This window comes from Halovenus amylolytica (assembly GCA_004015825.1).
Lineage (GTDB): Archaea > Halobacteriota > Halobacteria > Halobacteriales > Haloarculaceae > Halovenus > Halovenus amylolytica.
In genome coordinates this window covers 222,023-277,343 of sequence record SAYS01000001.1, presented here as the reverse complement: position 1 = coordinate 277,343, position 55,321 = coordinate 222,023, and the positions used below count along the sequence as shown (strand labels likewise).

At 61.3% G+C, this 55,321-nt stretch carries 57 protein-coding genes and 1 tRNA gene; 30 read left to right on the top strand and 28 right to left on the bottom strand.

Annotation, left to right across the window (positions count from 1 at the left end):
• Positions 1-28: 28 nt before the first annotated feature.
• Entirely contained in the window at positions 29-364 is a 336-nt protein-coding gene (locus EOW68_RS03405; RefSeq protein ID WP_128223767.1) for a hypothetical protein, read from the bottom strand.
• Positions 365-549: 185 nt separating this feature from the next.
• Here EOW68_RS03405 and EOW68_RS03400 point away from each other — a divergent pair, with 185 nt between their 5' ends.
• The 3 genes from EOW68_RS03400 to EOW68_RS03390 all read left to right on the top strand — a co-directional run bounded on the left by EOW68_RS03400 (position 550) and on the right by EOW68_RS03390 (position 2,660).
• A complete protein-coding gene (locus EOW68_RS03400) occupies positions 550-1,269 on the top strand; it encodes an RAD55 family ATPase (protein WP_128223766.1) in 720 nt (239 codons plus the stop codon).
• Positions 1,270-1,316: 47 nt separating this feature from the next.
• Positions 1,317-1,745, top strand: a complete 429-nt coding sequence (locus EOW68_RS03395; protein ID WP_128223765.1) for a DUF2237 family protein — start codon at positions 1,317-1,319, stop codon at positions 1,743-1,745.
• 90 nt (positions 1,746-1,835) lie between these two features.
• Positions 1,836-2,660, top strand: coding sequence for a M14 family metallopeptidase (locus EOW68_RS03390; RefSeq protein ID WP_128223764.1), 825 nt, complete (start codon positions 1,836-1,838; stop codon positions 2,658-2,660).
• 13 nt (positions 2,661-2,673) lie between these two features.
• Here the strand turns inward: EOW68_RS03390 and EOW68_RS03385 are convergent, their stop codons facing one another.
• Positions 2,674-3,126, bottom strand: a complete 453-nt coding sequence (locus EOW68_RS03385; RefSeq protein WP_128223763.1) for a UPF0179 family protein — start codon at positions 3,124-3,126, stop codon at positions 2,674-2,676.
• 129 nt (positions 3,127-3,255) lie between these two features.
• Between EOW68_RS03385 and EOW68_RS03380 the strand changes: the two genes are divergently transcribed.
• Together EOW68_RS03380 and purB are read left to right on the top strand one after the other, a co-directional pair.
• On the top strand, positions 3,256-3,723 hold the full coding sequence (locus EOW68_RS03380) for a pyridoxamine 5'-phosphate oxidase family protein (RefSeq protein ID WP_128223762.1): 468 nt from the start codon (positions 3,256-3,258) through the stop codon (positions 3,721-3,723).
• A gap of 128 nt (positions 3,724-3,851) precedes the next feature.
• Positions 3,852-5,231: an adenylosuccinate lyase gene (purB, locus tag EOW68_RS03375; protein WP_128223761.1), complete on the top strand. Its 1,380-nt coding sequence runs from the start codon at positions 3,852-3,854 to the stop codon at positions 5,229-5,231.
• A 519-nt stretch (positions 5,232-5,750) separates the two neighbouring features.
• Here the strand turns inward: purB and EOW68_RS03370 are convergent.
• Together EOW68_RS03370 and EOW68_RS03365 are read right to left on the bottom strand one after the other, a co-directional pair.
• Complete coding sequence (locus EOW68_RS03370; protein WP_128223760.1) at positions 5,751-6,338, bottom strand: DUF998 domain-containing protein; 588 nt, start codon at positions 6,336-6,338, stop codon at positions 5,751-5,753.
• 14 nt (positions 6,339-6,352) lie between these two features.
• Complete coding sequence (locus EOW68_RS03365; RefSeq protein WP_128223759.1) at positions 6,353-6,907, bottom strand: class I SAM-dependent methyltransferase; 555 nt, start codon at positions 6,905-6,907, stop codon at positions 6,353-6,355.
• Between the two features lie 203 nt (positions 6,908-7,110).
• Here EOW68_RS03365 and EOW68_RS03360 point away from each other — a divergent pair, with 203 nt between their 5' ends.
• The 3 genes from EOW68_RS03360 to EOW68_RS18410 are packed head-to-tail and all read left to right on the top strand — an operon-like array spanning position 7,111 to position 8,133.
• On the top strand, positions 7,111-7,395 hold the full coding sequence (locus EOW68_RS03360; RefSeq protein WP_128223758.1) for a DUF5789 family protein: 285 nt from the start codon (positions 7,111-7,113) through the stop codon (positions 7,393-7,395).
• Entirely contained in the window at positions 7,395-7,979 is a 585-nt protein-coding gene (locus EOW68_RS03355) for an AAA family ATPase (protein WP_128223757.1), read from the top strand. The genes EOW68_RS03360 and EOW68_RS03355 overlap by 1 nt, the downstream gene beginning before the upstream one ends.
• Positions 7,980-7,995: 16 nt before the next feature.
• Positions 7,996-8,133, top strand: a complete 138-nt coding sequence (locus tag EOW68_RS18410) for a hypothetical protein (RefSeq protein ID WP_431358718.1) — start codon at positions 7,996-7,998, stop codon at positions 8,131-8,133.
• A 133-nt stretch (positions 8,134-8,266) separates the two neighbouring features.
• On the opposite strand, the gene EOW68_RS03350 is transcribed toward EOW68_RS18410, so the two are convergent.
• The 6 genes from EOW68_RS03350 to EOW68_RS03325 all read right to left on the bottom strand — a co-directional run bounded on the left by EOW68_RS03350 (position 8,267) and on the right by EOW68_RS03325 (position 17,378).
• Positions 8,267-8,692, bottom strand: a complete 426-nt coding sequence (locus tag EOW68_RS03350; RefSeq protein WP_128223756.1) for a universal stress protein — start codon at positions 8,690-8,692, stop codon at positions 8,267-8,269.
• An 84-nt stretch (positions 8,693-8,776) separates the two neighbouring features.
• The gene (locus EOW68_RS03345) at positions 8,777-11,824 is read right to left on the bottom strand and encodes an FAD-binding and (Fe-S)-binding domain-containing protein (RefSeq protein WP_128223755.1); all 3,048 of its coding nucleotides are present in this window, start codon (positions 11,822-11,824) and stop codon (positions 8,777-8,779) included.
• A 272-nt stretch (positions 11,825-12,096) separates the two neighbouring features.
• Positions 12,097-14,292: an LUD domain-containing protein gene (locus tag EOW68_RS03340; RefSeq protein ID WP_128223754.1), complete on the bottom strand. Its 2,196-nt coding sequence runs from the start codon at positions 14,290-14,292 to the stop codon at positions 12,097-12,099.
• Positions 14,289-14,798 (bottom strand): LUD domain-containing protein, encoded by a 510-nt coding sequence (locus EOW68_RS03335; protein ID WP_128223753.1) that lies wholly within the window; start codon positions 14,796-14,798, stop codon positions 14,289-14,291. Before EOW68_RS03335 ends, EOW68_RS03340 begins: the two co-directional genes overlap by 4 nt.
• A gap of 84 nt (positions 14,799-14,882) precedes the next feature.
• A complete protein-coding gene (gene rdfA, locus EOW68_RS03330; RefSeq protein WP_128223752.1) occupies positions 14,883-15,503 on the bottom strand; it encodes a rod-determining factor RdfA in 621 nt (206 codons plus the stop codon).
• A gap of 57 nt (positions 15,504-15,560) precedes the next feature.
• A complete protein-coding gene (locus tag EOW68_RS03325) occupies positions 15,561-17,378 on the bottom strand; it encodes an L-lactate permease (RefSeq protein ID WP_128223751.1) in 1,818 nt (605 codons plus the stop codon).
• A 652-nt stretch (positions 17,379-18,030) separates the two neighbouring features.
• On the opposite strand from EOW68_RS03325, the gene EOW68_RS03320 reads away from it, so the two are divergent.
• Both EOW68_RS03320 and EOW68_RS03315 read left to right on the top strand, forming a co-directional pair.
• Entirely contained in the window at positions 18,031-18,234 is a 204-nt protein-coding gene (locus EOW68_RS03320; protein WP_128223750.1) for a hypothetical protein, read from the top strand.
• A 66-nt stretch (positions 18,235-18,300) separates the two neighbouring features.
• On the top strand, positions 18,301-19,248 hold the full coding sequence (locus EOW68_RS03315) for a D-2-hydroxyacid dehydrogenase (protein WP_128223749.1): 948 nt from the start codon (positions 18,301-18,303) through the stop codon (positions 19,246-19,248).
• 22 nt (positions 19,249-19,270) lie between these two features.
• Here the strand turns inward: EOW68_RS03315 and EOW68_RS03310 are convergent, their stop codons facing one another.
• The gene (locus EOW68_RS03310; protein ID WP_128223748.1) at positions 19,271-22,318 is read right to left on the bottom strand and encodes an FAD-binding and (Fe-S)-binding domain-containing protein; all 3,048 of its coding nucleotides are present in this window, start codon (positions 22,316-22,318) and stop codon (positions 19,271-19,273) included.
• Positions 22,319-22,495: 177 nt separating this feature from the next.
• On the opposite strand from EOW68_RS03310, the gene EOW68_RS03305 reads away from it, so the two are divergent.
• Positions 22,496-23,134 carry a dienelactone hydrolase family protein gene (locus EOW68_RS03305; protein ID WP_128223747.1) on the top strand — a complete coding sequence of 213 codons (639 nt, stop codon included), beginning with the start codon at positions 22,496-22,498 and terminating at the stop codon, positions 23,132-23,134.
• 114 nt (positions 23,135-23,248) lie between these two features.
• Here EOW68_RS03305 and EOW68_RS03300 read toward each other — a convergent pair whose 3' ends face one another.
• The gene (locus tag EOW68_RS03300; protein WP_128223746.1) at positions 23,249-25,186 is read right to left on the bottom strand and encodes an archaea-specific SMC-related protein; all 1,938 of its coding nucleotides are present in this window, start codon (positions 25,184-25,186) and stop codon (positions 23,249-23,251) included.
• Positions 25,187-25,313: 127 nt separating this feature from the next.
• Here EOW68_RS03300 and EOW68_RS03295 point away from each other — a divergent pair, with 127 nt between their 5' ends.
• Positions 25,314-25,814, top strand: coding sequence for a helix-turn-helix domain-containing protein (locus tag EOW68_RS03295; RefSeq protein ID WP_128223745.1), 501 nt, complete (start codon positions 25,314-25,316; stop codon positions 25,812-25,814).
• A 198-nt stretch (positions 25,815-26,012) separates the two neighbouring features.
• Here the strand turns inward: EOW68_RS03295 and dph2 are convergent, their stop codons facing one another.
• The 3 genes from dph2 to EOW68_RS03280 form a co-directional block, all read right to left on the bottom strand.
• Positions 26,013-27,068 (bottom strand): diphthamide biosynthesis enzyme Dph2, encoded by a 1,056-nt coding sequence (gene dph2 / locus EOW68_RS03290; protein ID WP_128223744.1) that lies wholly within the window; start codon positions 27,066-27,068, stop codon positions 26,013-26,015.
• Between the two features lie 445 nt (positions 27,069-27,513).
• Entirely contained in the window at positions 27,514-28,617 is a 1,104-nt protein-coding gene (locus EOW68_RS03285; protein WP_128223743.1) for an aminotransferase class V-fold PLP-dependent enzyme, read from the bottom strand.
• Positions 28,618-28,671: 54 nt separating this feature from the next.
• A complete protein-coding gene (locus EOW68_RS03280; protein WP_128223742.1) occupies positions 28,672-29,178 on the bottom strand; it encodes a TspO/MBR family protein in 507 nt (168 codons plus the stop codon).
• A gap of 179 nt (positions 29,179-29,357) precedes the next feature.
• On the opposite strand from EOW68_RS03280, the gene EOW68_RS03275 reads away from it, so the two are divergent.
• The 8 genes from EOW68_RS03275 to EOW68_RS03240 all read left to right on the top strand — a co-directional run bounded on the left by EOW68_RS03275 (position 29,358) and on the right by EOW68_RS03240 (position 37,798).
• A complete protein-coding gene (locus tag EOW68_RS03275; RefSeq protein ID WP_128223741.1) occupies positions 29,358-30,434 on the top strand; it encodes a tubulin/FtsZ family protein in 1,077 nt (358 codons plus the stop codon).
• Between the two features lie 49 nt (positions 30,435-30,483).
• Positions 30,484-31,752 (top strand): LeuA family protein, encoded by a 1,269-nt coding sequence (locus EOW68_RS03270; protein WP_128223740.1) that lies wholly within the window; start codon positions 30,484-30,486, stop codon positions 31,750-31,752.
• A gap of 327 nt (positions 31,753-32,079) precedes the next feature.
• A complete protein-coding gene (ilvB, locus tag EOW68_RS03265; protein WP_128223739.1) occupies positions 32,080-33,849 on the top strand; it encodes a biosynthetic-type acetolactate synthase large subunit in 1,770 nt (589 codons plus the stop codon).
• Positions 33,846-34,505 (top strand): acetolactate synthase small subunit, encoded by a 660-nt coding sequence (gene ilvN / locus EOW68_RS03260; protein ID WP_128223738.1) that lies wholly within the window; start codon positions 33,846-33,848, stop codon positions 34,503-34,505. Before ilvB ends, ilvN begins: the two co-directional genes overlap by 4 nt.
• 3 nt (positions 34,506-34,508) lie before the next feature.
• Positions 34,509-35,504, top strand: coding sequence for a ketol-acid reductoisomerase (gene ilvC / locus EOW68_RS03255; protein ID WP_128223737.1), 996 nt, complete (start codon positions 34,509-34,511; stop codon positions 35,502-35,504).
• On the top strand, positions 35,504-35,743 hold the full coding sequence (locus EOW68_RS03250) for a DUF7989 family protein (RefSeq protein ID WP_128223736.1): 240 nt from the start codon (positions 35,504-35,506) through the stop codon (positions 35,741-35,743). The genes ilvC and EOW68_RS03250 overlap by 1 nt, the downstream gene beginning before the upstream one ends.
• The gene (leuC, locus tag EOW68_RS03245; protein ID WP_128223735.1) at positions 35,736-37,199 is read left to right on the top strand and encodes a 3-isopropylmalate dehydratase large subunit; all 1,464 of its coding nucleotides are present in this window, start codon (positions 35,736-35,738) and stop codon (positions 37,197-37,199) included. Before EOW68_RS03250 ends, leuC begins: the two co-directional genes overlap by 8 nt.
• Entirely contained in the window at positions 37,199-37,798 is a 600-nt protein-coding gene (locus EOW68_RS03240) for a 3-isopropylmalate dehydratase small subunit (RefSeq protein WP_128223734.1), read from the top strand. The genes leuC and EOW68_RS03240 overlap by 1 nt, the downstream gene beginning before the upstream one ends.
• A gap of 42 nt (positions 37,799-37,840) precedes the next feature.
• On the opposite strand, the gene EOW68_RS03235 is transcribed toward EOW68_RS03240, so the two are convergent.
• A complete protein-coding gene (locus tag EOW68_RS03235) occupies positions 37,841-38,245 on the bottom strand; it encodes a CBS domain-containing protein (RefSeq protein ID WP_128223733.1) in 405 nt (134 codons plus the stop codon).
• A gap of 110 nt (positions 38,246-38,355) precedes the next feature.
• Here EOW68_RS03235 and EOW68_RS03230 point away from each other — a divergent pair, with 110 nt between their 5' ends.
• The gene (locus tag EOW68_RS03230) at positions 38,356-39,336 is read left to right on the top strand and encodes an isocitrate/isopropylmalate family dehydrogenase (RefSeq protein ID WP_128223732.1); all 981 of its coding nucleotides are present in this window, start codon (positions 38,356-38,358) and stop codon (positions 39,334-39,336) included.
• Here the strand turns inward: EOW68_RS03230 and EOW68_RS03225 are convergent.
• The 6 genes from EOW68_RS03225 to EOW68_RS03200 form a co-directional block, all read right to left on the bottom strand.
• Positions 39,333-40,904 (bottom strand): midas domain-containing protein, encoded by a 1,572-nt coding sequence (locus tag EOW68_RS03225; RefSeq protein ID WP_128223731.1) that lies wholly within the window; start codon positions 40,902-40,904, stop codon positions 39,333-39,335. The genes EOW68_RS03230 and EOW68_RS03225 overlap by 4 nt on opposite strands.
• Before the next feature lie 44 nt (positions 40,905-40,948).
• Positions 40,949-41,746 carry an agmatinase gene (speB, locus tag EOW68_RS03220; RefSeq protein ID WP_128223730.1) on the bottom strand — a complete coding sequence of 266 codons (798 nt, stop codon included), beginning with the start codon at positions 41,744-41,746 and terminating at the stop codon, positions 40,949-40,951.
• Positions 41,746-42,114, bottom strand: coding sequence for a translation initiation factor IF-5A (locus tag EOW68_RS03215; protein ID WP_128223729.1), 369 nt, complete (start codon positions 42,112-42,114; stop codon positions 41,746-41,748). Before EOW68_RS03215 ends, speB begins: the two co-directional genes overlap by 1 nt.
• Before the next feature lie 44 nt (positions 42,115-42,158).
• Complete coding sequence (locus tag EOW68_RS03210; RefSeq protein WP_128223728.1) at positions 42,159-43,925, bottom strand: ABC1 kinase family protein; 1,767 nt, start codon at positions 43,923-43,925, stop codon at positions 42,159-42,161.
• Positions 43,926-43,943: 18 nt separating this feature from the next.
• The gene (locus tag EOW68_RS03205) at positions 43,944-44,300 is read right to left on the bottom strand and encodes an Hsp20/alpha crystallin family protein (protein ID WP_128223727.1); all 357 of its coding nucleotides are present in this window, start codon (positions 44,298-44,300) and stop codon (positions 43,944-43,946) included.
• 74 nt (positions 44,301-44,374) lie between these two features.
• A complete protein-coding gene (locus EOW68_RS03200) occupies positions 44,375-45,022 on the bottom strand; it encodes an HAD family hydrolase (protein WP_128223726.1) in 648 nt (215 codons plus the stop codon).
• A gap of 177 nt (positions 45,023-45,199) precedes the next feature.
• Here EOW68_RS03200 and pyrB point away from each other — a divergent pair, with 177 nt between their 5' ends.
• From pyrB to EOW68_RS03170, 6 genes are all read left to right on the top strand, one after another.
• On the top strand, positions 45,200-46,114 hold the full coding sequence (gene pyrB / locus EOW68_RS03195; RefSeq protein WP_128223725.1) for an aspartate carbamoyltransferase: 915 nt from the start codon (positions 45,200-45,202) through the stop codon (positions 46,112-46,114).
• Entirely contained in the window at positions 46,111-46,569 is a 459-nt protein-coding gene (gene pyrI / locus EOW68_RS03190; RefSeq protein ID WP_128223724.1) for an aspartate carbamoyltransferase regulatory subunit, read from the top strand. The genes pyrB and pyrI overlap by 4 nt, the downstream gene beginning before the upstream one ends.
• Positions 46,570-46,828: 259 nt before the next feature.
• The gene (locus tag EOW68_RS03185) at positions 46,829-47,038 is read left to right on the top strand and encodes a DUF1918 domain-containing protein (protein ID WP_128223723.1); all 210 of its coding nucleotides are present in this window, start codon (positions 46,829-46,831) and stop codon (positions 47,036-47,038) included.
• A 6-nt stretch (positions 47,039-47,044) separates the two neighbouring features.
• On the top strand, positions 47,045-47,470 hold the full coding sequence (locus EOW68_RS03180) for an RNA-binding protein (RefSeq protein ID WP_128223722.1): 426 nt from the start codon (positions 47,045-47,047) through the stop codon (positions 47,468-47,470).
• Positions 47,470-48,168 carry an RNase P subunit p30 family protein gene (locus EOW68_RS03175; RefSeq protein WP_128223721.1) on the top strand — a complete coding sequence of 233 codons (699 nt, stop codon included), beginning with the start codon at positions 47,470-47,472 and terminating at the stop codon, positions 48,166-48,168. The genes EOW68_RS03180 and EOW68_RS03175 overlap by 1 nt, the downstream gene beginning before the upstream one ends.
• A gap of 191 nt (positions 48,169-48,359) precedes the next feature.
• On the top strand, positions 48,360-48,644 hold the full coding sequence (locus EOW68_RS03170) for a hypothetical protein (RefSeq protein ID WP_431358717.1): 285 nt from the start codon (positions 48,360-48,362) through the stop codon (positions 48,642-48,644).
• 194 nt (positions 48,645-48,838) lie between these two features.
• Here the strand turns inward: EOW68_RS03170 and EOW68_RS03165 are convergent, their stop codons facing one another.
• Positions 48,839-50,083 (bottom strand): RNA-guided endonuclease InsQ/TnpB family protein, encoded by a 1,245-nt coding sequence (locus EOW68_RS03165; RefSeq protein ID WP_128223720.1) that lies wholly within the window; start codon positions 50,081-50,083, stop codon positions 48,839-48,841.
• A 163-nt stretch (positions 50,084-50,246) separates the two neighbouring features.
• Here EOW68_RS03165 and EOW68_RS03160 point away from each other — a divergent pair, with 163 nt between their 5' ends.
• Both EOW68_RS03160 and EOW68_RS03155 read left to right on the top strand, forming a co-directional pair.
• Entirely contained in the window at positions 50,247-50,726 is a 480-nt protein-coding gene (locus EOW68_RS03160) for an Lrp/AsnC family transcriptional regulator (RefSeq protein ID WP_128223719.1), read from the top strand.
• Positions 50,727-50,884: 158 nt separating this feature from the next.
• Positions 50,885-51,136: a HalOD1 output domain-containing protein gene (locus tag EOW68_RS03155; protein ID WP_128223718.1), complete on the top strand. Its 252-nt coding sequence runs from the start codon at positions 50,885-50,887 to the stop codon at positions 51,134-51,136.
• Positions 51,137-51,224: 88 nt separating this feature from the next.
• Here EOW68_RS03155 and EOW68_RS03150 read toward each other — a convergent pair.
• Positions 51,225-51,297: transfer RNA gene (locus EOW68_RS03150), tRNA-Gln, on the bottom strand.
• Between the two features lie 87 nt (positions 51,298-51,384).
• Positions 51,385-51,636 carry an MTH865 family protein gene (locus tag EOW68_RS03145; protein WP_128223717.1) on the bottom strand — a complete coding sequence of 84 codons (252 nt, stop codon included), beginning with the start codon at positions 51,634-51,636 and terminating at the stop codon, positions 51,385-51,387.
• Between the two features lie 241 nt (positions 51,637-51,877).
• Here EOW68_RS03145 and thrC point away from each other — a divergent pair, with 241 nt between their 5' ends.
• Complete coding sequence (gene thrC / locus EOW68_RS03140) at positions 51,878-53,134, top strand: threonine synthase (RefSeq protein WP_128223716.1); 1,257 nt, start codon at positions 51,878-51,880, stop codon at positions 53,132-53,134.
• Here the strand turns inward: thrC and EOW68_RS03135 are convergent.
• The 3 genes from EOW68_RS03135 to EOW68_RS03125 are packed head-to-tail and all read right to left on the bottom strand — an operon-like array spanning position 53,131 to position 55,230.
• A complete protein-coding gene (locus tag EOW68_RS03135) occupies positions 53,131-53,325 on the bottom strand; it encodes a hypothetical protein (RefSeq protein WP_128223715.1) in 195 nt (64 codons plus the stop codon). The two genes, thrC and EOW68_RS03135, sit on opposite strands and share 4 nt — an antisense overlap.
• 34 nt (positions 53,326-53,359) lie before the next feature.
• The gene (locus tag EOW68_RS03130; RefSeq protein WP_128223714.1) at positions 53,360-54,361 is read right to left on the bottom strand and encodes a deoxyhypusine synthase; all 1,002 of its coding nucleotides are present in this window, start codon (positions 54,359-54,361) and stop codon (positions 53,360-53,362) included.
• Between the two features lie 50 nt (positions 54,362-54,411).
• Positions 54,412-55,230, bottom strand: coding sequence for a hypothetical protein (locus tag EOW68_RS03125; RefSeq protein ID WP_128223713.1), 819 nt, complete (start codon positions 55,228-55,230; stop codon positions 54,412-54,414).
• Positions 55,231-55,321 lie beyond the last annotated feature (91 nt).

The window sequence follows — 55,321 nt, the reverse complement described above, 5'->3', positions numbered from 1 at the left end:
AGGTGACATACCTCCACCGATCTCCGGACTACTCGCGCCTGCTGGTCCCGTCGTCGCTCCCCGCGTCTTCGGCGTGCTCGGTACCGTCATCTGGTCCACCCGACGCGAGACGCGTATCGTCCGCCCGGGATTCGTGAATCTCGAACACGCCATCCTCGAACATACTCCGATCCGGGTCAGGCGTGCGCTCCCCACGCTCGAACAGATACGCAAAGAGACCAAAAAATGGAACGAGGAGCGCAGTCACGGTCCAGAATTGCCGGTTCATCCCGTACTTCGGCGCATCAATCGCGACGTAGCCGGTGGCGAGCAGGTGGACCAGCAGGGGGAACCAGCTGATCATGAATATTGTCGCCAGATCCATACTCGCTGTTTGGGACTGTGGCACCTAACTGTTGGTGCCAGAAGACGACGTTTGCTCACAGCCGCATGGAAAACGGGGGACAGTTTTCCGATTTGAACTGTTTTTAGGGGGAGTGTGACTGGTAAACGATTACTAACAGGCGACTCAATACTATTCGTTTGTGGACGGAAGGAAGAAACACCGAGATGAGTCCAGTCCACCGACAAAACGACGCGGAAACCAAGCTCCAGACGGGGATCCAGCAGATCGACCGCGAACTCGATGGTGGGATCGAGCAGGGCAGTCTGTTGTCGGTTATTGCCGGGCCAGCGACACAGAGCGAGGCGCTGTTCCAGCAGTTGATCGGCGAGCGACCGACACTGTATCTGACGACGTTGCGCGAGCCCGAGAGTGTCGAACAGCGACTCGGCTGCGAGAGTGACGAGGTGTTCGTCAAGGACGTCCGTGGCAGTCAAACGATGGACCGGGAGTTCACGAAACAGATTACGGGGACACGCAGCTACTCGATGTCGATCGACGACACGGACGATATCCTCGACGCTGTCTACGAGACGATCGAACACGTCGACCGGGAGATGAACGTCATTCTCGACCCGATCAACCCCCTGGAGGAGACAGAACAGCCCGGGGCCTACCGCGAGGTTATCAACAAGTTCCAGTCGAAGATGCTCGAAACGGGCGGGGTTGGCGTGTTACACTGTGTGACACTGGAAGACGCACCACCACTGCGTGATATGACGCTTGCGATCAGTGACGTCGTCTTCGAACTGGAGCTCGTCCGGCTGACAAACGAGATGCAGTACCAGCTGACGATCCCGAAAAACCGGGGCGGGACGCCGCTGCTCGAAGAGACGGCCGTCAAGTTCGACTCCGAGGTCTGGATCGACGACACACGGAATATCTGAGCGGCCAGGACAGAATCGACTTCAACGTCGGGGCCAAATGGATCGGTATGTCCGACCAGAACAACGTTTTCGGGACGGAGTTGAAACCCTGCAGTGAGGACCCACAGACTGGGTATCTGCGCGACGGCTGCTGTCACGAGCATCCGGACGACCACGGCCGCCACGAACTCTGTGCGATCATGACCGAGGAGTTTCTCCAGTACAGCAAAGCCCAGGGAAACGACCTCATCACGCCACGCCCACAGCTTGAGTTTCCGGGGCTGGAGCCGGGTGACCGGTGGTGTCTCTGTGTCGGCCGCTGGATCGAAGCGCGGGACGCAGGCGCCGCGCCGCCAGTCGTCCTCGAAGCGACGAACGAATCCGTCCTCGGCGATATCTCCAGTGAGACGCTCAAACAGTACAAGTACGACGGTAGTTCGACTACCGACAACGGCATCGAACCCGACACCCGGACCGACAACGGCAGTGAACCGTGACAGCGGCGGGGTAAAATAGTGCGTCATCGGGTACCAACCCCGGACAGACTATCGAGGTTTAATTACGCTGCGGCCAGTAAACAGCTATAGATGCGGGTTGAGTATTTCGGAGGGACGGAACCAGAACTGGCAGTCGTCGGCGGTATTCACGGGGACGAACCCTGTGGCATCAACGCGATCGAACAGTTACTCGAAGATCCTCCCACGTTCGAGCGACCAGTCGTCTTCGTGATCGCAAACGAGGAAGCGATCGCGGCCGAGCATCGCTACGTCGAAGAGGATCTCAACAGGGCGTTCCCCGGTGACGAGGCCGGCCCGACACACGAAAAACGACTCGCGGCCGACCTCCAGTCGACACTCGGTGACTGTCTGACCCTCTCGATGCACTCGACACAGTCCTACGACGGCACGTTCGCGCTCGTGAACGAACTGACCGAGCAGCTCCACGGCCCACTGGGGCAGTTACCGGTCGATGCGGTCGTGGATGTCGGCAGTCACTCGAAAGGCCGGCTGTTCGATGCCATCCCGACGACGATCGAGGTCGAATGTGGCTACCAGGGCTCGGCACAGGCGACGAGAAACGCCAAGCGACTGCTCCAGTCCTTTCTCGAAGCGACTGGCGCAGTGGCGCCGACTGCGACAGAGGACGACTCACAACTGGAAGAGTTGCCAGTGTTCCGTCTCGACCGCCAGATCCCGAAATCGGAGGCGGCGACCTACGACGTGTTCGTCTCGAATTTCGAGCAGGTCGCGAAGGGTGAACGCTTCGCCGCTGCCGACGGCGTCGACGTCGTCGCCGAGGAGTCGTTCTATCCCGTCTTGCTTTCGGCCTATGGCTACGAGACAGTCTTTGGCTACACGGCCGAGTATCTCGGAAAGATCGGTGAACTCGACGCACGATCGGAAGTCGCCTGAGAGTCAAGCAAAATCAAGCGTCGTCGGGTGGTTCGAAATCGACGAGAGCCAGGTCGCGGTCGAGCAGACAGTGGTCGTGCGGTGGCTCGCCGCGGACAGACTGGATCCGGTGTTCTTCGTCGAAATCGGCGCCGGCTGGCTCGCAGTACTCGTGGCTCGGACAGCCCGTGTGTGGACACGGACCGGCGAGTTCGACTTTGTTCCCGACGTAGGCGCTCTCCGACGGGACGTTCGCGGTAACACTCACTGGTTCGACTTCGACGGCTGTCACACCGGTGTCGTGAACCGCACAGTCGAGCGTACTCGCACCAGTCCGGCGTTTCGTCACTTGGTACTTCCGGCCCGGGGTGAGGTTCAGACACTGGTCGCGGTACGGACAGCCCTCACAGCCCGACGCTTCCCCCTGATAGACGAACTCCTGGCCCTCCTCGGCAAGCCGCGTTCCGATCAGCGTCACCGTCCCCATACCTCGATTGTCGGGTCCCGGACGGTTGAACGTATCGCTCCGGACGAACGTATCGCCTCGACCGGCCGAGATTCCCAGATCGTAAGAATACCCGGATCTATATTGCCCTGAACCGTTCAATTGAAGCATATGTCTGTCGATCAGCTACAGAATTATGGGCTCGAAAAGATGGACGACGGCGCGATCAGTGGTTTTCTGGCGACCCAGTCGAGCGGTGTCCTCGGGCTACCAACCGAGCGCACACCGTATATGATCCCGATATCGTACGCCTACGACGGCAATCAGGCACTGTATTTCACGTATCTGCTCGGACCGAGCAGCGAGAAACACCGGCTGAGCGAGCAGACGGACCGCGCCAGATTTCTGGTCTACAGCGTCGAGACGCTGTTCAACTGGCGGAGTGTCATGCTCGAGGGGACACTGTCGGAGAAACCAGAATCCGAGTGGGACGAGATCGAACAGCACCTGGACAACGTCTGGCGGCCCGAGATCCTCCAGCGTGCTGATCTGGACGGCGGCGTCGCGATCTACGAGTTTTCGATCGAGGAACAGAGTGGCATCCGCCACACCGGGCTGGCACCCGGGTTCCAGAAGTAGGGCGAAGAGGGGCCCGGGCTGGCTATCGCCGGACCGGCAGGCTTTTTCCACCGGCTACTGATACTGGTGGCTATACGTTCGGAAAGATATTCTTCAGTTTCTTATAGCCACCAGTATGACCAACAGGTATGACCGACCGAGGCCCACTGACGGCTGTCTCCCCGCTCGACGGGCGGTACGCACGGTACACCGAAGTGCTCGTCCCGTACGCCAGCGAGCAGGCGCTCATGCGTGCACGTGTCGAAGTCGAAATCGAATATCTAATCGCACTCGCAGGTCTCGACGAGGTCCCGCTGTCGCTCACCGACGACCAGCGCGACTCGCTACGGGAGGTCTACGACTCCTTCGACCGCAGTGACGCCGAGATGATCAAACAGCTCGAAACAGAGGGCTACGGCGAGTATTCGGCGACGAACCACGACGTGAAAGCAGTCGAGTACTTCATCCGCGAGAACCTGCCAGCGGGCGTCGAGGGCACGCAGTGGATCCACTTCGGGCTGACGAGTGAGGACGCGAACAACCTCGCCTACCGCCTGCTCGTCCAGGGGGCGACCCAGGAGGTGTTGCTCCCCTCACTGCGGAACCTTCGTGACCAGCTCACCGACCTGGCCCAGCAGTATCGCGACGTGCCGATGCTCGCCCGGACCCACGGCCAGCCCGCGACGCCGACGACCTTCGGCAAGGAGATGGCAGTGTACGCCTCCCGTCTCGGCCGACAGATCGCCCGCATCGAACAGGTCGATCTCGAAGGGAAGCTCGCCGGCGCGAGTGGGACCTACGCGGCACACCACGCAGCCTACCCCGACACCGACTGGCCGGCCTTCGCTCGCTCCTTCGTCGCGGGACTCGGCCTCGAACAGGCGCCGCTGACGACGCAGGTCAACCCCTGTGACGATCTAGCGACGCTGTTCGACGCGCTCCGGGGTGCGAACAACGTCCTGCTCGATCTCGACGTGGACGCCTGGCTGTACATCTCCGACCGGTATCTCGGCCAGGAGGCCGTCGAGGGCGAGACTGGTTCCTCGACGATGCCCCACAAGGTGAATCCGATCGACTTCGAGAACAGCGAGGGGAACCTCTCGAAGGCGAACTCGGATCTCGTCTTCCTCGGGGATTACGTGACGAGTTCGCGACTCCAGCGCGATCTCTCGGATTCGACGGTCAAGCGCAACATTGGTGCCTCGTTCGCGCACTGTCTGATCGGCTACGAGAAACTGCAGAAGGGTCTGGAAAAAGTCACGCCCAACGAGCAGGTCATGCGTGGGGAACTGGAAGCGACCCCCGAGATCATCGGCGAGGCAGTCCAGACGATCCTCCGCCGCGAGGGTCACACGGATGCCTACGAGCGCGTCAAGGAGCTTACCCGGGGCCAGCGCGTCGAACTGGCTGATTTCCACGAACTGTTCGGGGAGCTGGATGTTCCAGCAAAGGTTCGTGAAGAGTTGCAAGCGCTGACCCCGGCGGGCTACAGTGGACTCGCGGACGAGCTTGTGGACGATCTGGCGTAGGGAACGGGATTGTTTTGGAATAGAAGCTCAGTTTTTACAAGAAGGATAAACAGCAAGAAAGCCCCGAGGCGCCGAACTCGGGGGCCCCGCCGCTGTCTCCGAAAATCAGAAATTTTCGGGATGACGAGAATCTTCGATTCTCGAACCACGCTCCTCGCTCCGTTCGGTCGCTCCGGTGCTTGCGGGGTCCGCCTTCGTTCAGCACCTCGCCCCTTTCAGTCCCGCCCGATGTGATTTTCCAGGTTGGGCGGGACTGAAACGGGCCGACCGCTCGATAGGCGAGACGAAGCAAGGACCGTCGTCCGAGAGATTTCGTCTCTCGGGATCACGAAAATCTTCGATTTTCGGACGACAACGAAGTGAGGACCGCAGCGAGTTCTTCGCGAACGGAGTGAGCGAAGGCCAGCGAGACGAGCGAAGCGAGTCTCGCCCGGCGCAGCCATCGAGCGGTCGGGGGCTTTCTTGCTGTTTTGAACACTCGTTACTCAGGTCTCCGATGTCAAACACAATCCGCCCACTTCAGAACCTACTCGCAACCCTCAAAGAGCGAAGCGTGATCCAGGTGCCGAAAATCACGGCCCCGATAATCTCCGGCACCGCGAGTCCCCACGGCGTGCCTGCAGCGACCCACACGATCCAGGTCAGAATATTCGCAGTCCCAGCGAGTCCGGACCGGACTGCCCACGCCCCGTTCCCACCAGACCGCCAGGCGAGCGCATCCACCCACAGGGTAATAGTAATCATGAGATAGAAGCCACTGGCGACCGGGAAGTGCGGGGCTGTGTCCTGCGGAAAGACGCCGACGAGCGCCATCAAAACGAGCGTGAGCGACAGCAAGACGGCGACGATCCGATGGAATCGCCCAGTTGCACCCCGATACAGCACCGCACAGAAGACGAGACCGAGGAGGCCACCGACGATCAACCCGCCGTTGAACAACAGGACAGTGACAGTCGTGCCGGCATCAGTCGCCGTGACGCCGAGATTCGACAGCGCATTCTCACGCCAGGCGAACGACGGTGAGAGAAGCGTCGCCACAAGCGTACAGCCGATCGTCACGACTGCCGCGAACGTACCCGTCAGTGGCTGGAGTGAGCGTGATCGCATAGAATATCGAAGGTCTACCGTTCGCCGACGAGCTTGAATGTCTCGGAGCGTTCCCGTGCCGTCACGATGTCGAAGCCCGCATCGGAGAGCATAGCCGCGGCGGATTCGGCATCGTAGCGTTCCTCGACAGGCGGACCAGACTCACCCCGACCAGCCCGCGACCAGTCGACGAAGACGACCCGGCCGCCGCCGTCGATCACACGGGCCAGTTCGTCGAGCGAGGATTCGGAGGCGCTCTCGTGGAAGGTCATCGTCGAGAAACTGCCGTCGAAGGTTCCGTCCGGGAAGGGAAGCACGTCCGCGCCTGCGGTAACGAGCGCGACGTTTGCCGGGACTCCACGCTCGGCATACCGGCCGTGCATCGCGGGCTGGAGGTCGACACCACAGACCTGCCCGACGAAGGGCGCGACCTCGTCGGTGTAGAAGCCGGAGCCACTGCCGACTTCGAGAATGCGTGTGGCTGGCCCAGTGGGCAACGCACCGAGCAGCTCTTCGCGGGAACAGAACCGGAACCGGGACGGATCCTCCAGCCGGTCGATTTTGGCTGGATCGAACGTGTGAAAACCCATTATCTGCCCGTAGACGCGAGAGCGGTAAGTAGTTTACCGAAGGCGAGTCAGCTGGTCGGTAGCGGTCCGGATCGATAATGTTATTATTATTCGTTATGTATACTGATTTGCATACCGGGACGGTGTGTGAGCAGGTCGTTTCAGAACTGCAACAGCCGGATACCGGCTCCAGATTGGCCGGGTAGCCAATCTACGTGATAATCATGAGATTGACAGATGCAAGAGACCGATTCGTCAGTGAGTTCACATTCCCCGTCGACAGCGAGAGAGTGGTCGAAACGATGGGGGATGTCGAAATAGATGGGCCGACAGAGAACCCCGAGACAGTCGAGGAGGTAATCCAGCGGTCGGGTGCCGATTCGTTCCAGTCTGCCGACGATCTGTACGATACCATCATCGGGTCGATCAGCAGCGAGTACGTGGGACGCCGGTTCTACGACGACCGTGGCTCGAACACCGCACTCGACGTCGAAGAGGTGTCGTTCTAATGTCCGACAACATCGTCGTCAGCGGCGTTCCTGGCGTCGGTGCCTCGAAAGTCTGTGAGCACACACGACGCCAGCTCGGCGAGGAGTACACGCTCGTGAATGTGGGGGACGTAATGCTCCAGGAGGCACTCGAACACGGCCTCGCGACCAGTCGCAAGGAACTCGTTCGACTCCGGCTTCGTGATCAGCGAGCGCTCCAGCGGCGGGCGGGTGAACACATCGCCCGGGAGTCCGACTCGGGACCGATCCTGATAAACACACATCTCGTCGTCGAGACACCGCTTGGCTACATCCCGGGACTGGGAACCGAAATGCTGGGGGATATCGATCCGGGGGCATTCGTGATCGTCGACGCCGATACCGAAACGATCCGGGACCGCCGCGAGCGGAGTGATCGCTCGTATGCGTACTTCAGCCAGTCCGTCGAGTTCCACAAACAGCTCCAGAACTCCGCCGCGCTCGCGTACTCCCTGAATAGTTCGGCTCCCATCTACCACCTCCGCAACGAAGGGGAGATCGAAGAAACGAGCGAACAGCTCGCGACGATCGCCGGCATCCTCTCGAATCTCTCGACCCAGCCCTGAGCGGGAACTGGGCGAGTTGCACACCACCCGCCAGATCGAAGATCCAGCCCCACGGGAGCGCGAAAGATCCCGTGCGGCCGCTGTCGCTGGCCAGTACTTCGGCGACGACTACGAGTTCGAAAGCGCCTGCGAACTGGTCGACGAGTTCAGCTGACGGGCATCCGCGACGAAACTGTATTTTTCCACTGCTCCAGAACGGGTCGTTCTTCGGAAGTTGTTACAGGCATATATTTGTAACAGTTTTGACCGGCAGCAGATCCGAAGGCGGACATCAAAAAAGAGGACGACTACTTCACGACGATCGTGGTCGTCGGGGATCGCCGAACGATAGTCTCCGCGACACTGCCGAGCAGTTTCTGTCCTGTCCCTTCCCGGCCGTAGGTACCCATGACGACAGTGTCGTACTCTTCGGCGTGGTCGACGATGACCCGTTTCGGGGGCCCCTCTTCGACGGTCGTCTCCAGTTCGCCGTCGTATCCCGCGTCGGCGACCAGTTCGCGTGCCTCCTCGAAGATCTCTTCGGCGCGGTTCTCGGCTGCCTGGCGTACCTGCTCGTCCATCACGATGACTGTCCCCTCCGCAGCAGCAGTCTCGTGGAAATCCAGCGCGTGCACCAGCGCGACCTCGGCGTCGGGCCAGTTCTCGACCGCGTACGCCAGCGCATCGTACGATTTCTCGGAGCCGTCTACCGGTACCAGTATGCGCTCAGTCATACTACAGCCAGTACGTGACACTGCAAGAACATAAAGACACACCGGAAAAATGAAGAATTTTACCCTATCTCCGTCGCTGGAAACTCAGTTCGGCAGTGCTGCTTCGACTTTCTCGATGGGGTGTGGTGGTTTCCCTTGCTGGTTCTCGTACTCCAGTAGCTGTGACCGACAGGAGGTACCGGGTGCGACGACCTCCTCGCCGGGCGAGTCGTCGACCAGATCGTACAGCATCTGGCCGACAGATTTGCTCATCGAGTAGTGTTCGGCCTCGTAGCCAAAGGAGCCAGCCATCCCACAGCACGTCGAGTCGACCTCGTCGACGTCGTAGCCCACCCCGGCGAGGACGTTGACGGCGTGGTGTTCCTGTTTCATCGCGGTCTGCTGGCAGTGGCCGTGGTAGGTCAGCGTCTGGCCCGGATCCTCGAAGGCAATCCCGTCGTGCAGGTCGTAGATATCGAGATACTCCATGACACTGTAGGTGTTCGCCGCGACGAGTTCGGTGTCCTCGTCGGAGAAGAAATCCAGGTAGTCGCTCTGGTACATCACCGAGTCCGATGGCTCGACGCTGACGACGTCCCAGCCGTCGCGGATCATCGGCGCGAGTGTGTCGACGTTCTCGCGTGCGGTCTCGCGGGCGTGATCGAGCATGCTCTTCGAGTGGGCCGGCCGGCCGCTGTCGGTCACGTCGTCAGGAATCTTGACGTGGACACCAGCGGCTTCGAGTGTCTTGACGGCTGCTTTGCCGACCCCGGGCTGTGTGTAATTCGTGTACGGATCGGCCAGCACCAGCGCCTTGCGGTCGGCTGCATCTTCGGAGATCTTCGGTGTCCGTGAGCGGTCCCACTTCTTCAACGTCTTTCGCTTGAACGTTGGCAGGTCTCGCTCCCGTGCGATGCCGATGGTCTTCTCCATGATGAGATCTGTCCCAGGCATCTTCATCGCCCAGTTCGAGATCGGGGCGAAGGTACTCCCCAGCGAGTACAGCGTCTCCACGTTTGCGAACATCTTGTCACGGAAGGGAATTCCCTCCTGTTGGTGGTGTTCGTGTTTCACCTCGGCTTTCAATTTCGCCATGTCGACGCCGCTCGGGCAGTCATGCTTGCAGCCCTTGCAACTGATACAGAGATCCAGCACCTCGTTTATGAACTCCTCGTCTGTCGGATCGTCGGGCAGTTGGCCGTCCATCGCCCGCCGGAGCATGTTCGCCCGGCCACGTGTCGATGTAATCTCCTCGTTCTGTGTCGCGCGGTAGGTCGGACACATCACGCTGCCGGTGGTGTCCTGGTGACCGGTACAGCCGGCACAGCCGTGACACAGTTCGGCCATCCCCTGGAAACCGTTCTCGTTGTGCCACTCCAGTTCGGGCTCGAAACCGGGGTCGAAGCTGTATTCCTCGTCGTACCGGAGGTTCTCGTCGGGCTGGAACTCGCCGCAGATGTTGCCCGGATTCAGCAGGTGGTCCGGATCGAACGCCGCCTTGATATCCTGGAATGCACCCCACAGCTCGTCACCGTACAGTTTCTGATTCCACTTCGTCCGGGCGCGCCCGTCGCCGTGCTCACCGGAGACCGAGCCGCCGTACTCGATGACGAGATCGGTGATGGCGTCCGAAATTTCCATCATCTCCTCCTTGCCACCCTCCGCTTTCAGATTCAACAGTGGGCGGATGTGCAACACGCCCGGCCCAGCATGGGCGTAGTAGGAGGCGAAGGTGTCGTGTTCGTCGAACAACTCCTGGATATCCGAAACGTACTCGGGGAGGTTCTCCGCCGGGACGGCCGTATCTTCGACAAAGGGCCAGTGTTTGTCGTCGCCAGTCCGCGAGAGCAAGATCGGCAGCCCGGCCTTGCGCATCTTCCAGAACTTCGCCTGGGTCTTCTCGTCGTACGCCTCCAGGGCGTTGACAGCGTGGATCTCTGCCTCGGTCTCGATCGCGTCGTCGGTCGGGTCGAACCCGGTCTCGGGCTCGACGGTCGGGAGGCGGTCGGCGAGGAGATTCGCCACCTTCTGTTTGCCCTCGGCGACGGAGTCGGCGTAGAACTCCACGAGCAACGTGGAGTTGGTCCCCTCTGGCAGTGTCCCGACGAGATCCGAAAACTCCGCCGTATCGCGGGCAAGATCCAGCAACACGTCGTCCATCACCTCGACTGCGGAGGGATCGTGTTCGAGAATCGGCGCAACGTCGCGCATCGCATCCAGCATCTCGTCGTAGGTCAACAGGACGACGGAGGTCTCCGCCGGGATCGGTTCCAGCGAGACCTCGGCCTCGGTGACGATGGCGAGCGTTCCCTCGCTGCCGGCCATCAGCCGGCCGACGTTGACCTCGCCACGTTCCTCGATATCCTCTCGGAGTTTGTCGAGGTTGTACCCCGAGACGTTCCGCATGAGGTTGGGATATCGCTTCTCGATCTCGTCGTCGTACTCGCGGAGCACCCGCGAGAGTTCGGCGTAGATCTGGTCTTCGAGGGTCGCGTCTGTCCCGATGTTGGCTGCCCGCTCGTGGAGTTCCTCGACGTCCATCCAGCCGAAAGTCGTCAGGGTTCCGTCGGCGAGGACAACCTCGACTTCCTCGACGTAGCCGTCGGCTTTCTCGTATTTCAGCGAGTGCGCACCGGTCGTGTTGTTGCCGATACAGCCGCCGAGGACGCTCTTGTCGCCCCACGCCGGGTCGGGCGCGTACTTCACCCCGTGCGGTTTGAGGTTGTTGTTGAGCCGGGCGATCGTGATCCCTGGCTGTGCGCGGGCGGTGCCCGCGTCCGGATCGATATCGACGAGCCGGTCCATCTCCTTTTTGAAATCCAGGACGACAGCCTCGTTGACCGCCTGGCCGGCGAGACTCGTCCCACCACCACGTGGTAACACCGGAATAGCGTTTTCAGCACAGTACTCCATGACCGCCTGGACGTCGTCGGTCGATTCTGGAGCGACGACGCCAATCGGAAGCTGCTGGTAGGCACTGGCGTCTGTCGCGTAGAGATTCCGTGTGTAGCTGTCGAAGCGGACCTCGCCGTCGACCAGTCCCTGGAGGTCGGCAAGCAGATCTGGCCGCTCGATTTCGTCGCTTTGATGGTTGTAATTTGCACGCGAGTCTGCTGACGGATCGGGAATGTTCGTATTAGCTGTGTCGCTCATGAGTCTCTCCTCTCTCTGGGTTCGTTCGCCACCTGCCCGATGTGCTGCCGGCGCAGCGGGCCGGGACGGCACCGATCACCGGAGTACCCCACCCGGCAGTCTGTGACACCGTGTTGCCCCGACCCCACCCACGAAGGTCCCCGGACCGTCCGCTGGTCCGGGCCACCACAACTGGTGTGTGACACGTTCTCTGTGGCAATAGTTACAGTTTGGATCCATTGCACTTCTAATTTGCCCTCAAGTGGGCGGATCTGCAGTGGGGCGGGGGACTGTTACCGCGGGGCGATCAGTTCGACGACGTGTGTTGGCTCCTCGTCCAGCAGGTCGCCGATCTGGTCGGTACAGGAGGTCCCGCTCGCGATGACGTGGTCGGCGTCAGCATCCCTGAGCTGTCCCTCCAGGTTCGAGCCCACGTCCATCGAGAGTTCGTAGTACTGCTCTTTGTAGCCGAAGGAGCCGGCCATCCCACAGCACTCGACGTCACTCGTGGTCACGTCGTAGCCACACCGGTTCAGCACCTCGATACTGTACTCGTCCAGCCCCATGGTCCGCTGCTGGCAGTGGGAGTGGTAGGCCACCGTCTCGGTCCCGTTTGCGACGTGTAGCTGGTCGACGTCTGCACCGTTTGCCACCAGCCCGTAGATGTATTCGAGGATCTCGTAGCTGTTGTCGGCCAGCGGTTCGAACTCCTCGTCGGGGAGGAACCGGTCGTAATCCGCACGGAACATCGCCAGGTCGCTTGGCTCGATGACGACCACGTCGTACCCCTCGTCGACGTAGGGTCCGAGCTGGTCGGAGACGCGCTCGGCTTTCGTCCGGGCGGTGTCGATCATCCCCTGGGAGAGGGGTGCCCGACCGGCGCCGGAGACCGATGGAACGAGTACCTCGACGTCGAGGGCTTCGAGCGCCCTGACGGCAGCCTTGCCGCGTTCGACGTCCATGTAGTTCGTGTACAGATCGGCATAGAGCACCACCTTCCGGTCGGGATCGATCGGCGGGATCCGGTCGCGACTTTCGAACCAGTCGACGAGTGTCGTCCGCTGGAATGCGGGCAGGTCGCGCTGGTCGGTCACACCGGCGACCCGTTCGAGCAGTTGTTTGACGGGACCAGCCTGTGCGACCCAGTTCGAGATGGGTGCGAACGCGCTGCCCATCTGTGCCAGCGTCTCGAAGTTGCCGAACAGTCGTTTCTGGAGGTCTGGGCCGGAGGTCTCGGTATCCGGCGTCAGTCCGTCGACCAGAAACTCCATGTTGGGCTCTTTGTCGGTGTTGATCCGATCCCGAACGACAGTGTTGATCCACGGGATATCGATTCCCACTGGGCAGGCCTCGACACACCGCGAACAGCCGGTACAGAGGTCGTTGAACTCCGCCGCCGAGTCGAGTCCGTGGACGCCGGCCTCCCAGCCCGTCGCGATCCCGCCGGAGTAGGTCTCGCCGCCAAAGGCGTGGCCGCCGACCGACTGGAAGTTCGCACAGGTGTTCGAACAGGCCGAACACCGGATGCAGTACAGCGTCTCCTTGAGTTCCTCGTCTTCCCGCATCGCCAGCCGACCGTTGTCGATGAGGACGAGATGGAACTCCCGGTCGTCCTCGCCCGCGATCGGTGTGTCGGGGTCGTCGAAATCGATCGTCGGCGAGTCGAGCGGCGGGGTCAGCAGCGAAATATAGCTGGTGATATCCTGTCCGGTCCCCGAGCGCCCGATCAGTTCGATGAAGGGCTGGAGATCCTCGACGGTCGGAACGATCTTCTCGACACCCGCGACCGCGATCTGTGTCTCGGGTACCGCCACCGTCTTGCGGGCGTTGCCCTCGCTGGTGACCAGCGCCATCGTTCCGGAGTCGGCGGTGATGAAGTTCGCGCCGGTCATCCCCACGTCGGCGTCCTGGATGAGTTCGCCGAGTTGCTTGCGGGCGAACATCGTCAGCTCTTCGGCGGTTTCGAGTTCCTCCGCCGGCTCGAAGTACGCGTTGAACAGTTTCGCGATCTCCGCGCGGGATTTGTGGATCGCCGGCGCAACGATGTGACTCGGTGCCTCCTCGGCGAGTTGCAGCACCCACTCGCCGAGATCCGTCTCGACGACGTCGACGCCGCGGGACTCGAGGTGTTCGTTGACCTCGATCTCCTCGCTGGTCATCGACTTGCTTTTGACCAGCCGTTCGGCGTCGTTTTCGGCACAGACCTCCGCGATGTACTCGTTGGCGTCGGCCTCGTCGTCGGCGATGTAGACCGTGCCGCCGTTTTCCTCGATCGTCTCGGTTACCTGATCGATGAGTTCGGGGAGCCGTTCTATGGCGTCTTCTTTGATTTCCCTGGCCTCGTCTTTGAGTCCCTCGTAATCTTCGAGTTTGGCGACGGATTCGTACCGCCCGTCGTTGAAGCCACGGGTGTTGTCCCCGACAGCGTCGCCCTCTGTCTCCATGATGTGCCGGATGTGATCGGCCTTGGATTCGCGCTGGGAACTCATGAGACGACGAGCACCTCCACCTGTTTCGGGCCGTGGGCACCCTGGACGAGCGCGCCCATATCCGCCGTCGCGGATGGGCCGGTCGCGATGATCGCCGAATCACGGCTCTCCCGGAGTTCGTCGCCGAACCACTCGAAGGCCGCTTCCATGTCGGGCACAATATCCGCCCTGTCGAGGACCGCGATATGGAGATCGTTGAACAGGCTCACTGGCTCGCTGCCGTCGGTGTCCGACCGGAGCACGATGCTGCCGTAGTCGGCGATCGCGAGCGATGCGGCGGTGACGCCGGTAGCCGCCGCCTCGATATCGGCCGGTGTCGGCTCTGTTTCGACGCTCTCCGGCAGCGTCGCGTCCTCCCACGGGAGTTCGATACCAACCGCAGGCAGTTCGATGCGCTCCACAATGGCGTCGGACACCTTCCCCGGCGACACCTCCGTCACCCCCACGCCATAGCGGGCTGCCTCTGTGGCAAACTGGTCGTACGTATCTTCAATCTGGTGTGACATTGTCTGTCCCCCGTACCGTGTTCCGGGTTTAGTGTGGCTCTCACTTCTACTTTGCCCTGAATTCCACTGCAGTCTCGGGATTGGTTACTCAGTTCCTGCCGGCGTCGACGCACAATCACAGCCCCTGCCCTCGAACAGTTCGTCGAGGTCGTAGAACTGGCCACAGTCGTCACAGATGACCGTAATATCGACGAGGACGTCGAACGCCTCGCCGTCGATTGCGTCCTGACTGGCGAGTTGGCTGACGCCACGGTCGGTAACGGCGGCAGTTCGGGCCCGGAGGGCGTCGATCCGGTCGCGCCAGCTGTCGATGCACTCGGTTGCCGTTTCGGTCTCGTCGTCCCGGGAGACGCCGAGACAGTTTCGCAGATGCCGGTAGACAGTCTGATGGGAGACGAACTGCGATTCGATCTCCTCGATCGGGACGCCGTCCTGTCGGAGTCGTTCGCGTGCCTGCGTCCGTGTCCCGGCGTCGACATCGTCGTCAGTCAGGACGCGGTAGAGATTCTCTATTTCACCGTCGATCGGGATCCGGTCAGCCTGCTCGAAGCCGGCACGCACCAGTCGGCGGTTGAACTGCTCGGTGAGATCGCGGACGCTGTGGTCGTCGTCGGTCCACTGGGCTGCCAGCCGGTCGTGAATCTCGGGAAACCCACAGCTATCCGCCACGGTGCCCACCTTGCACGAGCAGACTGTGGAGGTCATTCGTGGCTGCGCCTACGGAGGTCGGACAAATAAAATCGAATGGTTGGATCCGGTGAGTCAGAACGTGCCCGTGAAGAACACGAACACGAACAGCATCGTCAGGATGCCGGACATCACCGCGTAGTACAGCAGTGGTATCATATTCAGGCGTATCACGCGCCCCTCCTGGCCGATCAGCCCCACGGTCGCCAGTGCTGCGACGACGTTGTGAATCGCGATCAGGTTCCCGACGGCACCACCGACGGCCTGTGCGCCGACGACGATCGTCCGGGAGACCTCGATCGAGCCGGCGGCAGTGAACTGGAACGGCCCGAAGGTGAGATTCGAGACCGTGTTCGAGCCGGCGATAAAGGCGCCGAGCCCGCCGATTAGTGTCGAGATGGCCGGATAGGCGTTACCCGTCGCGTCTGCAGTCGCCTTCGCCAGTGCGTCGATCATGCTGTCGGCGAACGCAGCATCGGGTGCGCCAGCGGCCCCGAGCATGACGTTGACCATCATCAACACGAAGGTGAGCGCGATAAATGGTCCGGCGATCTTCTGTACTGCCTCGCCCCAGGCAGATTTGACCTGCTTACCGCTCATGCCAAACAGCGGGATCGCGATGATGGCACTGAGTAGCAGCCAGAAGCCCGGGACGTTGACCCAGGCGAAGGAGTTCCCCTGCCCCGTCCCGAGAATGTCAGCCCAGGCGAGCACGATTCCGAGCGTGAAGTTCCCGACTTCGACGCCGATATCGGCGTTGTTGATGAAGTCGCTGATCGGGTCCACAGCCCGCGTGATGACAAGCAGCACGACCAGGAAGAGGTACGGCGACCACGCCTGGAACAGGCTGATATCCTCACCTTCGGTTTCGAGGCCTTCTCCGCCGGGTTCGATCGTCCCGACCCAGTAGTCGGGCCACTCCTCCTGTGGGGGGAAGTCCCACTCGTCTTCGGGCAGTAGGTATCCCTGGCTCAGCAGGCCGATCGTGAGGAAGCCACCGACCATCGAACCGATCAGTGCCGGGAACTCCGCCGAGATCAACCACGCGACCCCGACGTACGGAATGACGAAGGCTATCCCGGCAAAGAGGGTGAGCGGGAGCACCTCCTTCACTGGCTGGAGCGATCGCTCCTCGCCGAAGAAGTAGACGACCATCGCCACTGCGATCGTCGGCATCAGGAAGCCGATGAGCCCGTGGAATATGGCCGCCCACGCTGCGACGTCGTTCGCGAACGCAGTCGCAGCACCGATCTGGTCCATCCCCGCGTAGGGCGTGCCCTCGGCGGCGAGCGTCCCGAAGTACGCCTCCGAGTCGAACGGATTTCGGATACCGATCACGATCGGCGTCCCGACGGCACCGTAGGTCACTGCGATGATGTGCCCGATCAGCGCAGCGACGACCGCTGCCAGCGCTGGGAACCCAAGGCCCAGAAGCAGCGGGGCGACAACCGCCGGGGGTGTCCCGAATCCCGCGGCCCCTTCGATGAACGTCGCCAGGAAGAATCCCAGCATGACGATCTGGACACGCCTGTCGTCCGAGACCCTGGCGAACCCCTGGTTGATCCGATCCAGCGCCCCGGCCTGCATCATCGTGTACAGCAACACCAGTGCCCCGAACACAATATACAGGATCGTCAACGCGGTTATTAACCCATTAATCGACGACGCTGCCAGGTATGTGGCGCTGTTTTCCCAGACCAGAAAGCCGACGATCAGTGCGACGACCCACGCGATCGGCATCGCTCTCGTCGCCGGCCACAACAGCCCGACGAGCAGTATCGCGACGACCAGCAACGGCGATACTGCCGCGAGGAGTTCGACCCCACCGATACCTGGATCCAGTTCACTCTGCAAGGGGAGAAGCGTCCCCACCGCCCAGAGTGCGCTATTCATCCGACGACCACCCGAGTTTGTTTGTAAGCAATCCCCCTGCCGTGCCTGTGGTGATTGTTCGGATCATATTTGTGTGATGTGGACGGTACTGACAGCCACACCGACAGCCGGACGAGAGGGTATCGGTCGCTGGAATACGCCTCTCAGAGGTGACAGCCGCTCTCTGCCGGTGAAGATGCCACTTTGTCCCGACGATCTCTCGTAACCGAGTCCCACATCTATAGGCAAATTCCACCATTATCTATTTAAAGCTTACTCAAGTCGAACATGTCGGTTTCCAATGTGTTTTTCCAGATGTGAATGAATATTTCGCAGGCTGCCCGTGAATTGCATCGATCAGAGTTATTTTCTCCATCGATCATTCTGATAATTTATTATAGATTGCACAGGACAGGTAGGATCGGCAACGCTCATACTGCCGGCTGTAAATTCGTAAAGATATGTGCTACTCCGGGGTGGCGCAATTCTTCAGTTTCTTACAGCCGGCAGTAGCACTCATAGTGATTATTGCGGTAATTTTCAGCACGGCAGCGAAACCGAGGCTGTTTCGGCCCTCCTAGACCAGTTCTATCTGAACTTCGCGGTACAGACTCGCAATAATCACTATCACAGGGCACCGTCTTTTTTATACAGACCCGTGGTAGATCCATACATGTTCGAGGAGACGGACCTCTACACGGTCGCAAAACTGGTCGGTGTGTTCCTCGTTGCTCTCATCGTGATCAATGCCTTCGATCATCTGTTCCGCAGGATCCTCGCCGGTGAGTTCGCCTGGGACGTAACCGGCACACTCTCGGTACTGGTAGTCCTCGGGCTGGTCGTCGCACTCGGTGTGCAGTTTTTCGCGACCCGGTAGCCCGTCCCGGAGTCTGAGACCCGAACTGGCACCACCTCTTTATCCGAGGTCGTCGACCACCTACCTATGGACGGGACACAGATCGCGGTCCTCCGCCAGCAGGTTCACGGTATCGCCCACGAGACGTACGCAGCGGCGCTCGAAGACCGGCTTCCGGAGTGTGAGATTACGCTCGCGTCGACTCCCGGTGAGGAACAGGAGCTACTCGAAACGGCAGATATCGCGACAGGGCTGTCACTCTCCGAGTCGGATCTCGATCAGGCGGAGAATCTGGAGCTGTTCGCCTGCGTGTTCGCCGGCACGGGCCACCTCGATCTGGACGCCTTCCGCGAGCGATCGGTGTCGGTGACCAACGCCGCGGGCGTTCACTCGACGAACATCGCAGAGTACGTCACCGGCGCGATGATCATGCTGGCACGGCAGTTCCCGACGGCGATCGACCAGCAAGAACGACACGAGTGGCGCAGTTTCCAGACCCGGGAGCTGTACGACTCGACGGTCGCGGTGGTCGGTCTCGGTGCGATCGGCCAGACAGTCGTCGATAGACTGGGCGCGTTCGGGATGGAGACCGTCGGTGTCCGGTACTCACCCGGGAAGGGCGGGCCGACCGAGGAGGTGTACGGTTTCGACGAGATCCACGAGGCCGTCGCGGATGCCGAGTACGTCGTCCTTGCCTGCCCGCTCACCGACACCACGGCGCAACTGATCGACGACGAGGTCTTCCGGACCATGCGAACGGACGCGATCCTCGTCAACATCTCCCGGGGCCCGGTCGTCGACACCGACGCACTGCTCGAAACACTGCACGTCAACGGGATCGGCGGCGCAGTGCTGGACGTGACCGACCCCGAACCGTTGCCACAGGACCACTCGCTGTGGGATATGGGAAACGTCGTCATCACGCCACACAACGCCGGCCACACACCCGAGTACTTCGAGCGGTGTGCGGATATTCTCGCCGAGAACGTCGAGCGACTCGCCGACGGAGACGAACTCAAAAATCAGGTCGTCTGAAAACAGGACCGCCAGATCGCCGTTACCTGACCGACGAGGAGTCGACGGCATCCGCGAGTTTCTCGACCGGATGTGGTGGTTTCGTCTCGCCCTCGCGATCACCGAGCTGTGAGCGACAGGAGGCACCGGGTGCAGTCACCGTGTCGCCGTTGCTTTCCTCGACCTGATCGAAGAGGATCTGTCCGATCCCCTTCGAGATCTCGTAGTGTTCTTCCTCGTAGCCGAAGGAGCCGGCCATCCCACAACACGAGGAATCCAGCGGATCGACCGCGTAGCCGGCCCGCCGGAGGACGCCGACCGCGTGGTGGTCCTTGTTCGTCGCCTTCTGGTTGCAGTGGCCGTGGTAGGTGAGTTCCTCCTCGACACCGTCGAAGGCGAGTTTGCCGTCGATATCCATCCCGTCGAAGTACTCCATGATCCCGTATGCTGCGGCCGAGACCTTCTGGACGTTCTCGCCGTCGAGCAGATCCAGATACTCGTCCTGGAACATCACCGCATCCGAGGGTTCGACGAAGACGACCGACCAGCCGTCGTCGACCCGCGGCGCGAGGAGGTCGACGTTGGTCTGGGCGTGTTCTTCGGCGTCGTCGAGATAACCGAGGGAGAACGCAGCCCGACCGGACGGCGCGAGATTACTCGGAATCTGGACGTGGATGTTCGCCGCTTCGAGCACCTCGATCGCGGCTTTGCCTGGCTCCAGATAGCTGTAGTTCGTGAAGGTATCCGGGAAGAGGACGACCTTCGCGTCGGCCTGCCCCTCGGGAACCGTCGAACCGCCACGGGCCTCGAACCACGCTTCTAAGCTCTGGCGCTTGAACGTCGGCAGTTCACGATCCCGGGCGATACCGAGCGTCTTCTCCATCACGATCCGGGCGCCGGGCAGTTTCGGCGCGATGTTCGAGACGGGTGCGAGTTTACTCCCGAGTTCGGCGAAGCTGTCGATGTTGCCGAACAGTTTCGAGCGCATGCTCGACCCGTGCTCGCGGTGGTATTCGTGTTTCACCTCGGCTTTCAGTTTCGCCAGGTCGACACCAGTCGGGCAGTCGCTCTTGCAGCCTTTACAGCCGACACAGAGATCCAGCACCTCCGACTGGAACCGCTCGGAGTGGATCTCCTCGTAGGGGAGTTCGCCGCTGATCGCAGCCCGGAGCATGTTCGCCCGGCCGCGTGTCGTCTGGATCTCCTCTTTCGAGGCGCGGTAGGTCGGACACATCACGTCGGAGTCGGTCTGCCGGCAGGTGCCACAGCCGTTACAGAGTTCGACGAGCTGTGAGAAGCCGCCTTCGTCGTCGAAGTCGAGATCCGTCATCGGCTCGATCGACTGGTAACTCGCGCCGTAGCGGAGATGTTCGCGGTTGTCCGCGCCGACGCCGCGGTCGTTGTCCGGCCCCGGATCGTCGACGCCGGATCGGTAGACCACGTTACCCGGATGCATCAGCCACTCCGGATCGAAGGCGGTTTTCAGTTCCTTGAACGCCGTCCAGAGATCCTCACCGTACATCTTGGGGTTGAACTCCGTCCGGGCCCGGCCGTCGCCGTGCTCGCCTGAAAAGGCACCGTGGTGTTCGAGCACGAGATCGGTCACGTCGTCGGTGATCGAGTGCATCTTCTCGATGCCCTCGCCGTCTTTCAGGTTCAGGATCGGACGGATGTGCAGTGTGCCCGAACCGGCGTGGGCGAAGTACGCTGCCGAAGTGTCGTGGTCGGTCAACACGTCCTCGAACTTGCCGACGTATTCGGCGAGTTCTTCCGGTGGGACGGTTGCATCCTCGATGAACGGGTACGGCTTCGGATCGCCCTCCAGACTCATCAGCAGTGGAATCGCCGCCTTCCGGAGTTTCCAGATATCCGCCTGATCCTCGTCGGTGTAGGCTTCGAGGACGTCGAAGGCGTCACCCTCGTCGACGAAGTGGGCGTTCGTGTCCGCGATGGCCGATTCGAAGGCCGCTCGCTGGTCGCCATCGGCGGAGATCAGTTCGTTGTCCCACTCGAGCATCAGTGTCGCCGCAGTGCCGTCGGGGATCGGTTCGGCGTACTCGGCGTACCCCTCGGACTCGCTCGCGAGGCGAAACACCTCGTCGTCCATCAACTCGACCGCGCTCACCGGGAACTCCAGGGCCTCGGGCACGGCCTCCAGCGCCTCGATCAGCGTGTCGAAACAGTACAGCGCGAGCGCCGTCTCCGTTGGTTTGGTGACAAGGGAGACGGTCGCCTCGACGATGACGCCGAGGGTCCCCTCCGCCCCCACGAACAGTTTCGAGAGGTTGATGACCATCTCACCCTCGTCGTTCTCGTAGATCACCTTGTGGAGGTTGTAGCCCGAGACAGAGCGTTTCAGCGAGGGGTATTTGTCGTCGATCTCGCCCTGGTTGTCTTCGACGAGCTGGCGGACCGTCCGGTAGATCTCCGCTTCCATCCCGTCGCCGGAGACGATCCCCTCGTACTCCTCGGAGTCGAGGACCACTTCCCGCGTGTGGATCAGTTCGCCGTTGACGAGGACGACCTTGAGTTCCTCGGTGTAGGCGTCGGTGATACCGTACCGGACCGAGTGCGCGCCCGTGGAGTTGTTGCCGATCCCCCCACCGACGGTCGCGCGGTTCGAGGATGCCGGGTCGGGCGCGAACTTGAGGTCGTGTTCAGCCAGCGCCGAATCGAGATGGTCCTGCACGATACCCGGCTGGACCGTCGCGCGTTTGGCGTCGGGATCGATATCGACCAGATCGTCCATGTACTTGGTGAAATCCATCACGACACAGCCCGGACCGACTGCCTGGCCGGCGAGCGACGACCCCGTCCCCCGTGGCAGGATCGGCACTTCGTACTCCTGTGCAAGTTCGACGGTCGCCTGCACGTCCTCGACGGTCCGTGGCAGTACGACGCCAGCAGGTCGGGCCTGATAGATGCTCCCATCGGTCGCGTACAGGATCTGTGAGTATTCGTCGAACTGGACATCCCCACTGACCTCCTCGCGCAATGCGGTTGCAAAGCCACTGTAGGCCGGAACATCTGGTCGCTCGGTGTCGAGTGTCTGGACCGAGGTGTCCCACGCCCCTGGATCACTGCGTGCCATAGTATCCGTAATTATCGTTAAGGATAAAAAAACCCTTGCCATCACTGTATTCAGGTACGTAGTATGACAGTTCTGGGCGGTATTGGGTTGCGGGAATCTATAACGAAAATTTCTAAGGATTATTATATGTTGGGAATGTCCGCCTGTATATTACAGTTCCCGGGCGGTAGGAGTCTCATGGGGACCACAGTACGGGAGGTGGCATTTTCGACGGGCGAGGGCTCGTTGCGCGGAGAGTTGAGAGTACCAGCACGGGCAGAGACTGTGGTCGTAATATTATCGGGGGAGTGTGGGGCTGGCCAGACACCACAGGAATCGGCCCTCGAGAGAGAGTTCACCGACCGGGGGATCGGTACCTTCGTCGTCGACCTGCTCACTGCGAGGGAGGCGAGCGAACGGGAGAGTCGGCTGGATATCGAGTTACTCGGCCGTCGGATCGACTCACTGCACAACTGGCTCGGGCGGCAGGCGATGCTCGACACACTCGATATCGCCGTCTGCGCCGCAGATACCGCCGCACCGGCAGCAATACAGTACGTCGACAGCGCCAGCAGCAAACCGGTGGCAGTCGCGTTTTGGAATGGACGGCTCGATCTGCTCGATGGCGAGCTGTCGGGGCTGGAGATCCCAGTTCTGTTCGCCTGTACCGAGCAAAACAGCTTTCTCACACAGCTAAACCAGACGGCCTACGACAGCCGCGCCGTGGACAGTAAGCGAGCGGAGTTTCTGGCAGTGGCCGGCCGTATCGACGGTGGGCAGATCGCAACCTGGTTCGAGCGACAGCTCACTGCAGATCGGTCGCCACAGCACGTCTGAGAGTGATTAGTGCGGTTATTTTCGTGACCGAGTCACAGATCACGGTGTGTCACGGCGTATCACCCACATTGTGCGTTGCCAGAGCCGTACAGACCCGCAATAATCACTGTGAGGTTAGATATCCGTAATTCTGTGGTCGGGCAGCGTCTCGTGATCAGCAAATGCGGCCGCGTGATCGGGCAACAACACCATGACGAGATACGGGACGTACTCTTTCAGATAGGAGGCGAGTTCGACGAGTCGCTGCCCGTCGACCATCTCCAGTGAGTCGAGTAACATAAATGGAACCTGTTCGTGCGCGTCGTGAGCGAGATATCCCGCCAGCGCAACGACGAGTCCGACGAGTTCGCGTTCACTCTCGCTCAGGTGTTCGAAGCGATCCTCGTAGACGGTCCCATCGTCGGCCGCCCGGACGACGTGGAGTTCGAAGACTCGTTCCGTGAGCGTCTGGCTCCCCTCTTCGATCTCTCGCTGTGACGGATCGAGCCAGATCCGTTCGATGTTGTCGTATTCGAGTGTGTCCAGAATCTCGGCCATGTGTGTGTTGAAGGCCTCGACAGCCTCCGTTTCCAGACGGTCGACGCGCGTCCGGAGTTCGGTCAGTTCGTCGGAGAGCTCCTCGCGTTCGGTTTCGAGCGTCTCGCGGTCGCCGGACCAGTCCTGGAGTTGCTCGATCTCCGCCTCGACCTCGTCGAGTTGCTCACTGATCCGTCGGCGTTCGAAGGCCAGTTCGCTCACCTCCTCCTGGAGCGCCAGTACCTCGCTCTGGCGATCCTGTTTCAGGTCGGCGACGGTCGCTTCCACCTCGTCGATACGGTCTTCGAGTTCCGCCCGTCGGCTCCGGAGTCGCTCGATGGCAGATTGGCGGTGCCGGATCTTCTCTTCGAGATCGGACAGCTGTGCTTCCAGCTCGTCGTACTGTTTCTGTGTCTCCTGTAGTTCCGACCGTCGCTCGACGGCCTGCTCGATCTCGTCGGTGATCCTGTTTCGCTCCGAACTGTGTTGCTGGTGGAGTTCACGGAGCCGGTCGAGTGTCTCCTCGATCCGGTCCCTGCTTACCTCACTGCCACAGGTCCAGCAGACGGTCTGCTGGTCGGTCAGCTCCGGGGTCGTCTCGCGCTCTCCAGCCAGCGGCGACGACTCCGAGAGACGGTCGTCGTTGAACCGGATCACCTGCTGGAGTTCACTGATCGTCGATCCGAGCGAGCGTTTCTGAGTTCGAAGCTGGTCGATGCGCTCGTCGAGTGTCGCCAGTTGCTCCTCGTCGGGGGGCGACAGTGCGTCGTACTGGTCGGCGATCTCCTCGCGTTCCTCACGGAACGATTCGAGACTCTTCTGTTCGACGGCCAGACTCTCCTCGACTGCCTCCCGGTCGGCCCGGAGATCACGGAGTGTATCCAGCTTGGCTTCGAGTTCGGCCTCGATTTCGGACTGGCTCTGGCCCTCGGCCGCCCGCTGGGCCGCCTCTAGCTCGTTACGCTTGCGTTCAAGCTGGTCGTCGAGATCGTCAAGTTTTGCCTCGTACTCCCGACGTTTGGCTCGCTTTCGTTCGAGTTTCGTATCGATCTGGTCGTACTGATCGAGTCGCTGGTCGATCTCGCGCCGGCGTGTGACGATCTCCCCGATACGGTCGTTGATCTCCGTGATATCGAGTGGGCGAACGATCAGCTCCCGGATATCGCCACCCTCCCGGACGGTTTGCCGGATCTCGTTCGAGCCGAACAGAACCGCGTACAGTTCGGCAAGCTCGGGCTCGTCGACGTAGGGCTCGCAGTCCCGTTCGATGTGGCTGTTTTCGCGCTGGAGTCTGCAGACGTACTCGTCGTTCCCCACCCGGAGTGTGGCCTCCCCGGCCTCTGCATCCCGCTTGAGAGTGAAGTTATCAGTTCCGAGGGCGGCCGCGATCGCCTGCAACAGGGATGTCCGGTTTGTCGCATTCTTCCCGACAAGAACTGTAACGCCTGGAAAAATAACCTCGGACGCCCGCTCGATACCGCCAATATTCGCCGCAGATAAGTGGACCTCTGGAAGAGATGTGACAGACTGCCCCATAGTTCAGATATCAGTTGGATGTTAAAAAAAGTTTCTTTATCGACGGTACGGAATTATCGATAAGAAAAACCGGAGGCGGTGAGTGAGAAAAACTAATATTAAATCCGGGAGTAAAGACCGTCGTAGAATGTGTGCCGACCGGCGGAAAGAGCTCGTCCGGCATCTCACCGGGTCAGAACTGGACGACCGGCTGACGGCGACGAACGACGAGGCGCTGTTGCGCCGGTACATCTTCGTCAAGAATCTGTACTGCGGCGATACGATCGCGGCGGCTGCAGACCGCGTGGGCCGGTCAGAGTCGACCGGCGATCGGTGGGCGACAGCCTGGAACCGCGGCGGCCCGGCGGCACTCGTGCCGGAGAAGGGTGGTGGCCGGCCACCGAAACTCGACGAGAGCGAGCGTACCGCGCTTCGAGAGCGGTTGGCCGGCGGAGAACCGTGGCAGTCGGCAGAGATCGAGCAGTTGCTCGACGAGGAGTTCGACGTCAGCTTTCACCCCAACTATCTCCCGACGTTCCTGCACGATCTCGGAATGCACCACGTCCCCGCATCCACCGAGCAGCGCCGCGAAAAGGCGGCTGATGGGAACGACCCCCCGACCGGAGCTGGTGGTTGGACGTTCGAGTAAGTGTACACTGTAGCGAGTCGGGTATCGATGTCTATCACCGGCGCAGTTTACTTGCAGTGGTTTTCTTATTCGAGATTCACGAAGTCGGTCGGTCCGACTGACCGTCGGAAAGACAATCTAACATCTGACCAGTTCCAGAGCGTGAACTGACAGCGAGAAGTGAACTCCGAGTGGTATGAAGAGTCCGAACAGTGGCAGTTACCAGGTGCCGTGGAAGGTGTCGAACTCTAGCTCGTCGAGTGGTTTTTCGCCGATCGCGATCTTGTACTCGCCGGGTGTCAACATTGGGGAGTTGAACTGCGGGCCGTCGTCGGTCGTGATCCGCGGACAGCCGGTGTTGACGTAGGCGTCGAGGCCGAAGTTCAGGAGTCGATCGGGGGTGACTTCGTCCATCGTCAGCAGGTAGGCGTCGTCGTTGTTCTCGACGATCTCCTGGGCCTGGTCCCACCGGCCCTGGCCGATCTTCGTACAGAAGATCACACCCCAGCTGTCGGCATCCATCGCCTTGTGGACCGAAGCGTAGCGCTGTTTCATGAACTTCTCTGTGTCTGCGATGGTGACGGCGTTGTTCACCGGATCTGCGATGACGACCTTCTTGTCGGGGTGTTCCATCGCCAGTCCGAGCGGGTGGAACTTCCCGCCGCCGACGTAGAGAATCTGGTCGGCGTCGACGTCCGCGGAGGCGTAGTTACAGCCGAGCACCTGTCCTTCGTTGGTGAGTCGGTCGTCGCCCCGCCGGACGTGAACTGTGTAGCCCTGTTCTTCGAGATACTCGCGCATATCATCGAACTTGTTCATGTGCTGGGCCGTCGTGACGAGGCCGACGTCTGCATCCTCGTCGGCCGGCGTGAGTTCCTCGTCGATCGATCGCTCGACGATGGGCAGCACCTCGACGTTCGAGAACAGCGGGACGTAGATGATCTTGTCCGACTCTTTCATCGGCGAGTGGCCGAAGTGCACGAACACGTCGGTTCGTTTCATCAGATAGGTATCCAGATCGCAGGCACCGTAGCAGGGCTGGCCGGAGATAAGAACTGTCACATCGTCGGGGAGTGTCTCGCGGAGGTCGTCGGCGACGCCGGGGCCGCGGCGTTTGAGTCCTTCGGGTAGCTGCAGGCCGACAGAGTCCGCGTCGCGTTCTTCTACCTCTTCGACAATCCGGTCGAGTTCGTAATCCCACTCCCGGTCGTGGCGGAGTGACATTCCAGTTTTCCGGAGGTCGCCATCGGGTCTGTCGCTCGAATTCTGGCTCATTGCACCTGAATAACTGCTCGGCCGGTAAAACGACGGCGTTTCGATGGTGGGGTGTGTCTGGAGTTGGCGTATAACTCAGAAGGAATGCTCTGGATATAGCCAAGAACAGCAAGAAAGCCCCCGTCCGATTGACCGCCCGAGGCTCGCTGCGGTCCTCACCCTCCGGGTTGCGGTCCTTGCATCGCCTGGGACGGATCAATCGGACGCCGGGAGACTCCGTCTCCCGAGCAATCGGGCGCTTCGCGCCCGATGACGGCCCCTTTCAGCCCCACCCATCCAGCTTGATTGGCCAGCCGACACGGGTGGGACTGAAAGGGGCCGAGCTATCAGCGAACCCCGACGACGCAAGCACCTACTGGAGCGCAGCGAGTCGCGGGAGCTGATAGCTCGGGGGCTTTCTTGCTGTTCTCAGCGTTAGCCGTTCCTCAAGTCTCACAAAATCAAGCTACAACAGATCCAGCAACAGATCGACATCTTCCTCGGTGTTGAACACGTGAACCGAGACCCGGCATGCGTGCGGTTCCGGGAGCGTTCGAATCTTGATTCCCTCCGCCGACAGCCGCTCGACCAGCTCCTCGGGCTCGTCAGCCGCAAACGTCACCAGTCCAGTGTTCGAGTCCTGTGGCGAGAGGAGCCGATCCCCGAGCCCATCCTTCAGTCGATCCGTAAGCCGCCCGATCCGCCCTTCGATCGTCTCCAGTCCGATCGACTGCATCGTCTCGATTGCTTTCTCCAGTCCCACGTACGGCGAAACTGACTGCGTACCGAGATCGAACCGGCGGGCGTCGGGATGGAACTCGTACTCCTCTGCACTCGGATCGGTCACCGAGAAGTAGCCGATCCGAGAGGGAGACAGCTCCGCCATCCCGTCGTCGCTGACGTACAGAAAGCCCGACCCCCAGAGGCCGAGCAGCCACTTGTGCCCCGATGCGGCGACGAAATCTGCCCCCCACTCCTCGACGTCGAGCGCCATCTGCCCGGGGGCCTGGACTGCATCGACCAGCACCAGCGTGTCGGCGTCGTGGGCGATCTCGACGATCTCCTCGATCGGGAGTCGAGTCCCGTAGTTCCAGGTCGGGGAGTTGACACAGAGCAGGCGGGCATCCGCCACCGCGTCGGCGAGTTCGTCGAGATCGATCCGGCCGCGCTCGCTGTCGATCACGCGGGTCTCGATCCCGTGGAGGTCGGCCATCCGCTGCCACGGGAGCACACTCGCCGGGTGTTCGGTGTCCGTCCGGACCACCACATCCCCCTGCTCCCAGTCGATCCCCGTCGAGACGTGGTTGATCCCCTCGACAGTGCTGTCCGTGAGCGCGACGTGTTCGGCGTCGGTGCCGAGCAGCGAGGCGACTGCCTCGCGCGCGCTCGCGAGTGCCTCCATTGGGGGGTCGTACATCCCCTCCTCGGCTGGGGCGCGATACTGGTGGTGGCGTTCGAACTCCGCGGCGGCCTCGACGACCGGCCGGGGACTCGGTCCACTCGCACCGGTGTTGAGATACCGACACTCCGACAACGCTGGCATCTCGTCACGTAGCGTCTCCGGATCCATACAGCCCACTCGGAGCGCCCGGCCTATCAAACCGCCGCCTGCGAGCCAGTCGAGCTATCCAACACCAGCGTAGATTGCATAGTTCAACACGAAGGCGAAGCTCACCCAGGCCAGGTAGGGGACGAGCAGTCCGGCCGCACGGCGGCTGATCCAGTTGAACGCGACGATGGTGGCGACGATGGCCAGCCAGAGCGCGCCGATCACGACCAGCCCGAGGTCGGGGCGCTGGAGGCCGAAAAACACCGGCGTCCAGGCAACGTTCAGCGCGAGCTGGACAGCGAAAATGGAGATGGCGGTTCTGACTTCCTCTGTCGACGTCCCGGCTGGCCGCGAAACGCCCTCTCGCCAGACGAGAAAGAGGGAGATCCCCATGAGCGTGAAAAGGAGCGTCCAGACGACCGGAAACGCGATATCGGGTGGGAAAAACCACGGGCGGTCGATCCAGCCTGTATCGGCACCGAACAGCGCGGCCGGCGCGGCACCGATCACATTCACGCCGACAACTGCAGCGATTGCAACGGTGATCTCTCGGGTAGAGAACCTGCGAGTTTGGGTGGCCATACGCGCCCTACACAACGGAGAAAAGAAAGAATTGTTCCCTGGTTGAACCGTCCCGGAGTCAAGACCCGAGGCAGTCGGCTTGCTCCGCCGGTAGACTGAGGAAACCCCGAACCGTGTCGAACGTCTCACCGAGAGAGATGACCCAACGTTCATTATCCGGTACAACAACATAATCAGATATGAAAGTCGTCCTGATTGGTGTCGGCCAGGCGGGTGGGAAGGTGACACAACGCCTCGCCGAATTCGACGAACAGATGGGATTCGGTGCTATCCGGGATGCCTTCGCCGTCAACAGCGCGAAGACGGATCTCCAGTCGCTGGATATCGACACGATGCTCATCGGCCAGGACAGGGTCAAGGGCCACGGCGTCGGCGGTGACAACGAACTCGGCGCGGAGATCATGCAAGAGGAAGCCACCGAGGTGATGGATATGCTCGACGGCCGTGTGACGACCGAGGCCGAGGCCGTCGTGATCGTCGCCGGACTCGGCGGTGGGACCGGGTCGGGTGGCTCGCCCGCGCTCGCGAAGGAACTCAAACGGGTGTACGATATCCCCATCTACGTGCTCGGAATTCTCCCCGGCCGCGACGAGGGGGCGCTGTACCAGGCCAACGCCGGCCGATCGCTGAAGACGGTCATCCGGGAGTCCGATTCGGCGATCCTGATCGACAACGATGCCTGGCGGACGAGCGACGAGACGGTCGAAGAGGGGTTCGAGAACATCAACCAGCAGATCGCACAGCGTGTGGGGCTGCTGTTCGCCGCCGGCGAGGTTGTCGACGGTGTCGGCGAGAGCGTCGTCGACTCCTCGGAGATCATCAACACGCTCAGAAACGGCGGGATCGCCTCGCTGGGCTATGCAAGCGCCGAAGCCTCCGAAGACGCCGGCGAGAACGTCAACGCCATCACCAGCATGACGCGCAAATCACTGTTGACGAGTATGAGCCTGCCGAACGCGGTCGACGCCGAAGCGGCGCTGCTCGTGATCGCCGGCCAGCCAGAACGGATCTCTCGAAAAGGTGTCGAGCGCGCGCGCAAGTGGGTCGAGGAGGAGACCGGCTCACTCCAGGTCCGTGGTGGGGACTTCCCGCTGGACAGCGATCGACTCGCCGCCCTCGTCTTGCTGGGCGGCGTCGAGCGCTCCCAGCGTGTCCAGGAGTTTATGCAACGCGCAGCCGACGCACAGGCCGAGGCCGACGACCGCGGCGACCCCGCCGAGCAGTTCGACAACGACCAGCTCGACGACCTGATGTAACCATCTCGGTCCGTGGTATCGGGACACACGGGAGACCGCGCCTAGATAGATATATAAGTCTGGACGAACCCTAGTCGAATGCTTATGTCCAACAACGAGGATTCGTCGGGTTCCCCGGCGGATCGAGTTCTTCCAGGGTACACTGGACAGTACGTCTGAAATCACAGACGCACGAATTTTCGACACCACGCTCCGCGACGGAGAGCAAACGCCACGAACGTCGTTTTCCTACGAGGACAAACGCGAGATAGCGGCGCTGCTCGACGAGATGGGCACCCACGTCATCGAGGCCGGGTTCCCCGTTAACAGCGACGCGGAGTTCGAGGCCGTCCGTGACATCGTCGAGACGAGTTCGACGACGATCTGCGGGCTGGCACGAGTTGTCGAAGCAGATGTAGAGGCCGCGCTCGACAGCGGCGTCGATATGGTGCACGTCTTCGTCTCCACCAGCGACGTCCAGCTCGAAGACTCGATGCACGCCACCCGCGAGGACGCGACCGAGCGGGCCGTCGAGTCGATCGAGCGCGTGAAAGACGCCGGCGTCGAGTGTATGTTCTCCCCGATGGACGCGACCCGGACCGACGAAGGGTTCCTGCTCGAAATCATCGAGGAGACCGTCGACGCCGGCGCGGACTGGATCAACATCCCCGACACGACCGGTGTCGCGACACCGACCCGGTTCCAGAAGATGGTCGGAAAGGTCGTCGAGGTAGCCGACGCGGGCGGCGCGCGCGTCGACGTCCACACCCACGACGACTTCGGGCTGGCTGCTGCGAACGCACTCGCCGGCTACGAGGCAGGTGCCAGCCAGGCGCAGGTCTCGATCAACGGGATCGGCGAGCGCGCCGGCAACGCGGCCTACGAAGAGGTCGTGATGGCGCTGCGGTCGCTGTACGACGTCGACACCGGGATCGATACGACGGCGATCACCAAACTCTCCCGCGTCGTCGAGGAGAAATCCGACGTGCCGGTGCCGGGCAACAAACCCGTCGTCGGTGCGAACGCCTTCTCCCACGAGAGCGGGATTCACGCCGCCGGCGTCATCGAGAACTCCGATACGTTCGAGCCCGGCGTCATGACTCCGGAGATGGTCGGAGCCCAGCGCGAACTCGTGCTCGGGAAACACACCGGCACCCACTCGGTCCGGGAGCGGCTGAAAGAAGCCGGCTTCCGGCCGACCGACGAGGAAGTCACCGAGGTCACCCGCCGTGTCAAGGATTTCGGTGCCGAGTCCCAGCGGGTGACGATGTCCGAACTGGAGAAGTTCGCCCGCGAGATCGGTGTCGACCACGAGAGCGAAGAGGAGGTCCGCGCGTAACCCCATGACTGGAGCGGGGTTTTGCGGGCCCACCGACGAGCCAGCGGTGGCCAGCGGCGGCTGTTGCGGACTGTCACGGAACGTTTATTATGGACCGCAGACAGAGATACGTACTGATGCCACAGCACGCTGGACGACGGTCGCAGTCCCGTTCCAGCAGCCGCTCCCCAGCGGAGCGACTCGACGCGATTCTTATTGTAGGGGCGGTATAGCCCCACTATCATCACCGAAACTGTTTCGGACTGGCCTTCTCGACAGCAGCACAGTGGTCGACCAACACCAACACAACCCAGAGAACAATGAACAACACACAACGAGGGGATGCAGATGAGTGAACGCGCATCCGTCCCGAAAGAGGAGCGAACAGACGAGGAACAAGCAGAAACTGAGACGGTCGACGGCGTCGCGACTGGCGCGGAGTCGGTCGTCGCCGGACTCCAGAACGCCGGTGTCGAACACCTCTTCGGCGTCCAGGGCGGTGCGATCATGCCCGTCTACGACGCCCTGTACGAACACGAGGAGATGGACCACATCACGATGGCCCACGAACAGGGCGCAGCCCACGCGGCCGACGCCTACGGCATCGTCAGAGGCAAGCCGGGCGTCTGCCTGGCGACCTCCGGCCCCGGCGCGACCAATCTGATCACCGGGCTCGCGGACGCGAACATGGACTCCGATCCCGTCATCGCGCTGACTGGCCAGGTGCCGACGGATTTCGTCGGCAACGACGCTTTCCAGGAGACGGACACGATCGGCGTCACGCAGCCAGTCACCAAGTACAACAAGTTCGCCGAAAGCTCGGACACGGTCGGCGACAGCATCGGCGAGGCGTGGGCACTGGCAAACGAGGGTCGCCAGGGCCCGACGCTGGTCGATCTGCCCAAAGACGTCACGCAGAGCGAAACCGACGTCGCACCAGGGCTTCCCGAGACGCCCGACACCTACAATCCGCCGACAGAGGCAGACCAGGTCATCGTCCAAGAGGCGGCGGACGCACTCGCAAACGCAGAGCGACCGGCGATCCTCGCCGGCGGTGGCGTCATTAAAGGCGAGGCCTGTGAAGAACTCCGGGCCTTTGCCCGCGAGTACGAGATCCCAGTCGTCACGACGATGCCCGGCACGGGTTCGTTCCCGGAAGACGACGAACTCTCCCTGGGCATCGCCGGGATGCACGGCACGGGCTACGGCAACCTGACGATCTCGAACAGCGACGTTCTACTCGGCATCGGGACTCGCTTCGACGACCGCCTGACCGGCGGCATCGACACGTTCGCACCCGACGCGGACATCATCCACGTCGACATCGACCCGGCAGAGATCTCGAAAAACGTCGAAGCCGACTACCCGCTGATCGGCGACGCAGCCGTCGTCATCGAGCAACTCGACGAGGCACTCACACAGTCGCCACCAGCCGGAGAGTGGCGCGAGCAGTGCCAGACCTGGAAGGAGGAGTACCCACTCGACTACGAGATGCCGGAAGACGAACCGCTGAAACCACAGTACGTCGTCGAGAAGTACGACGAAGTGACCGACGACGACTGTATCGTCGCGGCCGGCGTCGGTCAGCACCAGATGTGGGCCTGGCAGTACTGGACCTGGAAGAAGCCCCGAACGTGGGTCACCTCCCACGGCCTCGGGACGATGGGCTACGCAGTGCCCGCCGCGATCGGCGCGAAAGTCGCCGCACCGGATCAGGAGGTCGTCGCCTTCGACGGCGACGGCTCCTTCCTGATGACGGCACAGGGACTCTCCGTGGCGGTTCGCGAGGGACTGAACATCACCATCGTCGTCCTCAACAACGAGGCTGTCGGGATGGTCCGGCAGTGGCAGGACGGCTTCTACGAGGGTCGGCGGATGGCTTCGGAGTATCCGTGGATCCCCGAGTTCGACAAACTCGCCGAGGCATTCGGCGCACAGGGGCTGCGACTCGAAGATCCCGACGAGGTCGAGGAGACGATCCAGCAGGCCCGCGAGTACGAGGGGCCGACAGTGATCGACGCGATCATCGACCCGACAGAGAACGTCTACCCGATGGTTCCGAGCGGCGGCGACAACGCCCGCTTCGCACTGAACGAGGAGCACCTGGATCAGCTATGACACAAGGAGAACTTCCCGGTCCTGGACCGGACGAGCGGATGTTGCCGAAAGGACGGCGAAACAAACAGGGTATCCGGATCGATCCGGAGGCCGAGGCCGAACACCAGCCAGAGCGTGCCTTGCTCTCGGCGCTGGTCAAACACGAACCCGGCGTGCTGGCGGAGGTTTCGGGCCTCTTCAGCCGCCGACAGTTCAACATCGAATCGCTGACCGTCGGTGCGACGATCGACGACGATTTCGCACGGATGACGATCGTCATCGAGGAGCCCCGCCCGGGCATCGATCAGGCCAAAAAACAGCTCGAAAAGCTGATCCCGGTCATCTCGGTGCGCGAACTCGACCGGGATGCGGTGCAGCGAGAACTGGTGATCGTGAAGGTCAACGGAACGGAACCGGACAAGGTCAACGCGATCACCGATATGTACAACGGTGAGACCATGGACGCCGGGCCACGGACGATCACGATCCAGCTCACCGGCGACCACCAGAAGATCGACGACGCACTCGACGCCTACCGGCAGTTCGGCATCCGTGAGATCGCCCGGACTGGCTACTCCGCGCTCGCACGCGGGGAGGCCCCGACAGCGCAGGTCTCCGAGCCGAATCAGGCACCCACAGACGCACAGACAGCGACAGAAGAAGCTGCAGACGACTAAAAGATGACAGACGAGTTTACGACAACGGTATACAACGAAGACGACGCCGACGTATCGGATATCGAAGACAAGACGGTCGCAGTGCTCGGCTACGGTAGCCAGGGACACGCACACGCCCAGAACCTCGACGACAGCGGTGTCGACGTGATCGTGGGCCTGCGCGAGGACTCCGCCTCGCGTGCAGAAGCCGAAGCAGACGGTCTAGAGGTGGCGACACCGGACGTGGCCGCCGCCCGAGCAGATACGGTCGTCATGCTCGTCCCCGACACCGTCCAGCCGGCGGTCTACGAGGCGATCGCGGAGGGACTCGACGAGGGCGACACGCTGCAGTTCGCACACGGCTTCAACATCCACTACGGCCAGATCGAGCCCCCTGAAAATATCGACGTGACGATGGTCGCGCCGAAATCCCCCGGCCACCTCGTCCGGCGGACCTACAAACGCGGCGAGGGCACACCGGGACTGCTCGCAGTCTACCAGGATGCAACAGGTGAGGCCCACGACGAGGGACTGGCCTACGCACAGGCGATCGGCTGTACCCGCGCGGGCGTCATCGAGACGACGTTCCGCGAGGAGACCGAAACAGACCTGTTCGGCGAGCAGGCCGTCCTCTGTGGCGGTGTCACCGAGATGGTCAAAGCCGGCTTCGAGACGCTCGTCGACGCGGGCTACTCGCCGGAGATGGCCTACTTCGAGTGTCTGAACGAGCTCAAACTGATTGTCGACCTGATGTACGAGGGCGGCAACATGGGCATGTGGAACTCCGTCTCCGACACCGCGGAGTACGGTGGCCTCACACGCGGCGAGGAGGTCATCAACCGCGAGGGGATGGACAAGATCCTCGAACAGGTCCAGAACGGCGAGTTCGCGACGGAGTGGATCACCGAGAACCAGGCGAACCGGCCGGTGTACAAACAGACACGGTACGCGGAGCAGAACCACCAGATCGAGGAGGTCGGCGAACGACTGCGCGAGCTCTTCGAATGGGGTGAGCAGTAATGGAGATGCGAGATATCGATCACACACACCCACACACGGGCGAATCGTTCGGAACACAGTACTACGACGCAGGCGCAGTTGCGGCCGACGGTGGTCGCGAAGCGGCGGAGAAAGCTGACGAAGACGCCGAACAGACGACGGAGACGATGGCCGACGTAGACCACGACGCCTCGGAAGGGACGGTACGTTCCTTCCAGCGGGGCAGCGACGGCCGCGAGTCATCAGTAGAACATGAGTGAAAACACGCTATACGACAACGTCTGGGAGAATCACAAGGTAACCGAGTTGCCCAACGGGCAGGATCAGCTGTTCATCGGGCTGCATCTCATCCACGAGGTGACGAGCCCACAGGCCTTCGCGATGCTTCGCGAACGCGAGATCGACATCGCCTTCCCGGAACGCAACTTCGCGACGACGGACCACATCGCACCGACCGAGGAAGCAAAGCGAGACCGGCCGCTCCAGGACGAGGAAGCAGAGGAGATGCTCTCCGCACTGGAGCGGAACGTCTCCGAGGCCGGGATCACCTTCTTTGGCTTCGAGTCGGGCAAACAGGGGATCACCCACGTCGTGGCACCGGAACTGGGCCTCTCACAGCCCGGGATGACCGTCGCCTGTGGTGACTCTCACACCGCCACTCACGGCGCGTTCGGGTCGATCGGCGTCGGTGTCGGCACCAGCCAGATCCGCGACATCCTCGCGACGGGCTGTATCGCCGCCGACAAACAGAAAGTGCGCCGCATCAACGTCGAGGGGAGCCTCGGCGAGGGTGTCTACGCCAAAGACATCATCATGAAGATCATCAAGGATCTGGGTGTCGACGGCGGCGTCGGCCACGTCTACGAGTACGGCGGCCCGGCGATCGAGGCACTCGACATGGAAGGTCGGCTCGCGGTCTGTAACATGTCCATCGAGGGCGGCGCTCGCGCGGGCTACATCAACCCCGACCAGACAACCTACGACTATCTCGAAGGGCGCGAGTACGTCCCCGAAGGCGAGGAGTTCGAGGAACTCAAGAAGTACTGGGAGTCCATCAGTTCGGGCGCGGACGCAGTGTACGACGACGAGGTGACGATCGACATGAACGACGTCGATCCGCTCGTCACCTGGGGGATCAACCCCGGACAGGTAATCGAGGTCTCCGAGCCGATTCCGGCCCCGGAGGACTTCGAGAGCCGAACGGACCGCGAGGCTGCCGAACAGGCACTGGAGCACATGAATCTCGAAGCCGGCGACTCGATGCTCGGCTACGATGTCGACGTTGCCTTCCTGGGCACCTGTACGAACGGCCGCGTCTCCGATTTCAAGATCGCAGCCGACATCCTGGAGGGTCGCCAGGTCGCAGACGGTGTGCGCGCACTCGCCGTCCCCGGCTCCGAGACCGTCCGCCAGCGGTGTGAAGAGTTAGGCATCGACGAGACGTTCATCGAGGCCGGCTTCCAGTGGCGCAGGGCCGGCTGTTCGATGTGTCTCGCGATGAACGACGACTCGCTGGAGGGTGACGAGGTCTGTGCCTCCTCCTCGAACCGGAACTTCATCGGCCGGCAGGGCTCCAAGGAGGGCCGTACCGTGCTGATGAGTCCGGCGATGGTCGCCGCCGCCGCAGTCGAAGGCGAGGTGACCGACGCGAGACGGTTCTTCGACGAGGAGACGCCGACCGTCACTGCGAACGACGTCGAGGAGGTGGCAGACTGATGAGCGAGAATCATATCACCGAGGTCGGCGGCACCGGTGTTCCGATCCCCGGAGACGACATCGACACGGACCAGATTCTCCCGGCGCGGTTCATGAAGGAGGTCACGTTCGACAACATGGCGGATTATCTCTTCTACGATGCCCGCCGTGACGCCGACGGCGAGTTCAACGACCACCCGCTCAACCGGTTCGAGGGTGCCTCGATCGCGGTCGTCAACACCAACTTCGGCTGTGGCTCTTCCCGGGAGCACGCCCCGCAGGCGATGATGCGGTGGGGCGTCGACGGCGTCGTCGGCGAGAGTTTCGCAGAGATCTTCGCCGACAACTGCAAATCGCTTGGCATCCCCGCGGTCACCGCCTCCCACGAGGAGGTTACCCACCTGCAGGAGTGGATCGAAGACAATCCTGATGGGGAGATCGAGATCGACGTCGAAGAAGAGACCGTCACCTACGGAGAGAACGTCATCGAGGGTGAGATCGACGACGCGATGAAAGAGGCGCTCGTCGACGGCATCTGGGATACGACGACGCTGATGTACTCGAATCTCTCGAAAGTCGAGGAGACGGCGGGCAAACTGCCCTACGTCACCTCCGACTGAGCCAGTACGCTGTTTCTTGCAGGCCGAGACTTCCAGTGAGATCTATGCTGGCGTCGGCTGCTGGACTTCCGAGATGTAGGCGGTGAGATCCGTCGTCGAGAGCATGCCGATGAGGTGATCCTCCTGGTCCACGACCGGGAGGTGGTGGATATCGTAGGTGATCAGTCGGTCGGCAGCGTCCCGGATCGAATCCTGTGCGGTGACAGTGATGACGTCCGTGGTCATGTACTCCCGGACCGCGGTGTTGTCTTTCGGTTGCTTCTCTGCGACGATCTGCACGAAGTCCGTACTCGTCAGAATTCCACGGAGCAGTCCATCCGCGTCGACGACGACGACCGATCCGATGTTTTCTGCCATGAGCTTCTCGGCTGCATCTTCGACTGGCGTGTCGGCTGTCACTGTGACGACATCGGACGACATCAAGCGGCCGACGAATATGTCTTCCATAGCTCATCTAGACACGCAGAAAGCTAATGAATATTGGGTTCGGAGTATATTGCCACCGTCGGTGACGGCGGTATCGAATTCTCTTTGTATCCGCCCCGATATTCGACAGTATGACCCACGAAATCGCTATCATCCCCGGTGACGGGATCGGACAGGAAGTCACACCCGCCGCGATCGACGTACTCGACGAGCTGGATATCGACTTCGATTTCGTCTACGGCGACGCTGGCGACGAGACGAAAGCCGAGACCGGCGAGGCGCTACCCGAGGAGACGGCGGCGATTGCCGCCGACGCTGACGCGACGCTGTTTGGCGCCGCTGGCGAGACTGCAGCCGATGTCATTCTTCCGCTGCGCTCCGTCGTCGGCTCCTTTGCCAACATCCGACCGGCCCGCGCCTACCCCGCACTCGATGGGCTCCAGCCCGAGACGGATCTGGTCTTCGTCCGGGAGAACACCGAAGGTGTCTACTCGGGGATCGAAAACGAAATCACGGAGGGAGTCCGGACGCTAACCCGCGTCATCACCGAGGACGCCTCCGAGCAGATCGCCGAGTACGGCTTCCAGTACGCCAAACGGAACGGCTACGACGACGTGACAATCGCCCACAAGGCAAACGTGATGCAGGAGACCGACGGACTCTTCGTCGAGGTCGCAGAGCGCGTCGCCGAGGAGCGTGGCGCGGAGTACGACACCACCCTGATGGACGCGCTCGCGATGCATCTCGTCATGCACCCCGAGGACTACGGGGTCGTTATCTGCCCGAATCTGGCCGGCGACATGCTCTCTGATCTGGCAGCCGGACTCGTCGGCGGACTCGGACTGCTCCCCTCGGCGAACGTCGGCGAGGAGAACGCACTGTTCGAGCCGGTCCACGGCTCCGCACCAGACATCGCCGGCGAGGGCGTCGCGAACCCGACGGCGATGATCCTCTCGGCAGCGATGATGCTCGACCATCTGGAGTACACCGAGCCAGCAGCGCAGGTCCGCGTCGCCGTCGAATCAGTGCTTGAGAATGGACCGCACACCCCCGATCTGGGTGGCGACGCGACGACCGAAGAGATGACGGCCGCGATCGTCGATAATCTCTAGTCGGGTCGAACCAGCACGTCGCCGTCTTCTGCGAGCAGTCCACGATCGATCGCCAGATCGATCACCGCCAGGCAGTCGGCCTCCGAAAGCTGGTAAGCGTTCGCGGCGACGGTTACGATCTCCTCGCGGTCGACGGGAAACTCGCGGTTCTGGAGCAGTCGCATCACTTTGTTGTACTCCAGTGCCGAAATCGACGGGCTGTCGTCCGGTTCGTCCGGCCCGTCGTCCTCGGCAGCGTCACCAGCATCGGTCTGGTCGTCGCTCTCCACCGGTGTATCGTCGCCGGACGGCGCGATATCGTCGAGTTTCTCGGCCTCGTCAACGATGTCGCTCCCGGTCGGATCAACTGACTGGTCGGCGTCCGCTGGCTCCTCTGGATCACCGTCCGCTGGCTCGTCGTCGGTCAGATCACCGTCATCTGGCTCGTCGTCGACCAGGTCGTCTCGCACCATCGAGTCGGCACCGAAGATGATCCGCTCCGAGTCGTCGTCCGACGACTCCTCGCCGCCAGTGTCGAACTCCTCGGGGATGTCGGGTTCCATCTCCGAGGTGATGTCCTCCTCGGGGTTCTCGGCCTCCACTCCCTGGTCGAAGGCGAACCCCCCATCCTCGTCTGCATCTTCCCCGCTCTCCTCGTCTGCATCTTCCCCGCTCTCCTCGCCTGGTCGCTGGCTTTCCTCGACCTCGGCCCCCCTGCCGAGTTCCTCGATCTCTTCGTCGAGTTCGCCGATGATCTGGTTGATTTCCTCGGGTTCGTCGTCGACACCGTCGGCACCGGCTTCGGATGGGTCACCACCCGTCTCGGTGTCAGCCGCCCCGGTGTCCGCCGCCATCCCGTCAGTTTCGCCCGCTCCGGATACCTCGTCGCTGACCGCACCATCCTCGGACTCCTCGAGTGTCTCGTCGAGATCGATTTTCCCCGTGGCAATCTCGTCAGCCTGCAAGATGCTCGGATCGATCCCGCTGTCGGCGTCGGCTGTTTCGTCCGGGGCGGTGGGTTCGCCATCCGACAACTCGTCACTGTCGGACTCTACTCCCCCGAACTCGTCGGGTATGTCGGGCTCCATCTGGGCTTCTAGCTCGTCCCCGGAGTCGTCTGTTCCCTCGTCATCGAGTGGCTCCTCTTCGTCGGCATCGAGTTCCAGCGGATCGTCCTCCTCGATGCCCTGCTCGGACTCGTCGACTGCTGGTTCGTCCGATTCGTCGACGCTCGGTTCCTCGTCGTCCAGTAACGCATCCACCTTGGCGTCTCCCTCGCCGGCTGTCGAGGCTGCATCCTCTGGTGACGAAGTATCGTCAGCAGTGTTCGACTCGACCCCGGGTTCCGTATCGGTCGAGCTAGTCCCATCTGTGTCAACAATAGTCTCCCCGCCCGATCGCGCCTCGATGGAGCCGTCGTGTGCCTCGACGCTCGCTGTCTCGGTCGTATCGAAAATGAGATCCAGTTTCCGGTGACAGGTCGAACACAGTGTGACGGCTGTCTCCCCCCCAGTCCCCGAGACAGTGTACGTTCCCAGCGGTTCGTCGAGTGCACTCGAACAGAAGTAACACGACGAAAGATGATCCATGTACTCAAGAGGGCGCTATCAGTTCAAAAAGCTAGCGACCGTTTTCAGTCAGCGTAATGGGCGTAGACGAACGCACGGAGGAGTTTCGCGCCGAGAATCGCCGCTTGCCCGTCGTCTCTATCGTTGACCTCGACGAGATCGAATCCGACCGCATGTGGCGCGACTGCCCGCACCACCTCGTGCATCGCCCGGGGTGTGAGTCCGAACGGTTCCGGCGTCCCGGTCCCCGGCGCGTAGCCCGGGTCGGCAGCGTCGATATCAACACTGAGATAGACACTGCCGGATAGATCCGGCTCCCACGAGGGAACGTCTTCGGGTGAAACGACGGTCACCTCGGCCGCCTCGGCGCGGTCCCACTCCGCCCCGGAGCCGGAGCGCGCACCCAGAACGATCGCCTCGTCGGCGGACTCGAGTGCGTGGTGTGTCACCGTTGCGTGGCTCAACGGGTTCCCGGCGTAGGACTCGCGCAGATCGAGGTGGGCGTCGAGACAGACGAACACGTCGGGATCGAGCGCGCGCACTGCAGCCACAGTGACAGTGTGCTCGCCGCCGAGGAGGAGCGGGACCGTCCCCTGTTCGTCGTACTCCCGGACAGCGCCACGCAAAAAGTGGAGATACTCGGCGACATCGTCACCTGGCTGGATGTCGCCGTGGTCGTGGACCGAACAGTCGGTAAACAGCGAGTCTGTCCGGTGGTCGTAATCCTCGAACGATTGTGCGACGTGACGGAGTCGGTCCGGGCCAAAGCGCGTCCCCGGCTGGAAAGTGGTCGTCGCATCCAGCGGCGCGCCGAGGATGGCGTAGGCCGCGTCGGCTTTCTCCGCCACGGCACCCGGAAACATCAGACGATCTTTCGCTGCTCCTCGTATTCGAGGAACTCGATCTGGTCGTCGGCCGAGAGATCCTCGTCTGCTTTCATCACGAAGTTGTCGTAGGTGTCCAGATCCATCACCTGGATCTCGTCGTTGCGGACGTCGATGACCTGTCCCTGCTTGCGGTTGATGATCGGGACCCACACTTTGGCGTCGACCGGCTGGGAGAGCGAGCGCTTCTGGTCGTCGAAGACGCCCTTCGCGTCGATCCGGGCTTTCGCGCTGCCGTGTTTCCCTGGTTTTGCGGTACTGTAGCCTGTGATTTTACACGGTGTCTCGTCGATCATCACGTAGCTCCCCTCGTCGAGCTCGCGAACTTGCGTCTGCTGTCTTGCCATGTACCGCCGTTAACCACCTGTGAGTATAAACGGTTTGGAATCGTCTATCCGGAATTCCCGTCCTCGGGCGTAGCTGCCGAGTCTGACTCATCGTTGCCCATCCCAGACTGGGCAACGACGGCATCGCCGAATCCGAGCGCTTCACGCCCTCCCTCGTCGCTCTCACGTTCGCGCATCCGCTGTCTGGTGAACTTCGGCTGTGCCTGGATCCCGCGTTGCTTCCGGAACGACCGGTAGAGAAGAAATCCGACGGCGACTGTCGGCACCACCGCAGCGGTGACGACGGGCTGGCTCTCGAAAATATACAGAAGCGTCGAGGAGACGATCCCCGCAGCGAAGACCATCCCCAGAATAACTCGCCGGGCCAGCCGTCTGAAATACGCGTTATCTTCCTCGATCTCGGCTTTCACACGGAGATCGTTGCGCTGCATCCGGTCGAGCGTGGACTCCAGTTTTGGGGGGATCCTGACAGAAGAGGTCGCCGCATCCCGGACCTCGGTGACCCGATCCTCTACGAAATCCCGGACCCCCTGCTCGATGTAGCCCTGCCCGCGGAGATACGACGTGGCGACAGAGATGAAGTCGAAATCCGGATCTAGCGTGACACAGACACCCTCGACGACCGTCGCGACACGCAAGACCAGCGCCAGATTCGAGGGGAGTCGCAGCGGGAACTCGTAGATCGTATCCTCGACCTGTTGCATGATCTGCTGGATGCGGTACTGTTCGATATCGTCACCGCGGGCGTCGGCGATGGCAATCTCCATCACGTTCGCCATCACGTCCCGGTCGGCCTCCGGGGAGAGTGTGCCCATCTCCACGAGGGTATCCAGAATCGCGTCGATATCCTGGCGGGCAACCGCGGTGTAGAAGTCGATGATCCGGTCCTGGACGAAGGGATCGACGTAGCCGCTCATCCCGAAGTCGTAGAAGATGAGCGTCCCGTCGTCGGCGACGGCGAGATTGCCGGGGTGAGGGTCGGCGTGGAAGACACCGTCCTCCACGATCATCTGGAGATAGACTTTCTGGAGTCGTTCGGCCAGTTCGGTCCGGTCGAGCTGTTTGGCGTCGATTTCGTCGAGATTGTCGATTTTCGTCCCCGCGACGTACTCCATCGTGAGCACGCGCTCACTGGAGTGGGAGTCGATCACGTCCGGAATCCGGACGTCGTCGTTCTCGGCGAAGTTGGCACGGATCTCCTTGAGCATCCGCCCCTCGCGTTTGTAATCCATCTCCTGGCGGATCGTCCTCGCGAACTCGTCTGCGAGCGTCTCCAGGGAAAACGAGCGGGCGTCCTCGACGAAGCGCATGATGATCGGCAACAGCCAGCGGATGACCCGCAGATCCGCCTCGACCAGTGTTTCGACGCCTGGTCGGCGGATCTTGACGGCGACGGCCTGGTCGTCGATCTGTGCCTTGTACACCTGACCGAGGCTCGCGCCGCTGATCGGATCGGTGTCGAACTCCTCGAAGCGCTCGTCGACCGGGCCGAGTTCCTCTTCGAGCACCACTTTTGCATCGATCCAGTCCGCAGGCGGCACGTCGTCCTGGAGTTTCGAGAACTCGGCGACGTACTCCGGCGGGAGGATATCCGGCCGCGTCGAGAGGAGTTGGCCGAGTTTGATGAAGGTCGGACCGAGTGTCAGAAGCGAGTCGAGCAGTTTGGCCGCGCGTTCGCGTCGCTTCTCGCTGGACACCTCACGTGAACTACCGAAGATGATGAATCGGCGACGGTCACGGAGGTAGGCGACGATCAGCGGCAGAAACCGCCAGATGACGACCAAAAACCGCCAGTAGGCGCGGAGGTTCACTAACTCGACACCTCGATCTCAGGCCTCGGTGACGGGGATCGGCGTCTCGCTGGTTGCAGACTCTTTTGGGACCTCGAGTTCCAGGACGCCGCGTTCGATCGAGGCGGTTGCCTCGTCAGCCACGGCATCCAGCGGGAGTGGGAGGTCGACGTCGAGAAACAGCGAGCGCTCCTCGGAGAGAAATCGGAACGCCCGGTCCACGTTCTTCGACCGGCGGGCTTCGATCGCGACGTGATTGTTTTTCACGGTGATCTCCACAGTTTCGGCGGTCGTACCCGGGAGGTCGATGACGACGAGGTAGGCGTCGTCGCTTTCGAGCACGTCGGCGAACACGGCCTCGGGCAGATCACGCAACGCATCGCGCAACGCTGACATGAGTACCTGTTAGGACGCAGTTGCGTTAAAGCCCGCGGTCTCGGCACGCGAGACACAGCTTCTGGCGGACAGGATCAGTCTGCAGTCGCCGAGAGATCGGCGAGTGACTCGACTCGACGATCACCCAGCACGCACTGGCCGACGTGGTCGGGATCGCGCCGCTGGACGTGGATGCCATCCAGCCCGGCGTTCCAGGCCGCACCGATATCGCCCGGATCGTCACCGACGACGGCCCCGTGGTGGCCGTTGGCGCCGACACCAAGCTGCCCCATCGCGAGTTCGACCGGGCCGGGATCGGGTTTCCAGCCCGTCTCGGGCGTACAGCAGACGACGGTGTCGAACCAGTCACCGATATCCAGTGCGTCGAGGACGGGGCGGGTGAGATAGGACTGGCAGTGGGTGACGAGTCCGACCGGCCCCGCGAGTGTCGCGAGGAACTGCTCTGCGTCGTCGTAAAGGTGGGTGGCCGCGGCCCGGGTCTCGGGCTGTTCGACCTCGTGGAACAGTGCCCAGAACCGCTCGGGATCGATGGCGTGGCTGTCGAGAATCCGGCTGCGTGGGGCCGTCGGCCCGTACCACAGCATCTCCGCCTCCCAGTCGGTGAAGCTGGCACCGAGTCGGGCACCGACCGCACGGACAACGTCGTGGATGTAGCTGGTCTCGGCGTCGACGAGCGTGCCGTCGAGATCCAGCAGCCAGAAGTCGTAGCTTTTCGTAGCCATCGGGACTGAGGATATAGGTGAGCGGATAATAAGAACTCTTCGGGCGTTCACCCGGGTTCAGGCGAATTAGCGAGCATATTCTGGAGTGGGGTGTCGGGTGCGGTGAGAGATTCGTGCCGCCGGGCATCGCAGATCAATCCGAGGGATTCATCAGGATGGGGGTTCCTAATCCGTCCGATGCGCCACGATCACATCACGAGCGCGAAACAGCTCTCGCGGGCGGATATCGAGGGGGTCCTCGACCGCGCGAGCGAAATCGCGGCTGATCCCTCCGCGTACGCCGACCGCCACGAGGATGCGCTGCTCGGATTGATGTTTTTCGAGCCGAGCACGCGCACGAAAATGAGCTTTTCCGCCGCGATGAAACGCCTCGGCGGCGATATCGTCGATATGGGTCCGGTCGACTCGTCGAGTGTAAAGAAGGGAGAGAGCCTGGCCGACACCGTGCGCGTCGTCGAGGGGTACGCCGACGCGCTGGTAATGCGCCACCCCAGCGAGGGGTCGGCACAGATGGCCAGCGAGTTCGTCGACGTCCCCCTGATCAACGCCGGCGACGGGGCCGGACAGCACCCCACCCAGACCCTGCTCGATCTCTATACGATCCGTGAGAACGCGGGACTGGACGATCTGACGATCGGGATCATGGGCGACCTGAAATACGGTCGGACGGTCCACTCACTCGCCTACGCCCTGACCAACTTCGAGACCCGCCAGCATTTCATCAGCCCCGAAAGCCTCCAGTTGCCCCGCAACGTCCGGTACGACCTCCACGAACAGGGCTCGTCGATCAAAGAACACACCGAACTCGACGGAATCTTGCCCTCGCTGGACGTGCTGTACGTGACGCGGATCCAGAAAGAGCGGTTCCCCGACGAAGACGAGTACCAGAAGGTGGCCGGCCAGTACCAGATCGATAGCGAACTACTCGAAAATACGAAAGATTCACTGACTGTGATGCATCCACTCCCGCGCGTCGACGAGATCGCACACGACGTCGACGACACTGACCACGCCGCCTACTTCGAACAGGCACACAACGGCGTGCCGGTCCGGATGGCGCTGCTAGATGCCCTCCTCGGAGGTGACCGATGACCGACGAAGAACTCCGCGTCAGCAAGATCGAGAACGGTACCGTCATCGACCACATCCCCGGCAGTCAGGCGCTGAACGTGCTCGCAATCCTGGGCATCGACGGTACCGGCGGCGAGACTGTCTCCATCGGGATGAACGTCCCCTCGGATCGACTCGGCCGGAAAGACGTCGTCAAGGTGGAGGATCGGGAACTCAGCCAGTCCGAGGTCGACGTGCTCTCGCTGATCGCCCCCGCCGCGACGATCAACATCATCCGCGGCTTCGAGGTCGTCGAGAAACACCGTGTCGAGCGCCCCGAAACGGTGACAGGCGTGCTCCAGTGTTCGAACAAACACTGCATTACGGCCGAGGACGAACCGGTCGACTCGCGGTTCGAGGTGCTCGACGACGGCGTTCGCTGTGTCTACTGTGATTCGATCACCCGCGAAAATATTGCTGCGGAGCTGTTGATCTGACGGCAGCCGGTCACTCTGTGTCAGTTTTCTCGACGCGCTCGCCGTCCAGTCGGTCCTGACCCGCCGGTCCGGCGTTGCGTGCCGTCGAGAACACCCGGGACTCACCGCTCAACACGATTGCCGCCTCCAGCAGCGCGACCCGCCGTCGAGACAGGCACCCTGACCGGGAGTTCTGCACAACGGGGACGAACCGAGTGCACACCGCGGCTCCCCACTCGAATTCAGTCGACTTTTAGGCGGGCACCGACAACCTGGAGGTATGAGCTTCGAGAAAGGGGACACAGTCGTCCTCAACGACAAGCACAGCGAGTACGACGGCGACGTCGGCGAGATCAAGCAGGTCTCGGAAACGATGTTCGGCGACAAAAACTACACCGTCAGCTTCGAGGACGGCCAGGAGCCAGGTGTCCCGGAGGACAACCTCGAGGCAGCCGAGGCTGAAGCTGACGCCGAAGACGACGAGGAATAACTGCGTATGTCTTCGATCCCGCTTCACTACATCGACCTCCGGACATTCTGTTACGTGACGGAGGACGACAGCCGGGTCGAAGACGCGCTGCGTACCTTCTTGCCCGAAGAGTTCGAGATCGAACGGATGGAGTCGACCGGCCACGCGGGCGACCGGATCATCGTGCTCTCGGCGCGTGTCGAAAAGGCCGACGACCTCCGGACGGTGCTCGATCGCCTCGGTGACCTCCCCGACGACGAGTTCGACCGCATCAGAGACGAACTCGACGAACGGGTCACCGAGAACTGCGAGTTTTTCCTCACGCTGGACAAACAGGCCGCGTTCAACGGCACGGCGACCCTCGGTGACGGGATCAAACTCCGCGGGAAAGTCGAGGCCTACCCGGCGAAGAAGCCGGCAGCGGTCGAAAACGTCGAAGAGATGCTGGAGTGATGTACGAGGCCGTCCACGCCCACCCGGACGGGGAAAGTACTGTTTCTCGCATGGCGCTGACAGCCAGCGAGTACGGCTTCTCGGGGATCGTCGTGCGCAACCACGGTGACCAGCCGGCGTCGTACGATCCCGCAGAGATCGGATCGAGCTACGGAATCGATATCGTCCCCGGCGTCGAGATCCGGTCGGACGACCCATCCCAGGCCAGTGGCTTCGTCTCCAGTCATCGCACGGACCAGACGATCGTCGCGGTCCACGGTGGGACGCCGACGATCAACCGGTTCGCCGTCGAGCAGCCACAGGTGGACGTGCTCGCACATCCGATGGCCGGCAGCGGCGATTTCAACCACGTACTGGCGAAGGAGGCGAACCGAAACAGCGTCCACATCGAATTTTCGCTCCGTGACGTGCTTCGGGATTCCGGTGGCTCGCGGGTGAGCAGTCTTCAGGATCTCCGAAAGCTCCGCGAGATTGTCCAGGAGTACGAAACGCCCTTCGTCGTCAGCGCCGATCCGAGATCACACCTCCAGCTCCGGGCACCCCGCGAACTGCTGGCCGTGGGGGAGGCGATCGGTTTTAGCGCCGAGGAGATCGAAACCGGCCTCGCAGCCTGGCAGGCCATCGCCGAGCGCAACCGCGAACGCCAGTCCGACGAGTACGTCCAGCCCGGCGTTCGACGCGTCACTGACGACGAATAGGGGCAGATTATTCTGGCACCTGGTGAACAAACTGGCTGGAGCTGCGCGTGCGATGCCACAGCCGAGCGCTATCGTAACAACAGTGAGTGGTACGTACCCGTAGGTACATATAGTAAATCTACGAGTATACTGTCAATATCTTCATACGTCGGGAGTGAGTAAGCACATCCTATATGGAGAGGCACTGACTGATGGTACTGGAAAAGTTCCCAGGGATTGGATCCGACAGATCGTCTACAGAGGCGGATGCTGAGGCGAGGAAAGACCTCCTTAACCAGCTCGCAGGCATCACCGGACTCGGCTGGACGACGTCGATGCTCGGCTTTCTCAGTACGGTCGTCGGCTACGGTAACGGGATCGTCTCGCGACTCGTCACTGAACCCCAGTCACTGCTGTATCTCGGCGGCGTATTTTTCCTGGCCACGCTCGGATTGGACAGGCTGGTAAACAGAACAACAGAGGAATCGAGAGACTGAGTCTCGCGAGCGTCCTCGCGAACAGGGTGAGCAAGAAACGCGTCGCGTTTCTGAGCAACTCCTAAAAGTTGTTTTCACGGTGGATTCGAACCGCAGTCACTCCGCGTTGCTCCGTTCCCTGCTTCGAATCCGGCCGTAGGACTATTGATTTTCGCTGCTCCCAACAATTTGCAGACCCGGTGAACTACCCCACCCTACTCAGCCACTGGTGTGGCTTCGTTGAGGGTGGGGCTTCCTGTTTCGATGACGCGCTTTGCAGACACTGAATGAGTGTCCGTAGGGAGCGCAGTCTCCACAGGCGTGTCTTCGGGCCATTCCAGCCCTAACTCAGAAAAGCCACGTTGCAGTACGTTCATCGCTGCGTTCGCGTCCCGGTCACACTCAAACCCACAACTCGGACAGGAGTGTTCTCTGACCCAAATGGGCTTGGCTGTCTCCACACCGCACGACGCACACTCTCTGGTCGTTCCTGCTGGTTCGACCTGCACAACGAGAGTGCCGTACAACTCTGCTTTGTATTCGAGGTGGGTGATAAACCGTCGCCACGCCGCATCCTGCTTGTTCCGGGCGTTGTGCGACTGCTCTAACATCTCCTTTACGTCCAAGTCTTCGACGAATACCGCGTCGTGCTCACGAACGAGCCATGTCGTTATCTTGTGTTGGTAGTCCAGCACCTTCCGCCGGATATGACGCTTGACTTTGGCGACCGTCTGGCGTTGTTTCTCGTAGTTGTTCGACCCTTGATCTTTCCGTGAGAGGTTGCGTTGTTCACGTCGCAGACGCTCGTATTCGTCTTCGAGGCCGAGCCAGTCCACGGTCGTACCATCCGAAGTGTGGATGTATTTGCGGATGCCGAGGTCAACGCCGACGCTGTTGTCCACGTTGAGCGAGTCCACGTCGAGTATCTCAGGCAGGTCGTCTGTTTCCAGTCCGAACGAGACGAACCAGCCACCGGTTGTCTCCTTTTTGATGGTGACTTCTTTGATGTCTGCTTCGTCAGGGATTTCGCGGTGGTAGCGGATCGAGATGTCGCCGATTTTGGAGAGCCAGAGTGTCGCGTTGCGGCCACTCGTGTTTTTGAGTTCGAAGCCAGACTGCGAATACGTCATACTCTGGAACTCCCCCGGTGACTTCCAGTTGAGGTTCCCGACCTTGCGTCCGTTTTGCTTCTGCTCGGAGAGTCCGTTGAGGTTCTGGTAGAACCGCGTAACGGTTCGTTGCAAAGCCTTCGAGTTGACCTCCGAGAAGACGGAGAACTCGTCTTTCCAATCGGGAAGTCGGTAGTGGTGGTTGTACGCGGAGCCGATGTCGTCGGCGTCTACGTTCTCGTATTCGTACAGAGCGTAGTTGTACGCTTGGCGATGGATGTCGATGTGAGAGTCCAGTTTAGCCGCTACCTGTTGTGTCGGGTATGCAGGGTAGTAGTAACTGTACTCCATCGCTGTCTTTTGATTAGCGATATGTTCACTTAATGGTTTGTACCGTCGTACGGCGATTCATCCCCTTCCTACTTGCTCGCAATACTCACTCCTTGAGGAAGGGGCATTCTCACCTTAATTCTGGTAAAAAGCTCTTGTAACCTGGCGCTACATTTTTCTAGCGATGACACGTTCAGAACTCGATGACGTGGACCGTGGCATCCTCCACGTGCTTCAGGAAGACGCACGGAACAACTCGGCTGGTAATATTGCAGACGAGGTTGGTGTTGCTGCGAATACGGTGCGAAATCGCATCGAACGACTCGAAGACGAGGGAATTCTCCGCGGCTATCATCCGGATATCGATTACGAGAAAGCTGGCTTCCAGTTGCACGTAAATTTCGTCTCCACCGTCCCGGCAAGTGATACGGCGGAGATGGCCGAAAAGGCCCTCGACATCCACGGAGTCATTCGCGTCGTCCAGCGGCTCTCTGGCCACCGGAACCTGGCTATCGAAGCAGTCGGGAAAGAGAGAGACGATATCGCGACCATTGCGAGCAGACTGGAAGAAATCGGCTGTAATATCGAAGACGAGTGGTTCATCAAAGAAGAACAGATGCACCCGTTCAACCATTTCGGTTTCACAGAAATGACAGAGAGCTGAAGATAACAGTCGAGGAGGTCGTAACGATAGAATCAGTCTCTGATTTCAGAATTCTGCAACCACTGGGCTGCGGAAATCTTCAATCGTATCCATTTTTCCTCACGTTTCGTTTAGATTTTAACGATACACTTATTCAATCAGCAATACAGATACTTTATATGATGGTTCACGCTGATAGCGACCGAGAGACGATCGTTCTGGATATCGTCCACCAGGTTGCAGAGAGAGAGGATTGCGCACCGCTCGACCTGCCGCCGCTGTTCGATGCAATCGATGCGGATCTGATCCCGATACTTCCCGAGGAGGCGACAATTGAATTCCCGTACTGTGATTACATGATAACGATAGAGGGCACGGAGACAGTTCGAATCCGAAAAATCACAGACGAAGCGTCGACGAATGATACCTAAACTATCAGATGTAATGGCGGATCCGCCTCCGGAGTAACGCACTGTCAGTTACGAATTCGTGGCTCGCTATCACTCGCCACAGAATGCATAGTCCCGGGCGGATTCGAACCGCCGTCAGAGGCTCCAAAGGCCCCTATGATTGGCCACTACACCACGGGACTGCATCCACCAGTTACGCCGTGGTCTACAAGTGTCTTACTTTCAGCGACGAGTTAGCTCCGTGGGAGAAAGAGGATACCGGTAGCCGACTAGACCTCGCCGCTCTCTTCGAGCTGGACCATCACGTCGTCGACGAAGGATTCGACGTCGTCGTAGGGGAAATCCCCACTGCCGACTGCCTGGTTCAGCTCCATCGCAGTCATCGAGAAATCGCCGGACTCGAATTTGGTCGAGGGACCGTTCGGGAGGGCCGGAACGAGATCCATCGGACTGCTGATCGGGTAGTCTGCACCTTCGAACGCTTCGATGAACTGCTCGCGCAGGTCGTCTTTGTCGACCATACGTTATTATCCGGTAACAGCAATAAAAACATGCTGGTTTCAACAGATAATAGGTTTGAAATTGTTTATCCAAAACCGAAGGATAGCAAGGCATCGGTGCGGCACCGAGAACTGATAACAACTGAGCAAGTGTTTGTTAGTACAGACGATCCAATACGGGAATCGGGTCGACGGAAGGTACAGCCGGCTCTGCTCGGCCCCAACCGTCTGACTTTTGGCCTGGGACCCCAAGAAGTCCGTAATGGCTCATCTCGAACTGACTGCGGAGGAACCACCCTGTGCGGAAGACGGTGTCTGGCTCACCTGTATCGAATGTTCCGAGACGTTCGCGCCCTTTGACGACGTTCGGTACACCTGTGACGACTGCGACGGACTGCTCGAAGTCCGCTACGCCGATCTCCCGACGTGGGACGATTTCGAGGGCGACGGAGTCTGGCGCTACGACGCCGCGCTCCCGACCCGCTCCGGCGTCAGTCTCCCCGAGGGGTCGACACCACTGCACGACGTGGACCGCCTCGAAGACGAGATCGGCGTCGACCGCCTGCGCGTGAAACACGAGGGGATGAACCCGACGGGGAGTTTCAAAGACCGCGGGATGACACTCGGCGTGCGGGTCGCACAGCGGGTCGGCGTCGACCGACTCGCCTGCGCCTCGACCGGCAACACGAGCGCAGCGCTCGCGGCCTACGGCGCCCGTGGCGGGATGGAGACGCTCGTCTTGCTCCCGGCAGGCAAGGTCGCCGCCGGCAAGGTCGCACAGGCGAGTCTCCACGGCGCGCGCATCCTCGAAGTCGACGGCAACTTCGACACCTGTCTGGATATCGTCCAGGATCTCGCGATGCGCGGCGAGGCCTACCTGCTGAACTCGCTGAACCCCTTCCGACTGGAAGGGCAGAAGACGATCGGTCTGGAGATCATGGAGCAGTTCCACGAGGAAGAGGGTACCTATCCTGATCGAATCGTCCTCCCCGTCGGCAACGCCGGCAACACCAGTGCGCTGTACAAATGCTTCCGCGAACTCGTCAAAAGCGGTGCAATCGAGGAATCGGACGTGCCGAAACTGACTGGGATCCAGGCCGCCGGCGCAGCACCGATGGTCGAAGCCATCGAACACGGCTGGGAGGAGACCGAACGCTGGGAGGACGTCGAGACGCGCGCAACGGCGATCAGGATCGGCAACCCCGTCAATGCGCCGAAAGCACTCCCCGGTATCCGTGCCACCGGCGGAACGGCGGCAGCTGTCTCCGACGAGGAGATCACCAGAGCACAGCGCGATCTGGCTGGCGAGGGTGTCGGTGTCGAGCCGGCCTCCGCAGCCTCGATCGCCGGCCTGCGGAAACTCCGCAACGAGGGCGTCGTCGACAGCGACGAAGAGGTCGTCTGTCTCACGACGGGTCACCTGCTGAAAGATCCCGAAGCCGCCGCAGAGGCCGGCGAAGATCCGGAGCCAGTCCCAGGGCACACAGAGGGCGTCCTCGAACACCTCGAAGCGAACTAAGCTTCTCCCTGTTCGTCGCGACCCCTTTCTGATTCGGCCTTCTCTCCGGCCGTCTTCGCATCTTCGGGTGTCCACTCGGTATCACCGGTGTTACCGCCGTGGGCGGGATGGTCCGGAATCCCGGAATAAAAGACACCGCGAAAGGCGTCTTTCAAGCGGCTGAACAGCCCATCCGAAGAATCATCAGACATACCAGAGAATCGGCCGAGCGAGGAATAAAGTTGGCTACTCCTCGACTCTGTCCCGCGCGGCCGCGACCACGAGCGGGAGCGTGATCGTCGCGTCGCCGTACACCGAGACGTTTCGAGCTGCTTTTTCGAGTTTTCCCCACGAGCGGGCTTCGTCCAGTGTCGCACCGGAGAGGCCGCCGGTCTGTGGTGGGTCCATCGTCAACTGGACGGCGTAGTCGTAGGCATCCGGCGCGACCAGCATCGTCTGCAGGACGTAGTTTTTCGGGACCCCGCCGCCGACGACCATCGCACCCGCCTTCTCGCTCTCGTATGCCAGATCGTTGAGACCGGTCATATCCGAGAGGGCATCCAGCGAGAACCCGGAGGTCTGGCTGTACATCCAGGCCTGCAGGCCGAGCACCGAATCCTGGATGGCGGGGCAGTAGATCGGTACGTCGTTCTCGTAGGCCGCGGCGGCGATCCCGGAGGATTCGTCGATTCCCTCCTCGTCGTTGATCTCGCTGTTTGCCTTGCCGAGCTGTTCGGTAAAGCGTTGGATACTGACTGTTCCCTCCGATTCGACGACAGGGAAGACTTCCTCGCGGAGATGTTCCTCGAACAGCGCGAAATGTTCCTGGGGGAGATAGACGTTGTAGATGCGGTCGACCTCCTCGTCGCGCAGCTGTTCGTCGAACTCGCGCAGAGTCATCTCCTCGTCGCCCGTGTGTCCGTGATGGTGTTTGCCACCGATAGCCTCGATGCTGTCGTGGGTCAGGTTCGCACCCGTCGTCACGAGCGCGTCGATGTGGCCGTCGCGGATCAGATCGTCGACGATCTCGCGCATCCCAGCCGGTACCATCGCGCCAGCGAGTCCGAAGAAGTTCGTCACGTCCTCGCGGTCGAGCATCTCGCCGTAGATGTCGGCCGCCTCGTGGAGATCGGCAGCGCCGATGCCGGCGTGGCCGTACTGTTCGACGAGTTCGGCGACGGACATCCCATCGCTGATCGACGCGTGTCCGATCGGATCGTGTGTAAACTCCTCTCTGTGGTCGGTCATTGGTTGTGCGTCGCCGCCCGTGGGCTTCAAGTCCGCGATTTCCGCAGGCCTCAACACGACGCGGCCGTATACACGTCGGCGAGTGGAATCTCGGGGTTGAACTGGGGACGTATCAGAAACGGCCCGGAAACGGCCTCGGGTAGTTGTTGACCGTAGCTGTTTGTAGAGCCCATGAACGCCTCGTCAGTTGCGTACCGCGACACCATCGGAGAGGCGTAGCACTCCTCGCCACGCAGTTCAGCGGCCCCCATCTCGTGTCGGAGCCCGATCGTGTGGCCGAACTCGTGGACGATCGTCGACAGTACACCGCTGGTCTCGTCGGGATGCCGGAGGCCTCTGACGGCTGCCTCGTCGAATCCCTCGTGTGGCATCTCGACGATGGAGGCATCAGCGACACCAGCTTCGGCACACGACAGGGGGACCTGTGCTTTACCAGTAAAGCCATCCAGCAGGTGTGCCGTGACGAGGATATTCGAATCCGCCGCCCGAACCCTGGCGGGCACATCCTCGTCGAGTTGCCGTTTCCACTCCGTGAAGAGAACGTCAGTATTGTACTGTGCCCGATGCCAGTCGTCGTTCGGACTGATCGAGTCGACGTTGTCCCACTCGACGCGATACTCTGGAAACGAGAGATCGACAGCAAGTGTTTCTTCTGGCGCCGGAATCGACTGGACTGCGTAGTCGAGTGCGGTAGCAATCTGCCGGGGTGTTCTGGGCCGGTAGAAGCTATCGAAGAAAAATTGATCGAAGTAGACGGAAACGTCGACCTGTTTGTGGCTCGGCTGGTGATCTTCGACGGCAAACGACGTTTTGGCGACATCAGTCAGAAAGAGAGTCGATGTCACACCGAGAAACTGTCGTCTGTTCATGTACGCTCAGCATTGATATAAGATACTTACGTAAAAGTTCTATTTAACTTAGTTTGAAATTAATTACACAATATAATATATAAATAACATA

Coding starts and splice junctions, on each gene's coding strand:
- EOW68_RS03405 (WP_128223767.1), bottom strand. CDS start 364: ATGGATCTGGCGACAATATTCATGATCAGCTGGTTCCCCCTGCTGGTC.
- EOW68_RS03400 (WP_128223766.1), top strand. CDS start 550: ATGAGTCCAGTCCACCGACAAAACGACGCGGAAACCAAGCTCCAGACG.
- EOW68_RS03395 (WP_128223765.1), top strand. CDS start 1,317: ATGTCCGACCAGAACAACGTTTTCGGGACGGAGTTGAAACCCTGCAGT.
- EOW68_RS03390 (WP_128223764.1), top strand. CDS start 1,836: ATGCGGGTTGAGTATTTCGGAGGGACGGAACCAGAACTGGCAGTCGTC.
- EOW68_RS03385 (WP_128223763.1), bottom strand. CDS start 3,126: ATGGGGACGGTGACGCTGATCGGAACGCGGCTTGCCGAGGAGGGCCAG.
- EOW68_RS03380 (WP_128223762.1), top strand. CDS start 3,256: ATGTCTGTCGATCAGCTACAGAATTATGGGCTCGAAAAGATGGACGAC.
- purB (WP_128223761.1), top strand. CDS start 3,852: ATGACCGACCGAGGCCCACTGACGGCTGTCTCCCCGCTCGACGGGCGG.
- EOW68_RS03370 (WP_128223760.1), bottom strand. CDS start 6,338: ATGCGATCACGCTCACTCCAGCCACTGACGGGTACGTTCGCGGCAGTC.
- EOW68_RS03365 (WP_128223759.1), bottom strand. CDS start 6,907: ATGGGTTTTCACACGTTCGATCCAGCCAAAATCGACCGGCTGGAGGAT.
- EOW68_RS03360 (WP_128223758.1), top strand. CDS start 7,111: ATGAGATTGACAGATGCAAGAGACCGATTCGTCAGTGAGTTCACATTC.
- EOW68_RS03355 (WP_128223757.1), top strand. CDS start 7,395: ATGTCCGACAACATCGTCGTCAGCGGCGTTCCTGGCGTCGGTGCCTCG.
- EOW68_RS03350 (WP_128223756.1), bottom strand. CDS start 8,692: ATGACTGAGCGCATACTGGTACCGGTAGACGGCTCCGAGAAATCGTAC.
- EOW68_RS03345 (WP_128223755.1), bottom strand. CDS start 11,824: ATGAGCGACACAGCTAATACGAACATTCCCGATCCGTCAGCAGACTCG.
- EOW68_RS03340 (WP_128223754.1), bottom strand. CDS start 14,292: ATGAGTTCCCAGCGCGAATCCAAGGCCGATCACATCCGGCACATCATG.
- EOW68_RS03335 (WP_128223753.1), bottom strand. CDS start 14,798: ATGTCACACCAGATTGAAGATACGTACGACCAGTTTGCCACAGAGGCA.
- rdfA (WP_128223752.1), bottom strand. CDS start 15,503: ATGACCTCCACAGTCTGCTCGTGCAAGGTGGGCACCGTGGCGGATAGC.
- EOW68_RS03325 (WP_128223751.1), bottom strand. CDS start 17,378: ATGAATAGCGCACTCTGGGCGGTGGGGACGCTTCTCCCCTTGCAGAGT.
- EOW68_RS03320 (WP_128223750.1), top strand. CDS start 18,031: ATGTTCGAGGAGACGGACCTCTACACGGTCGCAAAACTGGTCGGTGTG.
- EOW68_RS03315 (WP_128223749.1), top strand. CDS start 18,301: ATGGACGGGACACAGATCGCGGTCCTCCGCCAGCAGGTTCACGGTATC.
- EOW68_RS03310 (WP_128223748.1), bottom strand. CDS start 22,318: ATGGCACGCAGTGATCCAGGGGCGTGGGACACCTCGGTCCAGACACTC.
- EOW68_RS03305 (WP_128223747.1), top strand. CDS start 22,496: ATGGGGACCACAGTACGGGAGGTGGCATTTTCGACGGGCGAGGGCTCG.
- EOW68_RS03300 (WP_128223746.1), bottom strand. CDS start 25,186: ATGGGGCAGTCTGTCACATCTCTTCCAGAGGTCCACTTATCTGCGGCG.
- EOW68_RS03295 (WP_128223745.1), top strand. CDS start 25,314: ATGTGTGCCGACCGGCGGAAAGAGCTCGTCCGGCATCTCACCGGGTCA.
- dph2 (WP_128223744.1), bottom strand. CDS start 27,068: ATGAGCCAGAATTCGAGCGACAGACCCGATGGCGACCTCCGGAAAACT.
- EOW68_RS03285 (WP_128223743.1), bottom strand. CDS start 28,617: ATGGATCCGGAGACGCTACGTGACGAGATGCCAGCGTTGTCGGAGTGT.
- EOW68_RS03280 (WP_128223742.1), bottom strand. CDS start 29,178: ATGGCCACCCAAACTCGCAGGTTCTCTACCCGAGAGATCACCGTTGCA.
- EOW68_RS03275 (WP_128223741.1), top strand. CDS start 29,358: ATGAAAGTCGTCCTGATTGGTGTCGGCCAGGCGGGTGGGAAGGTGACA.
- ilvB (WP_128223739.1), top strand. CDS start 32,080: ATGAGTGAACGCGCATCCGTCCCGAAAGAGGAGCGAACAGACGAGGAA.
- ilvN (WP_128223738.1), top strand. CDS start 33,846: ATGACACAAGGAGAACTTCCCGGTCCTGGACCGGACGAGCGGATGTTG.
- ilvC (WP_128223737.1), top strand. CDS start 34,509: ATGACAGACGAGTTTACGACAACGGTATACAACGAAGACGACGCCGAC.
- EOW68_RS03250 (WP_128223736.1), top strand. CDS start 35,504: ATGGAGATGCGAGATATCGATCACACACACCCACACACGGGCGAATCG.
- leuC (WP_128223735.1), top strand. CDS start 35,736: ATGAGTGAAAACACGCTATACGACAACGTCTGGGAGAATCACAAGGTA.
- EOW68_RS03240 (WP_128223734.1), top strand. CDS start 37,199: ATGAGCGAGAATCATATCACCGAGGTCGGCGGCACCGGTGTTCCGATC.
- EOW68_RS03235 (WP_128223733.1), bottom strand. CDS start 38,245: ATGGAAGACATATTCGTCGGCCGCTTGATGTCGTCCGATGTCGTCACA.
- EOW68_RS03230 (WP_128223732.1), top strand. CDS start 38,356: ATGACCCACGAAATCGCTATCATCCCCGGTGACGGGATCGGACAGGAA.
- EOW68_RS03225 (WP_128223731.1), bottom strand. CDS start 40,904: ATGGATCATCTTTCGTCGTGTTACTTCTGTTCGAGTGCACTCGACGAA.
- speB (WP_128223730.1), bottom strand. CDS start 41,746: ATGTTTCCGGGTGCCGTGGCGGAGAAAGCCGACGCGGCCTACGCCATC.
- EOW68_RS03215 (WP_128223729.1), bottom strand. CDS start 42,114: ATGGCAAGACAGCAGACGCAAGTTCGCGAGCTCGACGAGGGGAGCTAC.
- EOW68_RS03205 (WP_128223727.1), bottom strand. CDS start 44,300: ATGTCAGCGTTGCGCGATGCGTTGCGTGATCTGCCCGAGGCCGTGTTC.
- EOW68_RS03200 (WP_128223726.1), bottom strand. CDS start 45,022: ATGGCTACGAAAAGCTACGACTTCTGGCTGCTGGATCTCGACGGCACG.
- pyrB (WP_128223725.1), top strand. CDS start 45,200: ATGCGCCACGATCACATCACGAGCGCGAAACAGCTCTCGCGGGCGGAT.
- pyrI (WP_128223724.1), top strand. CDS start 46,111: ATGACCGACGAAGAACTCCGCGTCAGCAAGATCGAGAACGGTACCGTC.
- EOW68_RS03185 (WP_128223723.1), top strand. CDS start 46,829: ATGAGCTTCGAGAAAGGGGACACAGTCGTCCTCAACGACAAGCACAGC.
- EOW68_RS03180 (WP_128223722.1), top strand. CDS start 47,045: ATGTCTTCGATCCCGCTTCACTACATCGACCTCCGGACATTCTGTTAC.
- EOW68_RS03175 (WP_128223721.1), top strand. CDS start 47,470: ATGTACGAGGCCGTCCACGCCCACCCGGACGGGGAAAGTACTGTTTCT.
- EOW68_RS03170 (WP_431358717.1), top strand. CDS start 48,360: ATGGTACTGGAAAAGTTCCCAGGGATTGGATCCGACAGATCGTCTACA.
- EOW68_RS03165 (WP_128223720.1), bottom strand. CDS start 50,083: ATGGAGTACAGTTACTACTACCCTGCATACCCGACACAACAGGTAGCG.
- EOW68_RS03160 (WP_128223719.1), top strand. CDS start 50,247: ATGACACGTTCAGAACTCGATGACGTGGACCGTGGCATCCTCCACGTG.
- EOW68_RS03155 (WP_128223718.1), top strand. CDS start 50,885: ATGATGGTTCACGCTGATAGCGACCGAGAGACGATCGTTCTGGATATC.
- EOW68_RS03145 (WP_128223717.1), bottom strand. CDS start 51,636: ATGGTCGACAAAGACGACCTGCGCGAGCAGTTCATCGAAGCGTTCGAA.
- thrC (WP_128223716.1), top strand. CDS start 51,878: ATGGCTCATCTCGAACTGACTGCGGAGGAACCACCCTGTGCGGAAGAC.
- EOW68_RS03135 (WP_128223715.1), bottom strand. CDS start 53,325: ATGTCTGATGATTCTTCGGATGGGCTGTTCAGCCGCTTGAAAGACGCC.
- EOW68_RS03130 (WP_128223714.1), bottom strand. CDS start 54,361: ATGACCGACCACAGAGAGGAGTTTACACACGATCCGATCGGACACGCG.
- EOW68_RS03125 (WP_128223713.1), bottom strand. CDS start 55,230: ATGAACAGACGACAGTTTCTCGGTGTGACATCGACTCTCTTTCTGACT.